The organism is Acinetobacter sp. 24-47-62 (assembly GCF_056779765.1).
In genome coordinates this window covers 173015-230685 of sequence record NZ_JBWYIN010000003.1, presented here as the reverse complement: position 1 = coordinate 230685, position 57671 = coordinate 173015, and the positions used below count along the sequence as shown (strand labels likewise).

The 57671-nt window shown below is 39.2% G+C and carries 53 protein-coding genes and 1 pseudogene (2 of these 54 running past the window's edge); 26 read left to right on the top strand and 28 right to left on the bottom strand.

The window, feature by feature from the left end; all coding sequences use genetic code 11:
- From AC1M87_RS03985 to AC1M87_RS03970, 4 genes are all read right to left on the bottom strand, one after another.
- Positions 1-583, bottom strand: partial view of a ParA family protein gene (locus AC1M87_RS03985; protein WP_035264598.1) — the 5' portion only. 200 nt of this gene lie to the left of the window's left edge; only the first 583 of its 783 coding nucleotides appear in the window; the start codon lies at positions 581-583; the stop codon falls past the left edge of the window.
- Between the two features lie 23 nt (positions 584-606).
- Positions 607-1239 carry a 16S rRNA (guanine(527)-N(7))-methyltransferase RsmG gene (gene rsmG, locus AC1M87_RS03980; RefSeq protein WP_481593002.1) on the bottom strand — a complete coding sequence of 211 codons (633 nt, stop codon included), beginning with the start codon at positions 1237-1239 and terminating at the stop codon, positions 607-609.
- Positions 1240-1324: 85 nt separating this feature from the next.
- Complete coding sequence (gene murU, locus AC1M87_RS03975; RefSeq protein WP_481593001.1) at positions 1325-2014, bottom strand: N-acetylmuramate alpha-1-phosphate uridylyltransferase MurU; 690 nt, start codon at positions 2012-2014, stop codon at positions 1325-1327.
- Complete coding sequence (locus tag AC1M87_RS03970) at positions 2011-3027, bottom strand: aminoglycoside phosphotransferase family protein (protein ID WP_481593000.1); 1017 nt, start codon at positions 3025-3027, stop codon at positions 2011-2013. The genes murU and AC1M87_RS03970 overlap by 4 nt, the downstream gene beginning before the upstream one ends.
- Before the next feature lie 119 nt (positions 3028-3146).
- On the opposite strand from AC1M87_RS03970, the gene AC1M87_RS03965 reads away from it, so the two are divergent.
- Together AC1M87_RS03965 and AC1M87_RS03960 are read left to right on the top strand one after the other, a co-directional pair.
- Positions 3147-5621, top strand: a complete 2475-nt coding sequence (locus AC1M87_RS03965; protein WP_092766270.1) for an LPS-assembly protein LptD — start codon at positions 3147-3149, stop codon at positions 5619-5621.
- Positions 5621-6919, top strand: coding sequence for a peptidylprolyl isomerase (locus AC1M87_RS03960; RefSeq protein WP_481592999.1), 1299 nt, complete (start codon positions 5621-5623; stop codon positions 6917-6919). Before AC1M87_RS03965 ends, AC1M87_RS03960 begins: the two co-directional genes overlap by 1 nt.
- 107 nt (positions 6920-7026) lie before the next feature.
- Here AC1M87_RS03960 and hfq read toward each other — a convergent pair whose 3' ends face one another.
- The 4 genes from hfq to tsaE form a co-directional block, all read right to left on the bottom strand.
- Entirely contained in the window at positions 7027-7533 is a 507-nt protein-coding gene (hfq, locus tag AC1M87_RS03955) for an RNA chaperone Hfq (RefSeq protein WP_481592998.1), read from the bottom strand.
- Between the two features lie 89 nt (positions 7534-7622).
- Positions 7623-8567, bottom strand: coding sequence for a tRNA (adenosine(37)-N6)-dimethylallyltransferase MiaA (miaA, locus tag AC1M87_RS03950; protein ID WP_481592997.1), 945 nt, complete (start codon positions 8565-8567; stop codon positions 7623-7625).
- Positions 8568-8573: 6 nt separating this feature from the next.
- Positions 8574-10526, bottom strand: a complete 1953-nt coding sequence (gene mutL / locus AC1M87_RS03945) for a DNA mismatch repair endonuclease MutL (RefSeq protein WP_481592996.1) — start codon at positions 10524-10526, stop codon at positions 8574-8576.
- Positions 10527-10534: 8 nt separating this feature from the next.
- Positions 10535-11002, bottom strand: a complete 468-nt coding sequence (gene tsaE, locus AC1M87_RS03940) for a tRNA (adenosine(37)-N6)-threonylcarbamoyltransferase complex ATPase subunit type 1 TsaE (protein WP_481592995.1) — start codon at positions 11000-11002, stop codon at positions 10535-10537.
- Positions 11003-11118: 116 nt separating this feature from the next.
- On the opposite strand from tsaE, the gene AC1M87_RS03935 reads away from it, so the two are divergent.
- From AC1M87_RS03935 to AC1M87_RS03925, 3 genes are all read left to right on the top strand, one after another.
- Positions 11119-12042 carry an RluA family pseudouridine synthase gene (locus tag AC1M87_RS03935; RefSeq protein ID WP_481592994.1) on the top strand — a complete coding sequence of 308 codons (924 nt, stop codon included), beginning with the start codon at positions 11119-11121 and terminating at the stop codon, positions 12040-12042.
- Positions 12043-12148: 106 nt separating this feature from the next.
- Entirely contained in the window at positions 12149-12451 is a 303-nt protein-coding gene (locus AC1M87_RS03930; RefSeq protein ID WP_092766206.1) for a type II toxin-antitoxin system RelB/DinJ family antitoxin, read from the top strand.
- Between the two features lie 121 nt (positions 12452-12572).
- Positions 12573-13016 (top strand): GNAT family N-acetyltransferase, encoded by a 444-nt coding sequence (locus AC1M87_RS03925; RefSeq protein WP_035264628.1) that lies wholly within the window; start codon positions 12573-12575, stop codon positions 13014-13016.
- A gap of 50 nt (positions 13017-13066) precedes the next feature.
- Here AC1M87_RS03925 and AC1M87_RS03920 read toward each other — a convergent pair whose 3' ends face one another.
- Entirely contained in the window at positions 13067-13795 is a 729-nt protein-coding gene (locus AC1M87_RS03920) for a pseudouridine synthase (RefSeq protein WP_481592993.1), read from the bottom strand.
- A 123-nt stretch (positions 13796-13918) separates the two neighbouring features.
- On the opposite strand from AC1M87_RS03920, the gene AC1M87_RS03915 reads away from it, so the two are divergent.
- Positions 13919-14371, top strand: a complete 453-nt coding sequence (locus tag AC1M87_RS03915) for a DUF441 domain-containing protein (protein WP_092766204.1) — start codon at positions 13919-13921, stop codon at positions 14369-14371.
- A gap of 120 nt (positions 14372-14491) precedes the next feature.
- A complete protein-coding gene (locus AC1M87_RS03910; RefSeq protein ID WP_481592992.1) occupies positions 14492-15343 on the top strand; it encodes an alpha/beta hydrolase family protein in 852 nt (283 codons plus the stop codon).
- Between the two features lie 48 nt (positions 15344-15391).
- Here the strand turns inward: AC1M87_RS03910 and gltS are convergent, their stop codons facing one another.
- The 10 genes from gltS to AC1M87_RS03860 all read right to left on the bottom strand — a co-directional run bounded on the left by gltS (position 15392) and on the right by AC1M87_RS03860 (position 30615).
- Entirely contained in the window at positions 15392-16615 is a 1224-nt protein-coding gene (gltS, locus tag AC1M87_RS03905; RefSeq protein WP_035264641.1) for a sodium/glutamate symporter, read from the bottom strand.
- A 122-nt stretch (positions 16616-16737) separates the two neighbouring features.
- A complete protein-coding gene (locus AC1M87_RS03900; RefSeq protein WP_481592991.1) occupies positions 16738-16983 on the bottom strand; it encodes a hypothetical protein in 246 nt (81 codons plus the stop codon).
- A gap of 218 nt (positions 16984-17201) precedes the next feature.
- Positions 17202-17468 (bottom strand): hypothetical protein, encoded by a 267-nt coding sequence (locus AC1M87_RS03895; protein ID WP_481592990.1) that lies wholly within the window; start codon positions 17466-17468, stop codon positions 17202-17204.
- Positions 17469-17501: 33 nt separating this feature from the next.
- Positions 17502-18872 (bottom strand): hypothetical protein, encoded by a 1371-nt coding sequence (locus AC1M87_RS03890; RefSeq protein ID WP_481592989.1) that lies wholly within the window; start codon positions 18870-18872, stop codon positions 17502-17504.
- Between the two features lie 70 nt (positions 18873-18942).
- Positions 18943-21582: a bifunctional aconitate hydratase 2/2-methylisocitrate dehydratase gene (locus tag AC1M87_RS03885; protein WP_481592988.1), complete on the bottom strand. Its 2640-nt coding sequence runs from the start codon at positions 21580-21582 to the stop codon at positions 18943-18945.
- 290 nt (positions 21583-21872) lie between these two features.
- Entirely contained in the window at positions 21873-22142 is a 270-nt protein-coding gene (locus AC1M87_RS03880; RefSeq protein ID WP_035267100.1) for a hypothetical protein, read from the bottom strand.
- Positions 22143-22284: 142 nt separating this feature from the next.
- A complete protein-coding gene (locus tag AC1M87_RS03875) occupies positions 22285-22662 on the bottom strand; it encodes a hypothetical protein (RefSeq protein WP_180027655.1) in 378 nt (125 codons plus the stop codon).
- A 73-nt stretch (positions 22663-22735) separates the two neighbouring features.
- Entirely contained in the window at positions 22736-23170 is a 435-nt protein-coding gene (locus AC1M87_RS03870) for an I78 family peptidase inhibitor (protein WP_481588372.1), read from the bottom strand.
- 118 nt (positions 23171-23288) lie between these two features.
- Positions 23289-27812 (bottom strand): translocation/assembly module TamB domain-containing protein, encoded by a 4524-nt coding sequence (locus AC1M87_RS03865; protein WP_481592987.1) that lies wholly within the window; start codon positions 27810-27812, stop codon positions 23289-23291.
- Between the two features lie 43 nt (positions 27813-27855).
- The gene (locus AC1M87_RS03860) at positions 27856-30615 is read right to left on the bottom strand and encodes an autotransporter assembly complex protein TamA (protein WP_481592986.1); all 2760 of its coding nucleotides are present in this window, start codon (positions 30613-30615) and stop codon (positions 27856-27858) included.
- Positions 30616-30791: 176 nt separating this feature from the next.
- On the opposite strand from AC1M87_RS03860, the gene AC1M87_RS03855 reads away from it, so the two are divergent.
- Together AC1M87_RS03855 and coq7 are read left to right on the top strand one after the other, a co-directional pair.
- On the top strand, positions 30792-32141 hold the full coding sequence (locus AC1M87_RS03855; RefSeq protein ID WP_481592985.1) for an MFS transporter: 1350 nt from the start codon (positions 30792-30794) through the stop codon (positions 32139-32141).
- Positions 32116-32751 (top strand): 2-polyprenyl-3-methyl-6-methoxy-1,4-benzoquinone monooxygenase, encoded by a 636-nt coding sequence (coq7, locus tag AC1M87_RS03850; protein WP_481592984.1) that lies wholly within the window; start codon positions 32116-32118, stop codon positions 32749-32751. Before AC1M87_RS03855 ends, coq7 begins: the two co-directional genes overlap by 26 nt.
- 28 nt (positions 32752-32779) lie before the next feature.
- Here coq7 and AC1M87_RS03845 read toward each other — a convergent pair whose 3' ends face one another.
- The 5 genes from AC1M87_RS03845 to AC1M87_RS03825 form a co-directional block, all read right to left on the bottom strand.
- On the bottom strand, positions 32780-33328 hold the full coding sequence (locus AC1M87_RS03845; RefSeq protein ID WP_481589836.1) for a DUF2799 domain-containing protein: 549 nt from the start codon (positions 33326-33328) through the stop codon (positions 32780-32782).
- Positions 33329-33474: 146 nt separating this feature from the next.
- The gene (locus tag AC1M87_RS03840) at positions 33475-33930 is read right to left on the bottom strand and encodes a 2-amino-4-hydroxy-6-hydroxymethyldihydropteridine diphosphokinase (protein WP_373683270.1); all 456 of its coding nucleotides are present in this window, start codon (positions 33928-33930) and stop codon (positions 33475-33477) included.
- Entirely contained in the window at positions 33887-34267 is a 381-nt protein-coding gene (gene folB / locus AC1M87_RS03835) for a dihydroneopterin aldolase (RefSeq protein WP_481592983.1), read from the bottom strand. The genes AC1M87_RS03840 and folB overlap by 44 nt, the downstream gene beginning before the upstream one ends.
- Before the next feature lie 119 nt (positions 34268-34386).
- The gene (locus tag AC1M87_RS03830; RefSeq protein WP_481586997.1) at positions 34387-35685 is read right to left on the bottom strand and encodes an ABC1 kinase family protein; all 1299 of its coding nucleotides are present in this window, start codon (positions 35683-35685) and stop codon (positions 34387-34389) included.
- A 39-nt stretch (positions 35686-35724) separates the two neighbouring features.
- A complete protein-coding gene (locus AC1M87_RS03825; RefSeq protein ID WP_481592982.1) occupies positions 35725-36504 on the bottom strand; it encodes a HesA/MoeB/ThiF family protein in 780 nt (259 codons plus the stop codon).
- 238 nt (positions 36505-36742) lie between these two features.
- Between AC1M87_RS03825 and AC1M87_RS03820 the strand changes: the two genes are divergently transcribed.
- Positions 36743-37669, top strand: a complete 927-nt coding sequence (locus AC1M87_RS03820) for an N-acetylmuramoyl-L-alanine amidase (RefSeq protein ID WP_481592981.1) — start codon at positions 36743-36745, stop codon at positions 37667-37669.
- 58 nt (positions 37670-37727) lie between these two features.
- Here the strand turns inward: AC1M87_RS03820 and AC1M87_RS03815 are convergent, their stop codons facing one another.
- Positions 37728-38492 (bottom strand): 3-hydroxyacyl-CoA dehydrogenase, encoded by a 765-nt coding sequence (locus AC1M87_RS03815; protein ID WP_481588383.1) that lies wholly within the window; start codon positions 38490-38492, stop codon positions 37728-37730.
- Between the two features lie 281 nt (positions 38493-38773).
- Between AC1M87_RS03815 and AC1M87_RS03810 the strand changes: the two genes are divergently transcribed.
- The 3 genes and pseudogenes from AC1M87_RS03810 to AC1M87_RS03800 form a co-directional block, all read left to right on the top strand.
- The gene (locus tag AC1M87_RS03810) at positions 38774-39127 is read left to right on the top strand and encodes a hypothetical protein (RefSeq protein ID WP_481588384.1); all 354 of its coding nucleotides are present in this window, start codon (positions 38774-38776) and stop codon (positions 39125-39127) included.
- Positions 39128-39420: 293 nt separating this feature from the next.
- Positions 39421-40392 (top strand): aliphatic sulfonate ABC transporter substrate-binding protein, encoded by a 972-nt coding sequence (locus AC1M87_RS03805; protein WP_481588385.1) that lies wholly within the window; start codon positions 39421-39423, stop codon positions 40390-40392.
- Between the two features lie 116 nt (positions 40393-40508).
- Positions 40509-41210, top strand: a pseudogene (locus tag AC1M87_RS03800) (ABC transporter permease); the annotation flags it as partial.
- 37 nt (positions 41211-41247) lie between these two features.
- On the opposite strand, the gene prmC reads toward AC1M87_RS03800, so the two are convergent.
- A complete protein-coding gene (gene prmC / locus AC1M87_RS03795; RefSeq protein WP_481588386.1) occupies positions 41248-42066 on the bottom strand; it encodes a peptide chain release factor N(5)-glutamine methyltransferase in 819 nt (272 codons plus the stop codon).
- Positions 42066-43154, bottom strand: a complete 1089-nt coding sequence (gene prfA, locus AC1M87_RS03790; RefSeq protein WP_035267080.1) for a peptide chain release factor 1 — start codon at positions 43152-43154, stop codon at positions 42066-42068. The genes prmC and prfA overlap by 1 nt, the downstream gene beginning before the upstream one ends.
- A 401-nt stretch (positions 43155-43555) precedes the next feature.
- Between prfA and AC1M87_RS03785 the strand changes: the two genes are divergently transcribed.
- The 5 genes from AC1M87_RS03785 to AC1M87_RS03765 all read left to right on the top strand — a co-directional run bounded on the left by AC1M87_RS03785 (position 43556) and on the right by AC1M87_RS03765 (position 47625).
- A complete protein-coding gene (locus AC1M87_RS03785) occupies positions 43556-43984 on the top strand; it encodes a glycine zipper domain-containing protein (RefSeq protein ID WP_092766183.1) in 429 nt (142 codons plus the stop codon).
- 201 nt (positions 43985-44185) lie between these two features.
- Positions 44186-44692 (top strand): hypothetical protein, encoded by a 507-nt coding sequence (locus AC1M87_RS03780; RefSeq protein WP_092766182.1) that lies wholly within the window; start codon positions 44186-44188, stop codon positions 44690-44692.
- 131 nt (positions 44693-44823) lie between these two features.
- Positions 44824-45828 (top strand): LLM class flavin-dependent oxidoreductase, encoded by a 1005-nt coding sequence (locus tag AC1M87_RS03775; protein ID WP_481586991.1) that lies wholly within the window; start codon positions 44824-44826, stop codon positions 45826-45828.
- 289 nt (positions 45829-46117) lie between these two features.
- Positions 46118-47047 (top strand): ferritin-like domain-containing protein, encoded by a 930-nt coding sequence (locus AC1M87_RS03770; protein WP_180027641.1) that lies wholly within the window; start codon positions 46118-46120, stop codon positions 47045-47047.
- A gap of 20 nt (positions 47048-47067) precedes the next feature.
- Positions 47068-47625 carry an NAD(P)/FAD-dependent oxidoreductase gene (locus tag AC1M87_RS03765; protein ID WP_092766179.1) on the top strand — a complete coding sequence of 186 codons (558 nt, stop codon included), beginning with the start codon at positions 47068-47070 and terminating at the stop codon, positions 47623-47625.
- 168 nt (positions 47626-47793) lie between these two features.
- Here AC1M87_RS03765 and ppsR read toward each other — a convergent pair whose 3' ends face one another.
- On the bottom strand, positions 47794-48630 hold the full coding sequence (ppsR, locus tag AC1M87_RS03760) for a posphoenolpyruvate synthetase regulatory kinase/phosphorylase PpsR (protein WP_035267069.1): 837 nt from the start codon (positions 48628-48630) through the stop codon (positions 47794-47796).
- A gap of 155 nt (positions 48631-48785) precedes the next feature.
- On the opposite strand from ppsR, the gene ppsA reads away from it, so the two are divergent.
- The 8 genes from ppsA to rpsF form a co-directional block, all read left to right on the top strand.
- Entirely contained in the window at positions 48786-51164 is a 2379-nt protein-coding gene (gene ppsA, locus AC1M87_RS03755) for a phosphoenolpyruvate synthase (protein WP_035267067.1), read from the top strand.
- A gap of 80 nt (positions 51165-51244) precedes the next feature.
- On the top strand, positions 51245-52006 hold the full coding sequence (locus AC1M87_RS03750; RefSeq protein ID WP_092766178.1) for an RDD family protein: 762 nt from the start codon (positions 51245-51247) through the stop codon (positions 52004-52006).
- A 289-nt stretch (positions 52007-52295) separates the two neighbouring features.
- Positions 52296-53360: a ubiquinol oxidase subunit II gene (cyoA, locus tag AC1M87_RS03745; protein ID WP_481592980.1), complete on the top strand. Its 1065-nt coding sequence runs from the start codon at positions 52296-52298 to the stop codon at positions 53358-53360.
- Between the two features lie 3 nt (positions 53361-53363).
- Positions 53364-55352, top strand: coding sequence for a cytochrome o ubiquinol oxidase subunit I (gene cyoB / locus AC1M87_RS03740; protein ID WP_481592979.1), 1989 nt, complete (start codon positions 53364-53366; stop codon positions 55350-55352).
- Positions 55353-55356: 4 nt separating this feature from the next.
- Entirely contained in the window at positions 55357-55974 is a 618-nt protein-coding gene (gene cyoC, locus AC1M87_RS03735) for a cytochrome o ubiquinol oxidase subunit III (RefSeq protein WP_035267060.1), read from the top strand.
- Positions 55971-56303, top strand: coding sequence for a cytochrome o ubiquinol oxidase subunit IV (gene cyoD / locus AC1M87_RS03730; RefSeq protein ID WP_171076771.1), 333 nt, complete (start codon positions 55971-55973; stop codon positions 56301-56303). The genes cyoC and cyoD overlap by 4 nt, the downstream gene beginning before the upstream one ends.
- 10 nt (positions 56304-56313) lie before the next feature.
- On the top strand, positions 56314-57192 hold the full coding sequence (cyoE, locus tag AC1M87_RS03725) for a heme o synthase (RefSeq protein WP_035267056.1): 879 nt from the start codon (positions 56314-56316) through the stop codon (positions 57190-57192).
- A gap of 304 nt (positions 57193-57496) precedes the next feature.
- A protein-coding gene (gene rpsF, locus AC1M87_RS03720) for a 30S ribosomal protein S6 (protein ID WP_035267614.1) crosses the window boundary here: on the top strand, positions 57497-57671 show its 5' portion. Its footprint extends 212 nt past the window's final position; only the first 175 of its 387 coding nucleotides appear in the window; it begins with the start codon at positions 57497-57499; the stop codon falls past the right edge of the window.

The window sequence follows — 57671 nt, the reverse complement described above, 5'->3', positions numbered from 1 at the left end:
CATCACGTGTCAGCGCATTTCGAGCATCGTACATGGTACGCAATACACCAATGATTTCTAAATCAGGATTTAACGCTTGTTGAATACGATCAATCGTTTGTGTTAAATCCGCCAAACCTTCCAAGGCATAATATTCACACTGCATTGGAATGATCACGCTTTTAACAGCAGCCAATGCATTTACCGTGATCAAACTTAAGCTTGGTGCACAATCCACAATGATGTAATCAAACTTATCTTCAATTTGTTGGATCGCATCACGCAGAATAAATTCACGACCGTCTTGCTCAGCAATGGCTAATTCAACACCTGCTAAATCACGATTGGAGCCAAGTACGCGATATCCAACTTCAGCTTTAGTGATGGCTGTTTCAATTGGCACTTCACCCAGTAAAACATCAGTTACTGAGTATAAGAGATCATTCTTTTGAATACCCGAACCCATTGTGGCATTGCCTTGAGAGTCCATATCAATCAACAATACTCGCTTTTTAAGCACTGCTAATGATGCAGCCAAATTTACAGCAGTCGTGGTTTTACCTACGCCACCTTTTTGGTTCGCAATAGCAATAATTTGAGCCATGGTAACCCCAATCCCTAGAATTTTTAAATTTGTTTAAGTAGCAATAAATGACGTTGTTCATCTAAACGAGGAACGTGAAGCTCAATAATTTCGCAACTCAACTCATCTTTATGGTTTTCAATTTCCTCAGCAGGAATTAAACCTTTCATAGAAGCAATAACACTGTTTTCATGCATAAAAGGACGAGAAGCAGTAATAAAATCTGTCAGTGAGGCGAAAGCACGACTGGTAATTACATCGAATTTACCCAGTTCATTAATACTCTCTTCATTCTCTACTCGAGTTTGAACTGCCACAACATTTTTTAGTTTTAGATCAGCAATAAACTGTTTGAGAAAACGAATTTTTTTTCCATTCGAATCCAGAAGCACACAGCTTCGCTCAGGTTGACATAGCGCGATGATCATCCCCGGCATACCACCACCGGTACCGATATCAAGCAATCGCCCTTGAGGCAAGTCTTTCAAGATGCTGAGGCTATCCAATAAATGCTTAACTAACATTTCTTTAGGATCACGAATCGCGGTCAAGTTGTACGCCTTATTCCACAATACAAGCGCATCTTGATATTTTAATAATAAACTCAACGCCTCACCAGTGAGTGATAAACCTAGTTTTTGACTACCTTGTTGTAACTCATGAAAAAAAGGATGCATAAACAGTAAACATCTCAATAAAATTAATCAAAGTATACCGTTTTATGCATCGTGGAACACTATTTAACGCTTAGTGAATACTCAGTTAGTTAAATTGTCCTTCTCGAATTTGCTGATCCAACTGCATCAACCTTTCTGGAGTACCCACATCCACCCACGTTTCTGCCATTTTTGCAGCAGAAATTCTGTGGTTGTGCATAGCATCTTTAAGCAAAGGTGCTAAAGGACGCTTGCCCCATTCTAGACCTTGAAATAAACGAGGATGAATCACCGCAATACCACTATAAGTCAGATTTTCGCCCTCTTTTTCTTGCTCAAAAGTATAAGCACGACCATCTAATAGTGTGAAATCACCTTGAGGATGTTGTAGCGGATTTGGTACAAGTACCAAGTGTGCTAGATCTTCTTGTAAATCAAGCTCAAGCAACTGAGCAAAATCAAACTGAGTCCACACATCCCCATTGACGAGAATAAATGGTTCTTCACCCAACAACGGCAAAGCATTGATGATTCCACCAGCTGTTTCCAAACCCTCATCTTCACGCGTCCAGCGAATGTTCACACCAAACTGAGAACCATCGCCTAAAGCACCGATCAATTTGTCGGCCAGCCATGCCGAATTAATAATAATTTCACTAACACCAATCGACTTTAGTTTTTCAATATGCCATACAATTAAAGGCTTTCCACCCACTTCCAACAGTGGCTTTGGTTTATAAAGCGTCAAGGGACGCATACGGTTACCCAGACCGGCTGCTAAAATCATGGCTTTCATGCAGCTACTACCTCATAGTGACCATACTTGGCTTCAAATGCATGAAGCACTTTATCTTCAACCCATTGAATAAATGGAGTGAGTTCAGCGTAAGGCTTCGACTCTTCGAGTAAATACCACATGACACGAGGCAGGTCTTTTAAATAGCCCGACTTTCCATCACGTTCAAACAATCGCACAAAAATACCTAAAATCTTTAAATGGCGTTGAATCGCCATGAAGTCAGCATCTTTAATGAAGCGCTCTAAATCACGATCAATTTTTGAATCATCTGGTAATAATTCATAGAAGGTTTTAAACCATTGTTTTACACGTGCTGGAGGCCATTGCACGTATGCATCACGTGTAATTGAAATCAAGTCGTAGGTATCCGCACCGATTACCGCATCTTGAAAATCAATTACGCCTTGTTCTTGTTCATCATTCAACAACATGAGATTACGACTGTGAAAGTCTCGATGAACAATCACTTGTGGTTGAGCTAAAGCCACATTTGCCAATATCGCAAAAGTACGCTTAATCAAACCTTGTTCATCAGCATTTAATCGAATATTTAGTGATGGAAGCAACCAATCTGTGAATAACTCCATTTCACTGATTAATTTTTCGTAACTATATTCTGGAAACTGATCCACACCATGAATAGACTGTAATTGAATGAGTTGTTTAAAACTCTGTAAATAATGCTGATCTACCGTGTCATTGTTTAAATGGTTCGCTAAAAGCTCATCCCCAAAATCTTCAAGAAGCAACAACCCTTGCTCTAAATCCTTTGCAACAATATGTGGAACACGAACACCATGACGATCAAAGAATTCATCAATCGTCACAAAAGGTACACAATCTTCTTTTTCTGGAGGTGCATCCATTAACATAAATGATTTATTATTCAAGGTGATTCGCGCATAGCGACGGAAACTGGCATCGCCTGCTAAATATTTTATTTCGAACTGCTCTGATTGAAGTACAGATTGCACCCACGTATGTATCAATTGTTCACGTTGTGTATTCATTTGCTATAAATTCTAGTACAGGCTGAATATTTAAAGTGCTAAGTGTAGCCACTAATCCGTTTTTTCTCTATGATGCGACAATAATTAATTGCAATTTGCATACTTGGTTAATGATATAAATGAAGCATCAGTTTACTTTCAGCCCTTTGGCGACTGCTATTTTAACCTTATTGTGTGGTAGCACAGTCTCAAGTTATGCCGACTCTAAAGACAGTACAACTGAGGTGGACAATCAAGCACTTCAAACTGCAATTAAAGAAAGCTACCCTGGTCAGCGCTTCTTTGATCAATATTATGTCAATAAAAATTCAGCCGAAGCGCAACAACGTAGCACGTTCTCCCCAAGCTCGAAATTTTGTGCTCAAACTTGGTTGACACCTATCAGCCCTGATACTAAAGCAGTTGATCCTGAGCAAGCAACATCGATCATCACCGCTGATCGTGCATATTACAATCCAAATGGTGATTCAGAATTAGAAGGCAATGTCATCATCGATCAGCAAGGTCGTATGGTTCGTGCAGATAAGATTAAAATTGACAACACTCAAACCCATGCCAAAGCTTCTGGCAATGTACAGTTGGCACAAGCGGGTTTATTGGCTCAAAGTGATCAAATTGACTACAATTTAAAAACCCAAACGGGACGCCTCAATAACAGCTTTTATATTTCAGAAGCGACACATGGGCATGGTCGTGCAGAAAATATTGAGCGCACCTCACCCAATATTTTACTCCTTCAGAATGCAACTTATAGCACGTGTCCACCTGAGCAAAGCCCAACATGGAAGATTCAAGCCAATTCGATTGAGTTAAATCAAGACACTGGGCGTGGCGTGACCAAAGGCACTAAACTATATATTAAAAACACACCAGTGCTGGCTGTGCCATATTTCAATTTCCCTATTGATGATCGTCGTACCACTGGCTTATTAAACCCAGGTTTTGGTTATACCAACGATGGTGGTTTAGAACTTGAGGCGCCAATTTATCTCAATTTAGCACCCAATTATGATGCGACTATAACTCCACGTTTCATTGGCGGCCGTGGATTGATGGCTGAGGGTGAGTTCAGATATCTGACTGAACAATATGGTGGAGGTCGTATTTGGGGTGGTTATTTAGCACAAGATCGTAAATATGATGATGAAGATCGTAAAGATTTACACCTCTTGCATAATTGGAAAATCAATGACCAATGGATGACCAATTTAGAATACAACTATGTTTCTGATAAAGACTTCTTTGCCGATCTAGACAGCAATCCGAATACAAGAACGGAGTTAAACCAACGCCGCGCTTGGGATCTTAATTACGCGAATGGAATTCCAGGGTTACGCGCGCAACTCAAAGTTGAAGACTTCCAGACGCTAGACCCTGATGTTGATGATGTTGATCGCCCCTATGCACGACTACCGCAATTGCTCGTCAATTATATCACTGGTAATCCGCAAGGACTGGAATATGAATTTAATAACGATACAGCATATTTCCAAAAAGATATTAATGACTTAAATGCTTCAGACAACTCAAATATGGACACCATTTATCAACCAAGTGGTACACGTCTTTATAATGAGTTTTCTGCTCGATATAATTTCCGCAATCAATGGTCATTCTTTATACCTCAAGCATCAGTTCGCTCTATAAATACCTTCTTTGATCAAAATACGATTGATCGTATCACCGAAGAACAAAGAAAAAATACCAAAGACAATGCAGTTATAGTTCCAGAGTTTACTTTAGATGCTGGTCTTATCTTTGAAAAAGATGGAAAATTCTTACAAACCATCACACCACGTGCATTCTATGCTTATGCACCACATAGAAATCAAAACAGTTCACCAAACTTTGACTCAACCGCAGCGTCCCTGAATTACGATCAACTCTTTAATCCACGTCGCTTTTACGGTCATGACCGCCTAGAAGATAATAACTTCTTATCACTCGGGGTAAGTTACAGCCTCTTTGATACTATCGGATTAGAACGTTTACGTGCCAGCATCGGACAAAGTTACTATTTTGAAGACCGTAAGGTGACTTTGAATAATAGTCAAAATGACCCATTTAATACTGAGCGTCAAACTGGTCCTGTGATCAGCATTGCCAGCCAGCTTTCTCAGAACTTTACTGTGAATGCAAACTCAATGTGGATGTCTAACGGAGATAATGCTCAACGTGATCTACAAGTGTATTACACAGGTGATCAAGGTAACCTATACAACTTTGGTTATTTTAATCGTAAGCGACTTGAAGATCGTCAAGACCACTATGACCAAGTTACAGCATCCTTTATACAACCTGTGAAAGGTAATTGGAATTTGATGGGTCATATGCAATATGATCTAGACAACAGTGTTGCACGCGAGTACCTTTTAGGTATTAATTATGAGTCGTGCTGCTGGGGTGTTTCGGTCTATGGTCGCTCTTATTACAATGACTTAGATGATGTTAATGCACCAGATACCAAACAAAAACGTGCTGTAATGGCAGAGTTTACACTTAAAGGACTTGGTGGCTTAAACAGTAAGTTAAGCTCTTTACTGGAAAATCGAATCTTGGGTTTCGATAAAGTTAAACAAAATTGGACGAATTAATGAAGATGCAAAATTTAAAACAACTCTTTAAAGCTTCAGCATTAGCACTTGTTATTTCTGCATCAGTGTCAAGTTATGCAAACCCATCAGATCAAATCGTTGCTATTGTTGGCAAAAGTGCCATTTTAAAAAGTGACATTGCACAAGGTGTCGCTGAGCTACAACATCAGCTTAAAGCTCAAAAACAGGATGTACCACCACTTCAGGTACTTGAAAATCAAGCTCTGAATAAACTTATCATCCAAAATGCGCAACTTGAACAAGTAAAACGCTATGGCATTCAAGTTGATGAAAAAACTTTAAATGATGCTGTACTTAATGTTGCTCGCCAGTCGAACAGTAATAGCCTTGAAGACTTCCAGCAAAAGCTTGACCGTATGGCTCTGGGCACTTATGAAAACCTACGTGCTAAAGTCGCTGATGATCTTGCTATTCAGCGCTTACGTCAACAACAAGTGATGTCACGCATCAAAATCAGCGACCAAGATGTTGAAAACTTCCTCAAATCACCGGAAGGTCAAGCTGCTGTGGGTACTCAAGCTCACGTCATTCACTTCAGAATTTCAGGTGAAGCCCCTCAACAAGAACTTACCCAAGTCGCGCAACAGGTTCAAGATGCACTTCAGACTTCCAATAATGTAGACGCAATACAGAAACAATTTTCTACATCTACAATTAAAGTTGAAGGCGCAGATATGGGCTCGCGCTCAATCGCAGATATTCCAGAAGAACTTGCATCGAGTATCGCTTTAATTTCACCGGGCAACACCACTGATTTAATTCAGGCTCGCGATGGCATCCACTTGTTGAAACTCTTAGAACGCAAGTCAAATGAGAAAAAGACAATTGTGCCACAATACCAAACTCGCCACATTCTGATTAAGACTTCTGAAGTGGTGAGCCCTGAAAATGCCAAACACACAATTGACAGTATTTATAGCCGTGTAAAGGCAGGTGATGATTTTGCAGTCCTTGCTGCAACTTATTCAAATGATCCAGGCTCTGCACGTGATGGTGGTAGCTTAGGTTGGGTTTCACCAGGAATGATGGTGCCAGAGTTTGATCAAAAAATGCAGACTGTGAAAATTGGCGAAGTCAGTGAACCTTTTCAAACACAGTTTGGTTGGCACATTTTGCAAGTTACTGATGCACGTCAGCAAGACATGACTCAGGAACAGCAAAAACGCATAGCGCGCCAAATTCTTGGTGACCGTCAATTTGATGCAGAGTTAGATGGCTGGTTAAGAGAGCTTCGCGCAAGTACATACGTTGAAATTAAACAACCCAACCAAAACTAATTTTTTCTTAATTGAGAGCCTCCACTATGGGGGCTTTAATTTTAATTTTTAGGCTGTTCATATAAAAAAAGGCACCTTCATCAGGTGCCTTTTTGATTACTCAAAAATTAACGATTGTTATCGTCTTCTTGAGCATCATCAAATTTTGTTTCGCCATCAAAGTTTGGTGTAGAAGTCGCACCAAAGCCACCTTGACCACCGAAGCCACCTTGACCACCGAAGCCACCTTGACCGCCAAAACCTTGACCGCCAAAACCTTGACCGCCAAAGCCACCTTGACCGCCAAAGCCACCTTGACCACCGAAGCCGCCTTGACCACCGAAGCCACCTTGACCACCGAAGCCACCTTGTTGACCACCGAAGCCGCCTTGAGCACCAGCAGGAGCGCCTGCAGGAGCACCAGCAGGACGTGGATTACGTGCAGGTACAACTGTTGAAATAGCGTGTTTGTAAACCATTTGGCTTACCGTGTTTTTTAATAATACAACGTATTGGTCAAATGATTCGATATGACCTTGTAATTTAATACCGTTGACTAAAAAGATTGAAACTGGAATACGTTCCTTACGGAGAGAGTTTAAGAACGGATCTTGTAAAGTTTGACCTTTAGACATGTTATACTCCAAAAAATAAAATCAGCGCAAAAAAACTATCTTTATTTTTCAATTAAAATTTATAAAAAAGATAGTGAGTAAATTTTGCTTTATCCATATAAGTTTCGCAAGTCTTCTTGAGCTTGCTTTATCGTCAAAAAAGTTTGAAAACTGTGCGCTTCTTGCAAAGAACGTAACCAAGTGTATTGACGTTTAGCCAGTTGTCGTGTTGCAAACAAACACTTGTCTTCCATATTTTGCTTAGATTTGAGACTTCTATCACTATTTTTAAGAAAATCTAAAGCTTGGCGATATCCAACAGATCTCGCCGATGGCAAATTATCGTTTAAATCGTATTTTTCAATCAGGTACTCTACCTCATTTAAAAAACCGATATCCCACATTATTTTTAGGCGCAGTTCAATTCTTTTGTGTAATTCTACACGATCAGGTAACAGCGCATAATTATGAAAATTGTAACGATATGGCTGTTTTTTGGGCTGTTCTGCTTGAAGCTCAGTGATAGGTCGACCTGTCAGACGATAGACTTCTAGCGCGCGTATAATGCGCTGACGATCACTCACTTTAAACTTCTCACCTGCCATAGGATCGACACGTTTTAACTCTTCGTAGACGCTCTCCCAACCCAATGCCATGGCTTCATTTTCAATTTGTTGACGTACCTTTTCATCAGCATTAGGGAGATTCGTTGCCAAGCCTTCCAACAGTGCTTTGTAGTACAACATCGTGCCACCCACCAAGATTGGGGTCTTACCGCGTGAATGTATTTCATCAATCAGCAGCGATGCATCTTCAACGAATTGAGCTGCCGAATAAACCTCAAGCGGTGTAATAATATCAATCAAGTGATGTGGATATCGCTCCTGCTCTTCTTTAGATGGCTTAGCCGAACCGATATCCATGTCCTTATAGATTAACGCAGAATCCACTGAAACAATTTCAAAATTACCGCGCTCATATAGCTCACATGCCAAAGCAGTTTTCCCACTCGCAGTCGGCCCCATTAAGTTGATGACTGGCATTTGATTTGACATGTATAATTACTCTCCTCGAGCAAATAATTTATCTAATTGACTAAGTGGAAAAGCTCTCCAAGTCGGTCGTCCATGATTACATTGACTTGCAAACTCAGTTTGTTCCATCTGCCTCAACAGTGCATTCATTTCAGAAATACTTAACATTCGATGCGCACGCACTGCGCCATGACATGCCATCCCTGCCAAGATATGGTCTCTTTTTTGTTGTAAAGCACTGGCCTCATCATTGGGATCAAGATCATTCAAAAGTTCTGGGATTAATGCATTAAAATCAGCTTTGTGCAAAATAGCAGGCACACCTCGCACTATCACTTGCTCATCGCCATATTGATCAATTTCTAAACCAAGCCGCGCCAACTGAGACTTAAGGTCTTCGATACGCGTGGCTTGCATGCGTGTAATTGAAATCACTTTTGGAATAAGCAACTGCTGTGATGTCCAAAATTCAGGTTTATCCCAAGCAGATTTCATTTGCTGTAATAAGATCCGCTCGTGCGCGGCATGCATATCTACAATGATCAAACCTTCAGAATTTTGCGCCAGAATATAAATTCCATGAAGTTGTGCAATTGCAATCCCCAAGGGGAACTCATCAACTCTAGACGATGTTGATTCCATCTCAGCATCATGAGGAACTTCAAAATTAGATGACGTTTCTTTCAAAGGTGCCAAATAAGACTTGAGTGCATTACTGATATTAGAATTTGAATAAGGCTGGCTCGGCGCACTATATTGAACTGACTGAGGCTGTTTAACACTAAAATCTGTTAAATACCCCTCATGACTCGATTCCTGCAACGTCTGGGACATAGGGGGCGCTGCTGGAGCATTTTGATGCAGATTAAATTGCTCTTGATAACGTGGTAACTGTACTGATGGTGCGATGACATCTTGATCAAGCTTTAAAGCCTGGGCTAAATCCGCAGTCGCAGTTTGAAATTGCGACAAAGTTTCTTTGGCAAAATGACGTACAAATTCGTGTACTTCACGTTGATTCAAAAATCGAATTTCATGTTTAGTCGGATGCACATTCACATCAATAAATTCAGGATCAACTTCTAAGAACAACAAATAAGCTGCATGTTGATGCCCATGCAAGATGCCATCATAGGCCATTCGCAAAGCATGAGAGATTGTTTTATCTTTTACGATACGACCATTCACGTACACATACTGCAAATCACTTTGTGCTCGAGCATCAGAAGGATGACCTAACCATCCTGATAAGCGCATATTGACACTATCAGCATCGATCCAATACGCATTTTCCGTAAATTGTCGACCTAAAAGCTGCTGTACACGTTGAAATCTGAGTTGACCACTGTCTGCGACAGGCAAATTTAAACGGATAGTACCATTATGTTCCAGCACAATCCGAATATCGAAATGCGTTAAGGCTAAGCGCCGTACGATTTCTTCAATGTGACCAAATTCCGTATTTGGCTTTTTTAAAAACTTTCGTCTTGCTGGTACATTAAAAAATAAATCTTGTACACGTATGTGTGTGCCTTGCTGAGTAGCAACAGCTTGAATCTCTTGATGATCAAAGGCCGTGCCGTTTACTTCGACCTGATAACCAATTCCTGAATCATCACGACTACTGGTCAAGGTCAAGCGCGAAACAGCAGCAATGGAAGCCAAGGCTTCTCCCCGAAAACCTAAGCTCACAATTGCATGTAAATCTTCAGCAGTTTGAATTTTACTGGTCGCATGACGCATGACCGCAAGCGGAAGATCCTCAGGATGAATCCCTTTGCCATTATCGATAATCTCAATCAGCGTACTACCACCTTGTTCGACTCGAATGATTAATTCAGTCGCACCTGCATCAATGGAGTTTTCTAGAAGTTCCTTTACCACTGATGCAGGACGTTCAATTACCTCTCCCGCAGCAATTTGGTTTGCTAATGCAGGAGATAAGGTTTGAATTCGATTCAAGCTAAGATCATGCGCCATAGATTTATTTAAAACTGTGTCTTTAATTTTGCGAGTAAAGCTTCATCATTTGAAGAAATCGTGACATGACGCACTGATTCATCATCAGATTTCTCAATATTCAAGATAACATCTGCTTCTGGAATTTCGTCACCACCTTTAGAGGGCCATTCAAACAAGAATAGCGCATCAGCAATATCCAGATAATCACGAAGACCCATCAACTCAAGTTCATAAGGATCATTCAAACGATACAAATCAAAATGAAAGACATCCTGCTGATTGATTTTATACGGTTCAACCAATGTATAAGTCGGGCTTTTAACCGCACCACGATGACCTAAATTTTGTAGCCAATAACGCGTCAGGGTAGTTTTACCCGCACCCAAATCACCAATGAGGTATATGACACCCTTTTCAATACACTGCCCTAAACATGCAGCTAATTTTTGAGTATCTGCTTCATCATTTAAGTTGAGTTGAAAAGAATATTGCATCTGGATCACATTAGACATCTGTTGAAGAGGTATAATAGCATGCTCCTGAACAGTGCCTATCTAGACTTGTTCAAAAACTCATTCATCTGATCATTTTTTTATTCTGTTGTCTTGTTATGTCAAAATCAAATTCAGAAAGTGCCCCAAGTTTTACGCCACCGATGATCAATGGTGTAACAGCCAGCAAAGTATTTCTTCCAAATCTACAAATCTCCCCGATCACGATTTATGATTTTCTCATTCAAGCCTTTTCTCATATAGACGCACTGGAATGGCAACAACGCTTTCAAGATGGTCTTATTTATAATACAGATGGCAACAAACTTTCCATCAACTCGGCGTATCAACCCAATTCTCATATATTTTATTATCGTTTTTTAGCAGACGAAATTCATGTTCCATTTAAGGAAAAGATTTTATACGAAAACGATGATCTGCTCGTGGTGGATAAACCTCATTTTTTAACCATGAGTCCGACAGGTCAATATGTTCAAGAAACCTTATTGGTGAGATTAAAGCAGTTCACTGATAATCCTCATCTCACTCCGATTCATCGTTTAGACCGCGAAACAGCAGGTGTTGTTTTATTTTCAAAAAAAGTTGAAAGTCGCGGAGTATATCAACAACTTTTTGCAGATCGTAAAGTATCCAAAACATATCAAGCCATCGCACCTTACTCAAAAGACTTAGTCTTTCCACGAACAGTTGAATTGCGCATAGAAAAGGGAAATCCATTTTATATAATGAAAGTATGTGAAGGTGTTACCAATTCTGTCACTCAAATTGACCTGATAGAACACAACTCACAGTGGGGACGATATATTTTGAAACCGCTGACTGGTAAGCAACATCAACTTCGCGTTCACCTCAATGCGCTCAATATTCCAATCAAAAATGATCCTTTTTATCCGGTAATCGCGCATAAAGCTGAGGATGATTTCAGTGCTCCGTTGCAATTACTTGCTGATGAGCTTCAATTTATTGATCCGATATTAAATATTGAAATGCACTTTAAAAGCACGCAAACACTGACATTGTAGATTCATTGTAATGACAAATTTATATAATTTTCACGTTCAGACATTGAAATTACATTTACTTAGATTAAAATAAGCACTTAAATTTAGAGTCGTTTGGTTTTAATTCATGAGAAAAACAGAAGTTTATCAAGTTCGACTTGACTCACAAGAAAAAAAACAAGCCTTTGCAGTTTTTAAGCAATTGGGGATTACACCAGCGCAAGCAGTGCGTTTATTTTTCAAACAAGTTGTACTGACAAAGTCCATTCCTTTTGCAATCGAAAATCAAACGATCAACATGGATCAATTGTTGAAACTCAAAAAGCTTAAGCAAGAACAACAAGATTCCAACACTACAACTTCGAGTTTAGATGACGACGATTTTTTTGCAGAATTGAATGCACTTTTGGGTGAAAGCGATAAAGATTAATTTTTGACATAAGTTAACTTTGTCGTATTTTTAAACAATTTAATTTACAGCGCCCTGCACAAATATGTTTAGCTCTTCATCATAACAACATTAAAAATAATGATCTGAGGAGAGCTCAACAGTGATAGTACGGAAAGCCACAACAGAAGATCTCAATCAACTCGCTGTACTTTTTGATGAATACCGACAGTTTTATGGTGCATCATCCAATATTCAACAATCCTATGATTTTCTAAAACAGCGATTCGAAAACCAACAAAGTGTTATTTTTATTCACATCAAAAATGATGTAATCACTGGGTTCGTGATTCTTTATTTAGGTTTTTCGTCCCATGCTTGTTCAAGCTACTACATTTTAGATGATGTATATGTCACTCCAATTTATAGAAGACAAGGTTCAGCTAAACAACTCATTGACACTGCAATTTTGTTTGCACAATCCGAAAAAGCCAGTCGAATTTCATTAGAGACGCAACGAAGTAACTTTCAATCTCACCAACTTTACGAAAAGATGGGCTTCGTCAAAGACAATGAATTCCAAACCTATCATTGCTTTCTATCTTAAGGCATTACATAACATATCGTCTTGAGAATAGAGTCTTTAGCATTGATGATTTAAATCTCAAGGAGTTGAGCATCAGGACTTTGATTTTTTGCGGCGAGTATTTGCTGTTCAGTGAGATAGCAATATTCACCTTCAGCAAGGTGATCTAATTTTAATTGTCCAATTTGCAGTCGATGCAATGATTCAACACGATTTCCCACAGCAGCAACCATACGCTTTACTTGATGATAAACGCCTTGATGCACTGTAAATTGTAGGTGTTGATTGCTTATGAGTTGAATATCTGTTGCTTGAAACAATCCTGTTTCATTGCGAAGCTCTACACCTTGACCCAATTGAATGATTTGCTGCTCAGTGACTGGATCTGCTGTATGCATTTGATAAACTTTAGGAACATGTTTTTTAGGATGAGTCAGCGCTTGCAGAAATTGTCCATCATCTGTAAGTAACAATATACCAGTCGTGTCTTGATCTAAACGTCCGACTGTTTGCACTCCCCTTTGCAACAATATTTCATCGATTAATTCAAACACGCTGAAGTGATGCGTCGCTTGATGCGAGCATTCATAGCCTACAGGTTTATTGAGTGCTATATAAACTTTTTCACGATAAGTATATTCATCGTTATACACGTGGAAGCTAAGACCTTGAAGCTTCAGTTTATATTTCGGGTCCGTGATCACAGTACCATCAATGACCACTGCACCAGCTTTAATTAATTGTTGACAATATTTTCGTGATCCAAAGCCTTGAGACTGTAACATTTTTTCCAGAACCATGAATCACTTCCATTACTTACAATATTCGTTGAAATTTAAAGGATGCCATCTGAATGCAGACTTTAAATCAGTTAAACTATTATAACTTTCAAGTACTGTCCTGATAAGCACTGGATCTTCTTTATGTCTCAATTAGACCTCAATTTAATCGTTCTAATCATTTTATTGGCATGTGGAATATTCAGTCAAAATACAGCTGTCACAATTGCAGTCGCAGTACTTATTGTTTTTCGTATCACCCCTTTAAACGAGTATTTTCCATTGCTTCAACAGCATGGTTTAAATATCGGCATTATTATCCTCACCATTGGCGTACTCACGCCAATTGCCAGTGGCACCATTCCGGGTAAAGATATCCTCAAATCATTCTTGAGCTTAAACTCAATTTTAGCCATTGGAATCGGGTTATTGGTGGCATGGTTAGGTGGTCGTGGCGTAACGCTTATGGCGAATCAGCCAAATATTGTCGCTGGACTTCTGATTGGTACTGTAGCAGGTGTGGCTATTTTACGTGGCGTCCCTGTTGGACCTTTAATTGCAGCAGGAATACTTTCCATTATTATTGGCACTTCTTGAAACAGGTTGCTTTCACGACTGAACAGTCATTTCACAAACGCAACAGTCATTATTTGTTGGTTTGATCTTTTAGAACTGCGGTAAAGTATTTTGATTACGGATACTTGCACAGTTTAAATTATGCAAAAAATTAAAATTATTCGTCAGGATCAATACGAACTCGCTGCTACCTTTTTTCCTGCCGAGCATTCAAAGCGTCTTCCCGTCTTGGTGTGCCCTGCCACTGGAATTACTCAAAAGTTTTATCATCGATTTTGCGAATGGCTTAACCAACAAGGCTATGCCGTAATGGTGTTTGATTTTAGTGGTATTGGTGCTTCTCTTTATGGCCCATTGAAGCAATCCAAAGCAAGTATTGTGCAATGGGGGCAGTTAGATATTCCCGCTGCGATTGATCAACTCTTACAACTTACCCATGCCAAGCAAGTTATTCTTGTCGGTCACAGCGCCGGCGGACAACTCATTGGGATTACCCCCAACCATGATAAAGTTGCAAAAGTCGTTGCAATTGCAGGTTCGACTGGGCATGTAAAAGGGCTCAAAGGTCGTACGAAACTACTTGCCCCTGTGATGTTTAAAGGTATTTTTCCTCTCGCACGTATGATGCTCGGTTACGGCCCTACCCAAGCCATTGGTATGGGGGAAAATCTACCGAAAGATGTTGCACGTGACTGGGCTCAATTTTGTAGTCAACCAGGCTATGTTATTAATGCAATTGGCAAAACGGTTACCCTAGATCAAGATTATCACAAAGAGATACGAATTCCTGTCACGGCCATTTGGGCAAGTGATGATGAGATTGCAACCGAAGCAAATGTTCAGGATTTACTTCGTTTGTATCCTAATGCACCTACTGAAGCGATCGAACTCAAACCCAAAGAGCTTGGCCATAAAGCGATTGGACACATGATGATGTTCAAACAGTCGCATCAAAATATTTGGCCGATGATCGAATCTCAACTGCATATATAAATCTCCATAAGTAAAAAACCGCCTTAAAGGCGGTTTTTTAAACTTAGTCTATCCCAATATTCCAATGGAGAGCTGGATCACTATCGCATTTACAATATCAATGAAAAAAGCACCTGTCAGTGGAATGAGTAAGAATGCTTTGTGTGAAGGACCATAGGTATTGGTTACTGCTTGAATATTGGCAATAGCCGTTGGCGTCGCACCCATACCAAAACCACAATGACCTGCTGATAAAACCGCAGCATCGTAGTTGCTCCCCATCACCTTAAATGTCACAAAAGCAGTGTATAAAATCAATACCAGCATTTGCACAATCAGAATCGTGACTAACGGACCTGCCAAATCTGCTAATAACCACAGTTGTAGTGATAACAATGCCATAGATAAATAAAGCGATAAAGATGCATTTCCAAACACGTCAATCGCACGATCAAAGATATTTACTTTGAATACATGTTCAAGCAGATTTCTCAAAATCACACCTGAACCTAACGCCCAAACAAAGGTTGGAAGCTCAAACCATTTACCCTGACTAAAATCTGTCATTAAGTTTGCCGTGAATATACAAAGTGCAAACATACCAAGGGTCGAAACCGCATTACTTGCAGTAATTAATCGTGTCTTTTTTGGATATTCAAATGGTGCAGATTTTAACTGATCATCCAATTGTGATTCGTTTTGATCATTGTCAATTTTGTCAGCCAGTTGATGACGTTTAATTAAAAATTTAGCAACTGGACCACCAACGATACCACCAATGATCAGACCAAAGGTCGCACTTGCCATACCCAATACAATAGCACCTTGAATGCCATGCTGGGTTTCAAGCACTTGGCCCCATGCACCTGCCGTGCCATGACCACCCGTTAAGGTGATTGAACCTACAATTAAACCAATAAGAGGATCTAAGCCTAAAACCGTCGCTAAACTCACCCCAACAATATTTTGAACGATCACAAATCCGATCACACAGAACAAAAATATAAATAGGGCTTTCCCGCCATCTTTTAATTTAACAAAATCTGCACCTAAGCCCACAGAGGTAAAGAACATCAGCATTAAAATGCTTTGAATTTGCGCATCAAAGGTGGCACTAATATTAAAGAATTTAAATAAGATGAATGCTGTAATTGCTGCGACTAAACCGCCAATCACAGGTTCAGGTAAATTGTAGTTTTTAAAGAATTGGACTCGGTTGACAAGGTATCGCCCAATAAATAGAAAAAATACGGCAATCACGATGGTGCCAAAGGCATCAACTTCAAAATTCATTGTATTTCCCTAATGTTTTAATTTTAATCAATTTTCACAAAGAATTATGCTTTATTCAGCTATTGAAATGTAATTTTCCAGTGATTTATAGGCAGTACATTTATTTGTACTGCCCTGTTGGTTTATTGCGCCTGTTTTCTTCTTTGCTCTCGAATTGATTCGTGAACTTGATCTGGCTCAACTACACCTAGGTGATGCTGATTGTAATAGCGCTGTTTATCGTATTCAGACATGTTTACTGTTTCATCTTTATATTTCTGATAACGTGCGTCTTCTTCTGAATCAGAATTTTTAATCTCCACGCTTGAACATGCAATGAGCGTTAGACTGATTAAACTTAATGTGAGTATGCTTTTCATTATATTCATGCTGTGTTCATTTATGCTTATTCTATTAATTTCACCTTTCTAGATTGTTGCTGTCTGTTTTATTTATGGTTACGTGCTTGTAAGATTTTCGCAGTAGTCGATTTGAATTTATATTCGATTCAGCATGACGAGTCTGTGTGAATGTGTTTTAATGCAGGCAGTATGAGATGAGCCTTATATGAGTATCACGTGAGTGGTACGACTAGCCCCGTAATTTTTTAATTACGGGGCTTTTTCATGGGCTTTCTTTTTCGGTAGATGACGGTTTCTCCATATTTTTGAAACACCCACTCTTTTGCTTGTTGATCAGTGATGTCTTCAAACACGTAGTAGTCATGATCCCATGCTTCTTGATGGAAAATGACCATCTTTGTATAAGTTTCATTCTTTCCATTGGTCATACAAATAAAGCTGTCGCCTTGGTCTTTGACTTGAGTTCCGTTGAGGAAACCACCGATGCAGAGGAAGCGGGATTGTGAGGTCATTTTATCTATTAAAACTCTTGAATAATTTTCTATTTAAAGACTTTTGATTATTGGGCTTCCTTCTATATAAGATAAGTAATATGAGGAGGATGTTAGCATCTTCAAAAAAAACTTATTAAATAATTCTCTTAATATGAGAGTATTTTTCCAAGCTTGGTTAACATCGCTAACTTCATTACCATGTGCTGCATCATTTCGTTGTTGCCAAGCTAATTTTTCAAATTCTGATAGCGGTATTGAAATATCATTACAAAAAAAATTCATCTTATCTTTCTGCGAATAAGTATTCATATTTCCTATCTTATTTAAAAAAATTGTCTTCTGTTCGTCAGTCAGTTCAAAATCTTCTAACTGTACTTCTAATTGCTTTCGCATTTTTTTAAAGATAGATTTATCTATAATTTTACTATAACTAACATTATTAATTTTCATATATATAGCTTGTAACTTTTCAATTAAAGCCCCGTAGTGTACAGCTGCAGTTATTGAGTTAGAGTTTACAGCTACCCAATAAGTAAAAAATATACTATCAAGATCATATTCTTCATATTTAGAATAAAATTCTTTCAACAAATTTTGAAAAAAATTAGACTCTATAATATTTACGGCATTTAAACTAAGAGGTGCTGGTAGTTGAAAATTAATATTTAATAAATTACTCTCATTCGTATTAATATTTTTTAAATAACTAAAAGAAGGTGTAAAATATTTATTTACAAAAGTGTATCCAAAATAAATCAATGGACATCCTAAAATATAAGAAATAACTTTTCTAATTTTTTCCCTCTTTTCCAAACTTACATTATTTTTATAAAGTATTACCCCCTTATTACCATTATTATTTTTAATTATTGATACCTCATCTTCTTCTATTTTAAATTTAATACTATTGCGAGGATGATGTGACTGATCTATTAATTTTTTTACCAATTTACAATCTAGTGTATTTATTTCATAAGTTCTTGTATGTTCTTCTTTCCATTCTATTGAATGAGGGAATATATGATTAATTTTTAAATTATCAACAAATTCTATTAAATATTCAGCACCTATTAACTCATTACTATCCTCAAAACAAATTTCATCAACTATAAATATATCTGTATACTTTGAATTACAGGGTAGTAAAGAATGACTCCTTTGTATCGGTAAAGCATACATTAGTATTTTTTGTTTTAATAATTTATGTTCGAATACAATAAGGCTTTCATTTTTATCAATATATCCAGTTTTTTCTTTCAGATTTGAATCATCAACAACCGTCCCTTCTACTTTTAATTTTAATCTAGCTTCTTCATCTCTAAATAGCAAAAAATTCCCATTTTCTGCTCTTAAAAAGCCTTTATGAAGACATATAAACTCATTGAAATTAAAATTCAAATCTTCCCATATACCAATAGACATATTAATACTCAAAAAAATAAGGGCTGATAAATCAGCCCTTATTCTAAACTACTTTTTGATCAATCAGACATTAAGTCAACTGAGCTGCAGCAATTTTCTTCGTATCAACGTCTTTAGCAGCGTCTGTATAGTCGTTCATTTGATCGAAGTTCAAGTACTTGTAGATATCCGCAGACATGCTATCAATTTGAGCAGCATATTGTTGGTATTCTTCAGGAGTTGGCAACTTACCAAGCACCGCAGCAACAGATGCAAGCTCAGCAGAAGCCAAGTAAACGTTTGCACCTTGACCTAAACGGTTCGGGAAGTTACGCGTAGAAGTAGATACAACAGTTGTATTTGGAGCAACACGTGCTTGGTTACCCATACATAATGAACAACCTGGCATTTCTGTACGCGCGCCAGCTTTACCATAAGTATTGTAGAAACCTTCTTCCATCAATTGGCGTTCGTCCATACGAGTTGGAGGAGCTAACCAAAGACGAGTAGATAAAGAACCACCAGGTACTTTGTCTAAAAGTTTACCAGCTGCACGGAAGTGACCGATGTTCGTCATACAAGAACCGATGAATACTTCATCAATTTTGTCGCCTTGAACGTCAGAAAGAAGTTTTGCATCATCTGGATCGTTCGGGCAGCAAAGGATAGGTTCTTTGATGTCAGCAAGGTCGATTTCATACACTTTCGTGTATTCAGCGTCAGCATCAGCTTTAAGAAGTGATGGATTCGCTAACCATTTTTCCATGTTCTCAACACGGCGCGCCATAGTACGAGCATCGCCATAACCTTCAGAGATCATCCACTTCAACATCGTGATGTTTGAACGAAGGTATTCAGCAACTTTCTCTTCAGAAAGTGTGATCGCACAACCAGCAGCAGAACGTTCAGCAGAAGCATCAGAAAGTTCGAACGCTTGTTCAACAGTTAAGTCAGTTTCCATTTCTGATAAGTCGATCTCTAAGATACGACCAGAGAAGATGTTTTTCTTACCTTTCTTCTCTACAGTTAAGTCACCTTCTTTAATTGCGTAGTAAGGAATCGCATGTACTAGGTCACGTAAAGTGATACCAGGTTGCATTTTACCTTTGAACTTCACAAGTACAGATTCAGGCATATCAAGTGGCATAACACCAGTTGCTGCAGCGAACGCTACAAGACCAGAACCCGCTGGGAAAGAAATACCGATTGGGAAACGAGTATGCGAGTCACCACCAGTACCTACTGTATCTGGAAGAAGCATACGGTTTAACCAAGAGTGGATAATACCGTCACCTGGACGCAGTGATACACCACCACGGTTCATGATGAAATCAGGAAGCGTGTGTTGCATTTGAACGTCAACTGGTTTTGGATACGCAGCAGTATGACAGAAAGATTGCATTACGAGGTCAGCAGAGAAACCTAAGCAAGCTAAGTCTTTCAATTCGTCACGCGTCATTGGACCTGTTGTATCTTGAGAACCAACAGTTGTCATCTTAGGTTCGCAGTAAGTACCTGGAAGTACACCTTGACCTTCTGGAAGACCACAAGCACGACCAACCATCTTCTGAGCAAGCGTGAAGCCTTTGCCAGTTGCAGCTGGTTGAACTGGAGTACGGAACAAGTCAGAAGCAGGAAGACCCAATTCTTCACGTGCTTTAGTAGTCAAACCACGACCAATGATCAAGTTAATACGACCACCCGCACGTACTTCGTCTAGAAGTACTGGAGTTTTTAACTCAGCTTCAGCAATTTGAGCGCCATCTTTGAACGCTGTAACTTTTGCAGTCGCTTTGTCAATCTTCAACGTGATTTCGTCGCCCATGTTCATGTTTGCAACGTCGATCTCAACAGGTAACGCACCAGCGTCTTCCATAGTGTTGAAGAAAATCGGAGCAATCTTAGAACCTAAGCAGTAACCACCTTCTTTCTTGTTTGGAATGTGAGCGATTTCGTCACCAAAGAACCAAAGCACAGAGTTTGTTGCAGATTTACGAGAAGAACCTGTACCAACAACGTCACCCACGTAAGCAACAGTATTGCCTTTCGCGATTAAGTCTTTGATTTGGCTTAATGGACCAACTTCACCTGGAACTTCGGGCTTAATACCATCACGTTCATTTTTAAGCATCGCATTCGCGTGTAACGGAATGTCTGGACGGCTCCAAGCGTCTTGTGCAGGTGACAAGTCGTCAGTGTTAGTTTCGCCAGTAACTTTGAAAACTGTAAGTTTGATTTCTTCTGGAACATCTTTACGGCTAGTGAACCATTCAGCGTCAGCCCAAGATTGAAGAACAGCTTTCGCGTTTTCGTTACCTGCTTTTGCTTTATCAGCAACATCATGGAACGCATCGAAAACAAGAAGTGTTTTCTTAAGCGCTTCAGCAGCTAAAGCACCAAGCGCTGCGTCTTCTAATAATTCAACTAAAGGAGCAACGTTGTAACCACCAAGCATAGTACCTAGTAAGTAAACCGCACGCTCTTTAGAAACTAATGGAGAAGTCGCTTCACCTTTCGCCAAAGCAGCCAAGAAAGCAGCTTTTACGTAAGCAGCTTGGTCAACACCTGCTGGAACACGGTTTTCAAGCAAATCAACTAAGAATGCTTCTTCGCCAGCTGGTGGATTTTTTAATAATTCAACTAATGCAGCTGTTTGAGCGTCATCAAGTGGCTTCGGTGGGACTCCGAGTGCGGCACGTTCTTCAACGTGTTGGCGGTAAGCTTCTAGCACGGTGTTATTCCTCTTCTTTAAAAAATTACTTGCAATATCCTGCTTATAAAGCCTGCAAATAATATGGACTGCTAAATTTTACTAAAATTCCGGTTAAAAGTTAATGCAAGAAGAGTGTTTCTTTGTGATGACCATTATTTTCTTACTAAATGATCTCTCTTCTGATTACTCATTGCTCAATATGTTGTTTTATCGAACAATTCTGACATTAACATGAAGCTTTTACGGATCTGAAATAAATAAAAGGCAACAAGATGTTGCCTTTTAAATCCTTTTTTGACTATTCAACCTTAGTGGACAGTCGTGCGATCTAAATATTGTTGCAGACTTTCTCGTGTTCCTTCGAATCTGACCAGAATTTCATCATCATGTAGCATGCGGTGTTCGGCACAGGCAAAACTAATGTGTACCTGATAAATTTTGGCATGTTCATTGATCATATTTTTAAGATAGACTCGATCCCCTAGACTTAGGACGTAATGGCTGCCATTAATTACAGCAACACCATTGGCATCTTCAAGCAGAAGATCGGCATTATTCAGGTATGCGACCACTTCCATTGTTTCGCTCCTTTTGTTTTATTTATCTTATTTTTATATAAGCTTTTCTATTTTAATGCTAATTAAAATTTGTAATTAATTTCAACAAAAAAAGGGAAACTTACGCTTCCCTCTTTTTTATGATCAATCTTTTTGTAGCGCCTTAAAACTGTTTGTAGTCAGGCAGATTATCTTTATCGTAAGGAGTGGCTAAACACTCATCCGTTGCTTCTTTTTTGAATTTAGCCATTAATGCATCACGATCCAATTCTAATTGATTCGCAGGATAAGCATAGACCTTCTCAATTTGAGCATCTACGAATTTCTTCGTCGTCGGATCGGTCAGTTTAGAAGCATGTTCGACCGCCGCAGTTTTCTCGATACCATTTTGACGGTCTAGCAAAATAGAGCGTGCAGCATTACCAATACTGGTACAGTAACCATGCCAGACTTCTTCAGGGGTTAGTGGCTTTTTTTCTTCACAAGCACTGAGCAAAACGGCTGAACCAAGTACAGCACCCAGAATCACGAATTTGTTCATACATCTCTCCTGTTGCGGCTATGATAATCGAGTTAAACCGAATAGGAAATCGTGTAATGACATTTCTCGTTCATTAACCGCAGCTTGAACGAATAATTTTATTCTGATCATCCACGGTTACTGTAATACGATCATTTCGATAATCCATAGTAACCAGATCATTTGGTCCGACACGGCGAATAATTATGGCTTTGGTTTTATTCAAAATCTGTTGATCATCAAGATTATGCATGCCGACTAATTTTTTTGCTTCTTCAGGCTTGCAAATATTTTGATGATGTCTAAATAGTTCCCATTCTTCTACCACAACACCATCTGGCAACTGGCAATAACCCACTTGACCATTTACCTCATCACGTATTTCTAATTTTCCACCTTGTTGAACACAAAATTTGCTTGCAGGATTAGCCATTCCAATTTTTGGAGTAAGTTGCTCAGTTTGAGTGGTTTGACAGCCCGCCATGAGTGTTGCCGCTATCATCGCGATGAATATTGCAATTGTTTTCATTTTTTAATTCTTTCTTGTCCGATAAATTTTAAGTCTAGCATTTTAACAATAGGGCTTAAATTTAATTTCGGTTTATACATTGAATTAAAAAGGGCTTCGATTGAAGCCCTTTTACCTTTTAGAATCGCCAGTTGTAGAAAATATCAATGGCTTTTTCTAAAGACTGACTTGCTTCCAGATAGAGTCTTTGGTTCATCTGATATCGTAGCGTCAATTTATTGACTGGCGTAAAGACACCAACACCATAACGGATATATAAATCAGGGGTCAGATAACCTGTCACACTCACTTGAGTATCATCGCCTGTTCCTTGCGCATCAAGAGCAAGACCACTTAACCCAAATGTCTGTCCAATTTGATTGGTTAAAGCACGTGTACCACCAAGCCCTAAACTAATCCCCGCTGCAGCAATGGTATTGTTCACATCTGATTTAAAGCCTTCTGCTTGACTCAAGCTACTAGAACCTTCATTGATTCGACCTGTAATCAAGGCATTCATCGCCTCTTGTTCAGATAATCCCGCATCATTAAATACTTGGATATTTGGACTACTTGCGGTTCCAGTAACACGCACACCAACTGTACTGCCTGAAATGAGTTTACTTGCTTCAACCTCAAGGGTTGGGTTGGACAATGCACCATTGAAACGCGCAATTGCACGACTTAGTTCTAAAGACTGCCCATAAGCTTCAATAGTAACGCGCTTACTTACACCAATCGCACCATTGGCACGCATGGCAGTTTCTAAACCGCGTTGCGTTAAGTAAATTCGCCCAAGCAATGGAATACGACTATTAAAGCCTTGGAAAATCACTTGGTTTCCTAAATTTAATTCTAAGTCAGCGCGGATATCCCATGGCTTTGCAGCCTTAAGTACCGCGAGTTGATTATCACCTTCACGTACTACTCGAACATCGGCGGATAAAGGCACTACGGATGCGCTCGATTCTGGCATTGAAATCAGCGCACGCGGAACTTCAACTTTACCATTCAAAGTTAACTGCTTACTGACAGGACGTGCATCTAAATCCATTTCAGTGTTCACAACAGCTGTGATTAATGGTGCTTGGCGAATAAATAAATTATCACCTTTGAGTTTTAAACGAATTCTAGGATCATTTTTCCAATCGATATCACCCGTTAACTTACCCACACCTCGACCACTATTGAAAGCGCCATCGATCGTCGCTTGGTTTTGACGAATAGATGAATACAGCTGAATATTCGTGAGATTAACAGGTAACGAAATCATGCTGATTGAACCATTTTTAAGTCGCATTTCGCCGTTAAATAACGGTTGAGTCAATGTCCCACTGATTTTACCCGCAAGGGATAAATTACCATCGATTTTACGCACATCCGAAATGAATGGTTTTAAAATTTTCAGTTGTACTTGACTCAGAGCAACTTCACCACGCATTGGTTTCGAATCAACAAATGGATTCACCACAACATTTGCATATCCAGTCCCAATATTCGGAGCTTTCAAATCAGCACGAAGTAATAATCCTTCACGAATACTTCGTGCAATAAGACTTACTTCATCGTAGTTCATTGTAGTGCTGATATCATCAGGATCGGCAGCTGCTAGACCGACAACACCATTACGCGTAACAAGTTTGGCATCGATTTTTGGTTGAATGCCTTGCCCCCAAGACGCTTTAGCATAACCATCCAATTTACCCGTAATTGCGAAACCTTCAGGCATAAATGCGGCAAAGTCACCAAGATCTAAATTCCGACTCACAAATGAGGCGCTACCTTTGGTCTTACTCACACGTAAGGGCTGATCAAAGCAAAGTTGGCTCTGATTACTGGTCCAGCAATGAGCACCCACAAATAATTCTGTTTTCGCAGTATTATAAATCACAGGGGCAGATTGGGCCTGTTTCAAATGCACCCGTGCAGAGTCAAAGTCACCTTTTTGAATTTGACCTAACCAATCATTCGCAGGATTAAATCCACCTGCCAGTTGCACATAAAATTTAGACAGCTTGTTCGAGGCTTGCACTTTCAATAAATGTGCTTTTCGTGTACCAGCAATTGAGACTTCAGCGTTTTGAATCTCACGATTGCCACTTCTTAAACTGTCCATTCTTGCAGTTAATGCAGTAGGCACTGTGTCTGAAGTTGGTAATTCCCCTTGGATGTTGAGTGATTTGATACTGACAAGATCATTGAAACCAAAGTTATTCACCCTCACATTCGCAGTTGCAGACAATCTCGGTTGAGACTGCACGTTTACAAAACCTTGCGCACGACCACGTAAACCAGGATAAAGCTCAAATAATGCAGGCGCGTCAATCTTAACGCGAAGATTCTGAGCATTCCCTTCGGCTTGAATCTGATTCTGCGCATACACAAAATACAAATTATTGGCTTCAAACTGTTGTGGTAGGAAACCTGTCTGATTCGAATTAAGAATAACAGCAAGATTACCTTTTGCTCTCAGCGGTTTTTTATTGATCATGCCAGCGAGATTGAGTCGATCAATATTAATTTTTTTCAAACGATCTGACCAAACACCATCCGTTTTGACATTGCCTGAAATTTCACCTTTAACACTTGAAACAAAATAATGAGGCTTAAAGCGTATTAAAGAAGCATTAATGTCCCATCCGATTCCATTGGCTAAATTGACTAAGCCATTGGCATTGATCTGACCTGCAGCACCCTGATGTTTAAATTCAGAAATATTGATGCGCTGAGGTGTGCCTGCTACACGTATTTTAAGCTGACCATCCCCTTGTGGCAGTTGGCTTGCATGTAATGCACCATCATAATTGACTGCGAAGCCTTTAAAACCACCACCCGATTTTTCATCATGTAAAAGAATGGCTGCTGTACTTGAGCCAGTCAGCTTAATTGTTTCCGGTGGATTTTGATTGGCAAGTTGACCTGAAAGATTGATCTGATTTAACTGAATAATTTGCTGGTTAGGTCGAGCAAAGCCACTCGCTTGAATTTGTCCATTTAATAAATTTACAGGAGCAGCAGAACTGATGGTTTGCGGATTAAAGTCTTTTGCATTAAGCACCGCATTCCACTTCAACTGTCTTTGATCAGATGGTAATTCAACCTTGGCATTTGCTTGTAAAGATCCTTTTCCATCTGCTTGATAGATAAATGAAGGAACATGAAGATCATTACCTTTAAGGTCTAATTGGGCATTGTATTTGCCAGCAGGTAAAGTTCCTTTTTCATTTGCACCAACTACGGTTGCCACATGAATATTTTGTTGACCTTCAACTAAAGCAAGTTTTACATCCCCAGACTCACTACTTAACCAACCAATGTACGGAACAGCACGATCAATATTTTTCCAAGCGACATCTAGCAACATTGGATTCGGTTTATTGTTTTTTTGTTCAGCTTGATTAAGCTTTAAATTCCAAGTTTCATATTGGTCAAAATCAATAAGTGCTGTGAGATCTAATCCCTTCTCTAACGAACCTGCTGAAGCGATTTTGGCATCCAAACGTTCTGGCAGAAAATCTTGCACCACTTGTGGAATCACTTTATCTTTTGGATTGATTTTATCTAAGCGACCTTGCACATCCCAAGTGACTTTATCCTTCCATCCTACGACACCCGCAAGATTCAGCGCCCCGTTCATCAATTGACCATTCAGGTTTGAAATATTCAATTGATTGACGAGATCTGTATGCGCCAGCGCAGTATATTGTCCTTGAGGAATATTTTTACCAGAAATATCGGTGTTAATATCCAAATTCAAACGTTGGATATCTCCAGAAAACTTAGCAACACCTTGTTTAGATAAAAGCTCCTGCTCTAGCATTAAAGGCCAGTGATAATCTTTAAAGTTTAAAGCACCTTGCATCGGTACATTTTTTCGAACTGGATGCACCACAGCCCAACCAGTTAATAAATCAGGGGTACGCGTGGCAATGCCCGCTTGAATGGTATCTAAAGAGCCTTTTGCATGGAGATAAATATCCTCAACGTTGATCGACTTTAAAGATGGGAGTCTTACAACTGCTTGCGCATCTAACGGATATTTACCTTTAAAATCCATCTGACCTGTTGCTTTTTTTACAGACAAATAACCCATATCAAACTGCGAGTCTTCAAACTTAAGCTCAGTACCTGACCATAGTGCTTCGTTTAGGATAATGTCATTAAATTGCACTTTAGAACTTGAAGTCTGAATGACCAATTGATCGATATCGGCATGATCAACACGTAAAACAAAAGGGAGTTTGATTTCACTAAACTTAAATGGCTCATCACTTGGCGGTGACTTGTTAATGACACGCAAATTTCGGACATCAGCACGATTCAAATGAATTTCTTTATCTAATATGGCACGCCACCCCAAAGTGACATCAGCTCTATCAATTTTCACATCAACTGATTTCAGCGTTACCAATACATTTTTTAGAATGATGCCTTGAAGTAAATTTCCACCTTCATATTCATACTGAATAATCTGTTGAGTGGACAAAGCACGGTCAAGTAAGAATTTACTGCCTTTGTCTGTTGAAAACATTACGGCAAGCGAAGCCACGAAAAAGATCAGAATAAATAAAATGATCAGCAATACACGGCGTAATAAACTTCGCTGTGGCGTCACGTTTTGATCAGGTTGTTGCTCAGGTTGCTGCTCGATGTCTTCAGCCATACTTATTCCAAAAAATGTTTGAGTACTTTTATTATCTTAAATATTAAAGTTGCGGCCCGATAAAGAAATGTAGACGAATCGGTTTACCAGGATCAGATATCCCCGATGCCACATCTAGACGAATTGGACCAATTGGAGAGTTCCAGCGGATTCCTGCTCCTATGCTATATTCAGTATCATTGGTAAATTTTTCATCATAAGCATTACCAAAATCACTAAATAACGCTGCGCGCCAACCTTCTTTAAATTGGTAATTGTACTCTAAAGTCCCAATCGCACGCGCTTGACCTCCGACTTTATATCCAAATTCCACAGGGGACAAACTCTTATAGTCAAATCCTCGTAGACTTTGGTCACCCCCTTCAAAGAATCTCAAGTTATAGGGCACTTTTTGAAAATCTTCAGTGATGATATAACCGAGGTTTGCCCCACCAATGAATTGATGATCATTGTTACTGCCTAATGAATATAAAAATTTCCAGTTCGCATTTACAATCGCCATATCAGCATCGGATAGCAGGCTCTCACTCCCCAATTGGATTTTGTAGTTTTGTTTAAATCCTTTAGTCGGATTCAATCGATTATCACTGGTGACTTTAGTGGCTTCATAACCAAGTAATAAAGATTGCTGCTCATCATTACCCGTTGCAACGACAAACTCTGGGATTTCATCCCAATTGGTATCTGGGTCAAGTGTCTCAGGAATATCACCTTCAATCGTCATACGATCTAGACGATAACGCACACCAAAAATATGCTGCCAATCACGACGCGCACCTTTAATAATTCTGTCAGCTCCGGCAACAGCGGATTCCACGATGAGATTTAATCCATTACCAATTTCATCACGATCTTCACGCTCGTAACCACCAACTAGACTGACATAATCATTTAATGGGTGTTTATATGGAATATTATAACGACCATCAATTGATTGTCTGACTTGTGACAACTCTAAGTTTGCATCAAACGAATGACCACGATCATTCACAATAGAACGGCGGTACTGACTTCGTAAGCGCACACCTGTATCAGTACCATAACCAATACCCGCTTCAACACTATTTAATTTATCCGCATTCAATGTCACGATGACAGGGATTTTTTTCTCTTCACGTGCTAAGGCTTGTAAACGCTCAGTTTCTTCCTGCTTGGCTTGCGCTTGATTATCAGCATCATTACGCTCTTGCAAAGTACGACGTTCATTTCCACCCGCAAATTGAGTTTCATCTGCTACATTCTGCGTGACTTCTTCTGATGAACTTGCTTGTTGTTCAGCCTTTTCTTGACCTGTTAATAAACTTCGATCAATTTTTTGCTCATCCACTAAAGCCTGCAAATCAGGTGCGAGTTCAAGCGGCTTAATAATTGGATCAGGTTTAACAGCGTCAACGAGGCTATAGTTAAAATAACGTGAATTGGTTAAGTTGTTGGCTAATACATTTACACGCCATGCGGTAAAGTCTGCACCTTCTTGCCAAGGAGCTAATGTTCTTAAAATATCTTCACGAATCGGTAATTTTTTTGATGGATCACTCATTCTAAACTGCACATCATCCAGCTTATAACGTTCACCTGTTTCCATCTTCAAATTTATATCTGCTTGATTTTGAGGGCGGGCCAACATGACATCGTGCATTCGCCAATAATAATCAAAGAAACCATTGTTATTCGCCGCTTCAATGATTCGAGCTTTTGTCGCTTCATATTTACCATGATCGAAAATATCACCCACCTCCAAATCAGGAAGCACTCGAATCACTTGCAATTGAGCAAGATTCTGCCCAGGCCCAGTAAATTCAATATTTTGTTCTCGCACCACTACTGGATTATGAGGTGTGACATTGACACTTACTCGGTTATCACTGACTTTTTCAAACTTAAATTCAGCATCGTAATAACCTACGGCTTGTGCAGCTTGGACAGTCATATTACGGAGTTGCGGGACGGCAGCATTGAAATCTGAAAATGACTCAACAGTGAATGAAGATAACTTTGCTTTGATATTGTCAGCTAGTGGTTTAGGTGCACCCGTAACATCTGCGGTAATACGTGGCACAGCAGCGGGCTGATTAAGACGTGGAGGACGTATTTTGTAGAAAATGCGTTTAAACACATTTACTCTTTCTGGTTCTTTATTTTCAGGTTCTTGGGTTTGAACGGATAATGAACGTCCTTCCACATTTTCAGACACCTCAATCTGACGATCTGACTGAATATTTTGCATCAACTGATCAATGTTGACTGGCGCTTTTGTTAACTCAGCCTCTGAAATGTCATTCGCAGGTAAATCTTGTACTTGAATTGCTGGAGTCGTCGTCAAACCCGATCTGAAATTTTGCGCTTGCTGCTTGGCTTCTTCAGCGACTGATAAAATTTCATTGGCAAGTCGAGGGTCCACACTTTCTTCAGGCAGCAATTCCAAATCATCAAATTCTATCGGCTTGAATTGCTCTTGTGGACTCAATTGCTCTTGCTGCTGAAGCATTTCATAACTATTAAAATCATCTTGCCCACTCAACTGATCTATTTTTTGATCAATACTTTCAATTTTCTCTTTTGACAATCCCTGTTGCTGCGCAACGTTTTCAATTTTTTGTTTATTATTTTCGATGGCTTGTACGGATGTCGCAGGCTCAAGCTCCTGACTTGAAACCACTGTGTCGGCTGCAAATAACACAGGTGAAGAAAGAGCACCTAAAAAAACACTTGCATAGAACCATTTATTGATATCATTTGATATCCATGTGTGCTGCACACATTGGGAAAGTAATGATTTTTTAAATTGTGTTTTCGATGGCATACTGCGCTCTGAATACTTTATATTTTAAATAGAAAATACGGATTTTTCACTCAAGCTAACTGAATCAAATTTCTAGTATTTTCAAAATTTTTAGGATGAAAATATGATACATGATTTTCCGATATTGTTACTAAATCATCACATTTCTTAATAATTTTTAAAAAAGCTGAATTGTCATGCAAAAACAAGAGCATCTACTGAGTTCGCGCCGTTTTTTACCTATGTTTTTGACTCAATTTTTTGGAGCCTTAAACGATAATGTCTTTAAACAATCCTTATTGCTTGTCATTACCTATGGTTGGATTCAACAACAGACCGCAAGCGTAAGCACACTGAATAATCTAGCTGCACTTCTCTTTATTCTACCTTACTTCATTTTTTCAGCGACTGCAGGACAAATTGCAGACAAATACGAACGCTCTTTCTTGATTCGTAATATCAAATTGCTTGAAATCTTGATTATGCTGATTGGTACTGCTGGATTTTTACTCGGCAATTTATGGCTATTGTTATTTGCATTGTTCCTCATGGGTACACACAGTACCTTCTTCGGACCGATTAAATACGCCATTCTCCCTGAAATATTAAAACCAAATGAATTGATGTCGGGTAATGCTTTATTTCAATCAGGTACTTCCATTGCAATATTGATGGGGATGATCTTGGGTGGTGTAGTGATTTCAAACTCTGAAGGCAACTTAGTTTGGATCAGCCTGACGGTCGTGACCATCGCGATACTTGGTTATATTTGTAGTCGCTTCATTCTCAAACAAAAAGTCCGTGAAAATCATATCAATGTCGATTGGAATTTCTTTCGAACCAGTTTTCAAACCATACGTTATGCAAAAAGTTTACCCCTCATCTTTACCATTTTATTGGGTAATTCTTGGTATTGGTTTTACGGCGCGACTTATTTAACTCAAATTCCTCAAATGACTCAGCAAAATCTGCACGCCAATGAAAATGTGGTCAGCCTCCTCCTTACCTTTTTTTCTGTGGGTATTGGTGTAGGTTCATTGCTATGCCGAAAAATTGGTGGCTCAGAGGTCAATATTAAAATGGTGCCTCTTGGTGCAGTAGGCTTAACCGTTTTCGCCTTCTATTTAGCAGGAAGTTTAGCCTTTGTTCCTGAAAGGACTGGCGATTTTATTGGCATATCAGACATGTTTAATTCTGGTATGATTTATTATCATGTGATGATTGCAGTTACTTTATTGGGGATCAGTGGTGGTTTTTATATTGTTCCGCTGTATGCCATGATGCAAGCCTATTCTCCGTGTTCACATCGTGCTCGCGTAGTGGCTGCTAATAACATTATGAATGCAGTATTCATGGTGTCTTCTGCTATATTCTCCATTATTATTTTAAGTATCTTAAGTATTGATATTAAGATTCTATTCAGTATTACAGCGATATTGAGTGCTCTGTACACGATTTGGTTATTAACACGCTTAAAACCAATGTTAAAAAATGCTCAAATTGATTTAGAGGATTTAGGTTATGCGTCACTACACAGGTCTAGATAAATTTATCCATTCATTTGATCAAGCACTGCGTAGTTTGGTACCAGGCACCACCATCTCACAACGTGAAAATCCAGCAAGTCAAGCAGAGACTCATCTCGCAGTGAGCGAAGCAAGGCATGTTGCTGGACTCATGCGTGTTAATCACAGTGGTGAAGTCTGTGCTCAAGCGCTTTATCACGGTCAAGCATTGACAGCTAAGTTGCCTAATGTTCGTCGTGAAATGGAGCATGCCGCGATTGAAGAACAAGATCATTTAGCATGGTGTGAAGATCGTTTAAAAGAGTTAGATAGTCATACAAGTCTACTTAATCCTGTATGGTATGGTCTTTCTTTTGGTATGGGTGCGATTGCAGGTATTGCTGGTGACAAATACAGTTTAGGCTTCGTTGCAGAAACTGAACGTCAAGTGAGTCTGCATCTGCAACACCATCTCGATCAACTCCCACCACATGATGCCCGCTCTCGTCAAATTTTGACACAGATGAATCAGGATGAACTTCAGCATCGAGATACTGCACTAAATGCAGGTGGTGTGGAATTACCAGCTGCTGTCAAAATCGCAATGACGGGTATATCCAAACTCATGACCAAAACAAGTTATTATATTTAAAAAAAACGCGGCTCATGGGCCGCATTTTTTATAGATGATGGAATCGTCTAAACTTATTTAATTCACGTTCAGCATGATTAAAATTCAAATCTAACCGCAATTTATCCTGCTTTAAGGACTTTATTTTCTTAAGATACTCTTCCCGCTTTTCTTTGGTGATTTTGTCATCCAGTAAGTAGTCTCGATAAGTTTCAATTTCTTTATCTTTAGCATCTTTGTCTTTCTTAGAACGATAGTACTGATCGGCCACATTATAAAAGGGTGCTAATTGGGCATGTAACTCTGATGGACAAACCCTATACCCACCTCTTCCATCCAAAGCTCCATCGAAAATAACTTCGGGTTGACAATATGAACGAAGCCCAAGTTGGTAACCTTTTTCATATAACTTGTGATCAGGTTCAATATTCACTTTTGAACAGGCTTTTTGATGTTTAACAATGCGATTCGAATAACCACTGCTTCCATCTTTTTCACCTATTTCCGACCATTGAGCAGTTCGACACTCTTGAGGGGAAAGCGTTGCACAACCTGAGAGGAACGCCAAAATTGCGCTTAACACAATAATTTTATACATCTTCTTGATATGGAGCTTATTTATTTTGAAGTGGCGTATTATAAAAATTAGTCCATTTAAAAGAAGCTGATTATTGTTACATGACAGCCTATTTCCGTATCAAAGACATATTTGATCAATGCTACCGATGGACTATTCGGCGAAACTCATCCTATTTTAGAAAATGAACCATCTAGTGACACTTGAGGAAAATGATGCGCTTCATGCTCAAATAATGGATTTTCCCAAATATCAAACATTGGAATTTTAACATCTAAGGCTAATGGCATTTTTTTTGGATTAAATTGCATATTTTGGAGCGTATTTCCCCATGCAATGAGATCTACATCCAAAGAAATATCATGTGACGGACGGACTCGACCAGAAGCTTTTTCCAGCGCTTTTAAAAGATTGGTAATTTCATTGACTTGCTGCTTTGATTCTAATAAACATGCAGCATTCCAATAATCTTGTCCAACACCATCTCGACAAGGTATGACATAGATGGGAGAACGCGTAATACAACCTAATGACGCAATTTGTTTTAATGCATTCACCAGATGATTATGCGGTTGGCTATTACTCGCCAATGCTAGCGCGTAAATCATTACGGTGTCTTTCAAGACGAATTCCTACTGAATTGGCTTGTGGAATAATGGCAGGCTTACGCACAGTAATTTGAACAGACTCAATTGCTGGATATTGGTCAAACAAAGCTTTGAGGACAATTTTTGCAGCAAATTCAATTAATTCAGGTTGAGCTTTTTGAATCGTCTGAGTCGCGATTTCACAAATTTCAGCATAATTTAAAGTATCAGCGAGAAGATCTGAATTTGATGCCTGCTCTAAATCAGTCGCAATATGAAGATCAAGCAATAATGGTTGAATGATTTGCCGTTCCCAGTCAAAACATCCGATGACTGTTTCAACTTTCAATCCTTCAATTAATATGGAATCCATCTTCAATCATGACCTTTTCGTAAACTATCAAACAGTGATAGCAGACTTGACGGGAGGCGATAAAAGCAAATCCTCTTCTATTGAGGATTTACTTTAATATTTTAACACTTGTTTAAGATTTAATGTTTCAACAAAAGATTAGGATCGATTGTTTGTACCATTTGTAGGCGCTGATCTGCATAAATATCAGTGTACGGCGCAAGAATTCTCATAAAACGATCAAAATAAAGCATTTGTTTAAACAGCAATGCGAAATCCCGTGGGAAACGGATGCCATGACGCTCACCTACAGCCACCATATCCATCATGATGTCATTTAAGTCGGCTGGATTAGATGACAGAATTTGCTGAGGATCAGCGGTGAGCACGCCACTGAATAATCGTTCTAAATCGTTTGCCAAAACTGTTGTATCAATTTGCGTATTGGTCATGCCCATTTTCAGCATATTTTCAGCCATCAATGGATAATTGGTATTTTGCAATGCATCCATAAAAGCAATACATGCAGTCCATACTTCAGGCTTTAATTGTCCCACAATACCAAAATCAATGAATCCAATGCGACCATCATCCAAAAGCATGAGGTTGCCAGCATGTAAATCTGCGTGGAAACTTTCACACATCATCAAACTACCAAACCATGTGTTCATGGCAGTAATCAAAACCTGTGATGGGTCTTTAGAAACTTGACGAACCACATCGAAATCCGTCAACGGCACGCCATAAAGACGCTGCATTGTCAGGACACGACGTGTTGAATATTGATGATATACCTTTGGTGCAGTCGCTTTAGTATTTTGAGTAATGTGCAGATAATTAACAAAATCATCAATATTTTTTGCTTCTTCAATAAAATCAACTTCACGAACCATACGTGTTTTGATTTCTTCAACAATATCCGCAAGTGAAGCAAATTTTACTTTAGGAACTGCCTTCTCTAGAATCTTGGTCGCCCAATGTAGGACATTTAAATCCGTATAAAGGATGGTTTCAACACCAGGTTTTTGGACTTTGATCACGACATCTTCGCCGCTCACCAATTTAGCAGCATGCACTTGTGCGATCGAAGCAGAAGCTAATGGCGTTTCATCAATAGATGCGAAAATTTCACCTAAATCGCGACCGTCAAACTCAGCATTCAAAACACTTTCAATATAGCTAAATGGGAGTTTAGGTGTCTGATCTAAACACCCTTGAAATTCCTCAACATATTCACGTGGAAATAATGAAGGCGTGCTGGCAATAAACTGTCCCAACTTAATATACGTTGAACCAAGTGACTCGAAAGTTTCGCGCATTAATTTCGCATTACTCGGTTTTTCTGTCGCGTATTTAATCCCTGCTCGCGCAGCAATGACCGCAGTTTCACCTACACGGGCCACTGAGCGTAAACCATCTAACCAAATATTATTTTTCATAATGTCGATATTAAATTTCGATATGTTGAGTGTAGCAAATTAAATTGTCTTTGCGGATTGACTGCTGTGACAGATTTGACATTCTTTATCCTTGTCAAAATTCAAAATTCGCTGTTGCATGTTCATTCCATTCCATAGAAGAATCTTCTGTTTTAATGGTGTTAAATTTAGCCCCAGATATAATAGCGCATGATGTGCTTGCATACTTGCCATCACGTTAGGAGTTGTTGCTAAAACTCCTGAATCTGCACACCTTAAACTCTCATCTGCATGATCTTCTTTGGGAAAAAGACATTCATAACACGCTGATTCACCATCCACCATAAATAACTGACCCTGCAAACCAATCGCAGAAGCACTGATGAGTGGAACATTCGCATCCTTACAGATTTGATTGACCAAATAACGGGTTTCAAAATTGTCACAACCATCTAACACAAGATCTTGCTGTGTAATCAGTGCGGCAGCATTATTAAAATCAATTTTTGAAGTGATGTATTCAATCTTAATATAAGGATTAATTTGAGAAATTTTCTTGGCTAAAACTTCAGCTTTGTAAAAACCCACATCATGATGATCAAAGGCAATTTGTCGCTGTAAATTACTGATTTCTACAGTATCAGCATCGATGAGTGTCAATTTACCTACGCCTGCTCTCGCCAATAACTCTGCAGTCAAACACCCTATTCCACCACAACCAATAATAAGCACATTGGACAGCTTTAATCTTTCTTGTGCATCAATATCCCAATCCTCTAGTAATATTTGTCTTGCGTACAACTGTAGTTCAACATCACTCAGTTCAATGCTATCACTCACCTAAACACCCTGATTTCATGCTTGTATAAGCCTATGATACCGAATAAATAACCAGTCTATTCATATAATTCTGAAGATAATTTTTACCTTAGAAGATCCATACCTTATTGTTACAATTCGATTAGATATTTAATTTTTCTTATTTTATTTTTAATTATTTATAAACATAATCTCAATAATTGCTTCACTAGCAATTGATTTTAAAAACATCTAACTCCAATAAATGACAGTCCTACTTATGAATAAAAAAATTTTAGCACTCGCTGCATTATTAGTTTCGAGTTTATTTCTGGCAGCGTGTAAAGATGAAAAGATCACCAACATTACATACGTCAATCAAGGTTCGGATACCCAACCAGAATATATAGAAAGCACGCTTTATAATCTGGACGAAGAGAACACTTCACCCAATCAAGACAATCGGCAAATGTTCTTGATTCTGCACTACACAGCAGTATCTAAAGACAAAACATTGGCTTTGTTTAAAGATCCTAATTTCCCTGCCAGTAGTCACTATTTTGTACCCGAATTATCAACCAATGGTAAATTTACTGTGTACCGTCTTGTGCCTGATGATAAAAGAGCTTGGCATGCTGGCGCGAGTTCTTGGCAGACCAACAGTAGTTTGAATGCCTCGAGTATCGGAATTGAAATTGAAAATCTCGGTTTCCCTGCAGATGATGAACAACTCCCTTTGATGCAACGTCGATGGTATCCATTTTCATCAAAACAACAAATCGAAGTCCTTGCAGATATTATTTTAAAAATTACTAAAAAATACGAGATCAGACCCGACCGAATTTTGGGGCACAGTGATATTTCTCCAGGTCGTAAATTTGATCCAGGTCCGCTATTTCCTTGGAAACGTTTATATGAAGATTATAACATCGGTGCTTGGTACGATAACGACACTGTAAATTATTATCGTACTTATCATCCTTGGAAGAATGATATTGCTTCGTTACAAAGCAAATTGGCATTATACGGATATAACATTCCTGTCACTGGTCAATACGATCAAGTCACTCAAAATGTTGTATCCGCATTCCAAATGCATTTTTATCCTGAGAAATATGATGGTTTCGCGGATATTGAAACTGTAGCCCGCCTTGATGCATTACTTGAGAAGTATCGAAATGTAGCTCGTCCGGCGATTTCACCATAAAACATCTGAGATCAGTTTAGTCGTCTATTTAAGTGAAGACTAAACTGATTTTCATATATTATTTTGGCGCCATACGAATTGCGCCATCCAATCGAATCACTTCACCATTTAAATACGAATTTTCAAAGATATGTCCAACCAGTTTCGCAAATTCTTCAGGTTTGGCTAAACGTGGTGGGAATGGAACCATCTGTCCCAATGCATCCTGCACATTTTGCGGAAGACCTTTGAGCATCGGGGTTTCCATGATTCCTGGCGCAATAGTCATAACACGGATCTTTTCACGTGCTAACTCACGCGCCAATGGTAAAGTCATACCAACAACAGCGCCCTTGGATGCAGAATATGCAGCTTGACCAATTTGACCATCAAAAGCAGCAACTGAAGCCGTGTTCACAATGACACCACGTTCTTCCTCTTCCCCCGAAAGCGTATACTGTGACATTAATTGCGCAGCATATCGCAACATATTAAAGGTTCCACTGACGTTGATATTCAGCACTGTTTGGAACATATCTAAGGCATGCAGGCCATCACGACCAAGCACTTTAGCTGATGGTGCAATACCAGCACAGTTGATTAAACCATTTAATTGTCCATATTTTTCTTGTATGTATGCAAAGAATGATTCAACTGATTTTTCATCAGTTACATCTAGTTGAATAAATTCTGCACCAATTTCTTGACCCGTCTGCTCGCCCAAAGATGCATTCATATCAACAATTATGACTCGAGCACCCTGCTGTTGAAGATAAGCTGCTGTCGCCGCACCTAACCCAGAAGCGCCGCCTGTAATAACAATCACTTTTCCTTGAATATTCATAAATCTCATTATCCTTTTTTAGTTTTAAGTTGGCTTTAGGGTAATCCTCCTCTAATACGGATTCAATTTATTCAGTGACCAATTGGTATAAAAAATTCGAAAAAGTTATAATTTAATATTTATTTTATATAAAAATTAATCACACATTACGGTTAAGTTTGCTTTAGTGACATGATTTAAAAACCATACAGTCATCGTTATTCTTTTGAATTCGGCTAATAATTAGACTATTTTAATCTTATTCATTTCGGCATTTTGCCATATCTCCTAAAGGTTCAATCATGTTTAAAATGATCGATGTCTTAGAGCAAAATTTTGCTCAAACTTTCCCCCATTCACTTAACCAAGATGCAGATCGAATTTCAGAGCAGCTTCAAATGAGCATTCTGAATGCATCTGAAATAGATTTAAAAAATGCAATCAATCATTTCCTAGACACTCAAGATGCAAGTGAAACTGCACTTGCGTTAGATATTTCAACTGAACGTCTTAATGAACTGAAATCTGGCATTGCGTTAAAAGATGCTTCGAAAATTTCGGACACTCTAAAAGTAGTGGCGCTATGCTTGGCTTTGGAGTCAGACTCATTAGACCTTCTTGAAGTGAGCGATATTTCAACTGAGTATTTTGTATAATTTGAGTGTTGAGATCAAACTCATAGGGTTTGGTCTCATTTTCTCTCTTAGTCTTATTATATTAAATTATGTGACCTTCATCTCATTGCACTAATTCATATAAAGTTCTGATAAATCACTATATTTTCACAAAACCACAATATTTATAAAATATTGATTTGATTTCAATGTGTTAACTCATAATTTTAACTTTATCAAAATTTATTCTTTTAATATCTCATTTTCTTTTTTGTCACAAATCATCTGAAAGGCTATTTATATCGAAAATTTAGCGAATTAAATCAGGTACTTTAGTGAAAAAATCAATATCTCTATTGAAATTAGGACTGTTGGGTTTAGTAATTAGTGTTGTTCATAGTGGAGCTATTGCTGCCCTCCCTAAGGAAATCAAACTGGATTATGCCTATTATGCTCCTACGAGCTTAGTGGTTAAAAATCAAAAGTTATTAGAAAAGGCTTTACCCAATACCAAAATCAAATGGGTATTTAGTCAAGGCAGTAATCGCTCCTTAGAATATCTCAATAGCGGCAGTGTTGATTTTGCTTCAACAGCTGGTCTTGCCGCTGTATTAAGTCGTGCCAATGGTAGCCCTGTTAAAACGATTTATATCCAAAGCCAACCTGAGTGGACAGCTTTGGTCGTGCCAAAAGATTCCCCGATTAAATCCCTAAAAGATCTAAAAGGTAAAAAAATTGCCGCGACAAAAGGAACTGACCCATTTTTATTTACGCTACAGGCTTTAGATACCGTTGGATTGAATAAAAAAGATGTACAGCTTGTTCATTTACAGCATCCAGATGGCAAAACGGCGTTAGAGCGTAAACAAGTGGATGCTTGGGCTGGCTTAGACCCTTTGATGGCATCAACTCAAGTCCAGTCGGGTGCAAAACTGCTTTATCGTAATGTAGGCTTTAATAGTTATAGCGTGCTAAGCGTCAAAGAGCCATTTACTCGATCTAGCCCAGAAGCAATTGAAGCCGTAATTAAAGCGTATGAGCAAGCACGTAAATGGGCAAAAGCCAATCCAGATAAACTGGCGCAGTTACTCGCCACTGAAGCTAAACTACCTTTAGAGGTTGCAAAACTTCAGCTTCAGCGTACTGACTTTAATCAAAATATTCCTAAAGCCCAACACATTAATGCACTACAAAAATCCGGCAAAATCTTGACTGAAGAAGACTTAGTTCGTAAAGGAACAAATGTAAATCAAGTTGTTCAACAGTTATTTAATGCCTCATTCGCTCAAAAAGTGGTGACAAAATAATGGCGATCAGTGAAAAAGCGATTGAACATCGGAATATCGATGTCCATTCACAACTGTCGACAAAAGGGAATAAATGGTTGAAAGGTATTTTCCTCCCTGTATTACTGGTACTGCTGTGTGAAATTTTGGTTCGAGGTGGTGTAGTTGAACCTTATCTGCTACCTGCTCCAAGTAGCTTATTTGTTTCCCTGCAAGAACTTGCTCAGAATGATTTAGGTCAACATATTTGGGCAAGTACATGGCGAGTGTTTTTAGGGTTTGCTATTGGTAGTGGTTTAGCACTATTTTTTGCAGTTTTGGTTGGGCTCAATCGCCATGCAGAAGAGTTTATTGAACCGACCTTTTCTGCAATTAAGTCAATTCCTAGTCTTGCGTGGATTCCTCTCCTTTTGTTATGGCTTGGTATTGACGAATCCTCAAAAATCACCCTCATTGCGATTGGTGCTTTTTTTCCAACCTATACCAATACTGTGACTGGTATTCATGGTGTCGACCGAAAATTGATTGAGTTGGCTCAAGTGTATAGACTGAATCGCTGGCAACAAATCTACCAAATCGTTTTACCCGCAGCTTCACCATCTATCCTTACAGGCTTGCGCAATAGTCTGAGTTTAGCTTGGATGTTTATGATTGCCGCCGAACTCATTGCAGCAACGCAAGGTATCGGATATTTGTTAAGTGATGGACGTGAAACATCGCGTCCAGATATTGTGATCATTGCCATTATTTTATTGGCAATATTGGGGAAAATCACTGATACCATAATGAAAGTATTTGAATCAAAATTATTGTTATGGCGTGATGTCATCAAAAGATGAATCAATAAAAAAGCGACCTAAAGTCGCTTTTTTATTTCTAATGAGGCCATTGTGCTAAAGTCACGCGATCGTTACCACCATAATCTTTAACGGTTCTCACTTTCTTATAACCTGCTTGACGAAATAGATGCTGAACAGCGTCTGCTTGATCATATCCATGCTCAAGTACCACCCAACCTTCAACAGTCAGATGCTTCTTGGCTTGTAAAATAATTTGCTCAAGATCCGCTAAACCTTTTTTATCAGAGATTAATGCACGTTGAGGTTCGGTCGCCAAATTGTGCATATGTTCATCTGCTGGATCAATATAAGGCGGATTAGACACAATGACATCAAAAAATTGACGGCCAAACGGTTTTAACCAACTGCCTAATACAAATTCAACCTGATCTAAGTCATGTTGCTCAGCATTAAATTTAGCGACCTCCAATGTAGGCTCATAAATATCGGTTGCTGTTACAGACCAATTAGGACGTTCGGAAGCGAGTGACAATGCAATGGCGCCTGTCCCAGTTCCTAAATCTACAACGCGCGCATCCTCAGGCAACTCTAACTTTAAAACTGTCTCCACCAAAACTTCGGTGTCTGGTCTAGGCACCAAAGTATCGGACGTCACTTTTAAGTCCAATGTCCAAAAAGGTTGCGAACCTGTGACATAAGCTAAAGGCTCACCTGCTTCAATCCGAGCAATCGCCTCTCGATACGCCTGCTCTTGTTCTGCAGTGAGCTCTTTATCCTTCTTCATCACCAAATCGAATGAATCGATTTTAGTGATATGTTCGAGCAACCAAGCATTTTCTTGACGCTCATAACTTTCAGGCTCACCACGCAGTGCAAGCGCTTGTTGAATGTTCATTAACCACCATTCTGCTGTGCAAGCATTGCCAATTGATCCGCTTGATATTCACGATGTAAGCTATCTAAAAGCTCAGTCAAATCTCCCTCCATCACTGCATCCAACTTATATAAAGTTAAGTTAATACGATGATCAGTCATACGACCCTGAGGATAATTATAGGTACGAATACGTTCTGAACGATCACCTGAACCCACCAAATCACGGCGCATTTCAGATGTCGCAGCATCAGCTGCTGCACGTTTAGCATTCTCAAGACGAGATGCCAATAATGCCATTGCCTTTGCTTTGTTCTTATGTTGTGAACGCTCTTCCTGACATTCAACAACAGTACCTGTCGGAATATGCGTGATTCGTACAGCAGAATCCGTTTTATTAACGTGCTGACCACCCGCCCCAGATGCACGATAAGTATCAATACGCAAGTCTGAAGGGTTAATATCTACAGTCGTATCAACATCAATTTCAGGAAGAATTGCAACGGTACAAGCTGAAGTATGAACTCGCCCCTGTGATTCAGTTGCAGGAACGCGCTGAACTCGATGAGCACCGCTTTCAAATTTTAAGCGTCCGTAAACACCTTCACCATTAATTAAACAAATAATTTCTTTGTAACCGCCATGTTCACCTTCATTTTCAGAAAGGATTTCGACACGCCAACCCTGTGATTCAGCATATTTACTGTACATACGGAATAAATCACCAGAGAAAATCGCAGCTTCATCGCCACCTGTCCCTGCACGTACTTCCAGATATGCAGAGTTCGCATCATTTGGATCTTTCGGAATCATCAGAATATTCAATTCTGCCTCTAAAGATTCAATTAATGCTTTATTCTCTTTAATTTCTTCTTGTGCCATTTCCTTAAAGTCAGGATCTGACAACATTGCTTCAGCCGTTACAATATCTTCTTCCGCTTGGGTATATTTTTTCCAAACAGTGGTGATTTCAGTCAAATCATTGTGTTCACGTGACAAATTACGGAAACGCTTATTGTCGGAAATGACTTCAACATCAGCCAATAGCGCTTCTAATTCTTCATGACGATCACAAAGTTGGTCTAATCGTAAACGTAACGATTCTTTCATGTTAAATAAAATCTCTAATACTGGATTAACTTAAGGACTGCCTTAAATTAATATTTCTAAAATTGCGAGTAGTTTAACGACTCTGACATTCAATTAACATATTTATATAGAATGACTTTGCAAAACCATTTTTCGATCCTTGTCACACCCAATTAATGGATAATCAAAAATTAGCTCCATAACTGCCAAGTTTAAAAAATGTTTACTGAATCAACTCTCCATAGTTTCTTCTTAATCAGCCCAATAATGCATATTGAATGATCAGCTGTAATATAAAAACAACATTGTGCAACCAAAACGTAAAACTCTAGGTTAACTTCTACATATTTAGCGCTTCAATTCTTGTTACATTGTGCTCAACGAATTATTACTCGTCCACGAACAAGGACATGGAGTCACACATGAAATTGAATACCCTATTAATGTCAGCCACCTTAGCCACTGCATCAATGTTCACGGTATCTGCACATGCAGACAGTACAGCGCGTGTCGCTGCTGCGAGTGCTTTAGGTAGTGTAGCAGGTACAGCAATTGGTAAAAACATGGGTGGTACAACAGGTGCAACTTTAGGTGCAGCACTTGGTGGTGCTGGTGGTGCTGCTGTTGCTAGTAATAAACGTAACCGCACTGAATCTGCTATTGGTGGTGCATTAGGTGGCGGTGCGGGTTATACCGTAGGTAATAGTATGGGTGGAACCAATGGCGGTTATATCGGCTCTGCTTTAGGTGCTGCTGGTGGTGCTGCTCTTGGTAACAAAATTGCGAAAGACAAAGCATATGATTCACGTCAAGATCGTAAATGGAAAAAGAAAAAACATAGTCGTCGTTAATATAATCTGATTGATAGTTTCCCCTTTGAATACTCTGTATTCACCTCGATGCGCCTTAGGGCGCATTTTTTTATTAACAAATTAATTATGGATAAATTAGGGAGAGAAAAATACAAACCAGCAACTTGCTCTCCCAAATGATTACAGAAATTTGGATTAAATTAAAACCATCAAATATAAGACTTCGACAAGGAGTTCACCATGAAATTTAATTCAAAATTATTTGCTGCTGCGATCGCAACTGCGGCCTTGAGTACAACAACTGCTTATGCTGATAGTTCGTCTAGAGTTGCCCTCACATCTGCTTTAGGTGGAGTCGTTGGTGCTGCGATTGGTCAACAAATGGGTGGCTCGACTGGAGCAATGATCGGATCAGCGATTGGTGGTGCTGGTGGCGCAGCTGCATCAGCGAACAAAAAAGATCGTAATGCTGCTGCAATTGGTGCTGCATTAGGTGGTGCTGGTGGTTACACCGTTGGTAATAATATGGGCGGAACAAATGCTGGTTATGCTGGGGCTGCATTAGGTTCAGCTGGTGGTTCAGTTTTGGGAAAAAAAGTGGCTGAAGACCGTCGCGAAGATGACTATAGAGATCGTTATGATCGCCGTGAAAGCGGTTATCGCAATTCAAACTATCGTTATAATGACCGTAATTACAGAAGTGACAATGGTCGTCATTTAGGCTGGTATAAAAACGGTAAACGCTAATCCCAAACTCTTAGAATTCAAGCGCTCAACTTAGAGCGCTTTTTTATTTACACTTATATCGTTTTTTTTCAATATACAAATACTCAAGTTCGTATTAACATCTTTATGAGTGTTCAAAAGAGTAGAAAGTTATGCGAAGCTTAAAAGATATCGAGTTTTCAGTATTGGAACTCGCTCCTGTACGTGATGATAAAACGATTGCTTTTTCACTACAGCATGCTTTGGAGTTAGCACAAAAAATCGAACAATTGGGTTTTAAACGACTGTGGCTTGCAGAGCACCATAATATGGATGGTATCGCTAGCTCAGCTACAGCTGTGTTATTAGGCTATATCCTTGCTAACACCTCCTCTTTAAAAGTAGGTTCTGGCGGAATCATGTTGCCTAATCATGCACCACTTGTTGTAGCAGAACAATTTGGAACACTAGCAACGCTTTATCCGGATCGAGTTGAGCTCGGACTAGGACGCGCACCAGGTACAGATCAATTGACCATGCGTGCCTTACGCCGAGGTCGTCAAGAGACTGAAGATCAATTTCCACAAGACGTGCTCGAAATTTTGAGCTATTTGGGGGAACCATCGCCACATCAGAGAATCAAAGCGACACCAGGTCAAGGAACACATGTTCCCGTATGGCTGTTAGGTTCTAGCTTATTTAGCGCACAATTGGCAGCTAAACTTGGCTTACCTTATTCTTTTGCTTCTCACTTTGCCCCTCGTATGCTGGGTCAAGCGATTCAACTTTACAGAGAAAACTTCGAACCTTCTGAATATTTGGATCGTCCTTATGTATCTATGGGCGTTCCAACTGTTGTAGCTGATACTGATGAAGAAGCTGAATACTTGGCTACTAGCGCTTATCAACGTGTATTAGGCTTAATGCGTGGGCAAAGCTTAAAACTCAAACCTCCAGTTAAATCAATGGATGGAATTTGGTCTGCTCCAGAAAAGATGTCAGTTGACAATTTTTACGCAATGGCTCAAATCGGATCACCAGAAACAGTGAAACAAGGTCTTGAACAACTACTGGTGCCTTATGATGTAGATGAGTTTATTTTTACCTGTGATATCTACGATACAGACAAACGCATTCAAAACTTTGAGTATTTAATGCAAATTAAGCAAAATGCTTAGATCAAAAAAATCCTGAAATGATTGAGTAATGGTTTTGATTTCAAATCTATAATTAATTACTCTTTCATTTCTTGAGTTTGTCAAACAACTATTGGCAATAAATGACATCAAATGTCCCTAAAAGACTATTCCAATGAAACAATTCTTTTAACCAATAATATTAATTATTCACAATCAAATACTTAAAATTTGGCATTTTATATCAAACTAAAATAAGCACTTCTGCAAAACACATCACATTTTTAAGCGATAAAATTTCATGATTAAAAAATAAATACGGATGTATAACATGGCCTCTATCGACTTAGAAAAAATGTTGGATAAAGTAAAACATACTCAATGGACACTCTCGGATATTGACTGGGATGCTCCTGGCAAAGAATTAGTCACCGCAGAACAGTGGCCCAAGCTTAAAGATTTTATGGCTGATCTAATGTGGATCGAACATGTAGGTGCTCGTGCATTTTCTGCGATGTCAAAAAAAGCACCGACAGATACGCTTCGCGAAATGTATGCCATTTTCCACGCTGAGGAACAGCGTCACGCCAATGCCGAAATGGCACTGATGAAAAGATGGGGTATGCTTGAAGGCGATATTCCTAAACCCAATAAAAATTTAAGACTGATTATCGAATGGCTCGACACTTATGCTGATGAAATGCCCTTCTATATTCTAGGTGCTGTCATTCCGATGCTGGAAGTCGCTCTTGATGGTGCACTTTGTACATTCCTATTGGATACTGTAGAAGACCCAGTTTGCCATCAAGCTTTTAAACTGATTAATGGCGATGAAGCTCGTCATTTAGGTGTTGGATTTAGTGTCATGGAGGATCAAGGCTACAATAAAACCTTTATTGAGCTTTCTAAAATGGCTGCGCGAGTTGTAGATCCACGTTTATTACTTGGTATTCTTGCCTACTTACCACTCATTAATAAAATGCGTGATAATGTGATTAAACTAGGTCTGCCAGAAGAAAAGCTCTATGCAGCGATGCACAAATTTGCTCGAATAGGTGGACGTACTGCAGAAGGTCGTCGTAATCCTTGGTATCAAATTATTAACTTCCATGCACGAAGTGCCATGAACCGACGTAATAAATGGTTTCATATCCCTGTCGACACCATGGTAAAAATGACTGATAAGATTCCAGAAAAATCTTTACCTAAAATCCCTTCTTGGATATATGAATTAACTGCAGAACCAAAAGCAACCCACTAAAACAATAATTAGGTACAGAAATGAAAAAAAGGAATAAAGCCCACACGGATTCGTTCTTTCATAATGAAGCTGAGTATTTTTCCAACTTTAAAGGAAAAATTATCTCAGCTGAGGACATCAAACAAACCGATTTTTCAGGATTAAAGGTCGCGATTATTGGTGCCAATCAAATGTCAGTTTCACATTTAGATGTGGTTTGTCAAAATGCGCTATTCGTCAAAGTATTTCAAATGACACCTCATTTCGTTTTGCCACACACTGAAAAAGGGATTCAAAAAATTATTGCTCATCCCCTCATCGCTAAAAATAAACGATTATTTAATCAGCGAATTAAGACGACTTTGGCAATACGATATTTAGATTCTCAGATTTCAGATACTTGGTTAAAAAGACAATTGATGCCAAATCCAGCTTCGTCGCAAAAAATATTTTTTAAATCCGATCATTATTACAACGCCTTACAGCGAGAAAACTGTAAATTGATCACATGGCCAGTCGTGAAAATTACTGAAAATGCCGTTCAAAGTATGGAAGGAATCGAACACTTAGTAGATATTATTATTACAACGTACGAATAGTGATCATCATTTTGTAGATAAATGCGAATCTAAATGACATTTTATGATGAAATTATAGACACTTGAATTATATAATTTTTGAATTTTATGAGTATTTATGACGATTAATCTCTTAATAAAAAAGAAGCACAGCTAGTGCTTCTTTTTTATTAAATTAGATTTACAGATTTAACCAATCCGGCGTTTCAAGCCTGTCATTTGCAATACTCGTGTTGAGATTTCTTCAATCGACATTTCTGAAACATTTAGATATTTAATCCCTTCAGAAATATAAATACCTTCGATTGCACGCAATTCCATCTGACATTGGCTAAAACTTGCATAACGACTGTTGGCTTTGCGTTCAGATCGAATTGCCACCAAACGATCAGCATCAATCATTAATCCAAACAATTTATGCTTATGTGGACGTAAAACTGCTGGCAAACGGTTGTCATCCAAATCTTCTTCAGTTAACGGATAGTTCGCAACTCGAATACCAAATTGTAATGACAAATAAATTGAGGTCGGTGTTTTACCAGAACGCGAAACTCCAATCAAAATTAAGTCTGCTTTATCATAGTGTCTTGTACGTGCACCATCATCATTATCCAGCGCGAAATGTACAGCATCAATACGTGCCTTATAAGACTCAGAATCAGTCACAGCATGCGTTTGTCCGACTAAAGTTGTAGGGGCTGTTCCAAGCACCTCAGATAGCTTACTAATTAACCCTTCAAACACATCTAAATTAACCGCATTTGCCGTATTGATGATATCCCGAACATAGGGATCCACAAGAGTATCAAAGACAAGAGGTTGTTGGCCATCAGACTCTGCGCGCGCGTTAATCTCTGCAACGACGTTCATTGCGGCTTCTTCTGTAGTGATATACGGAATGATATGAATATCAAAATCGACATGAGGAAATTGAGCCAATAAAGAATGCCCGAGTGTTTCAGCCGTAATGGCAGTACCATCGGAAATAAAAAAAACACTTCGTTTAATATCTTTACTTTCTGCCATTAAATTAATCCTCAAATATTTGTCTAAGTACTATATAATCTTTATAGTAAACCGATCTTACATGACTGTCGCTTAGTAATGAAAGTTTGCTAAGTTTTCACAGAAAAATATCATGCCAAGATAGTGATTAATACTGCAAAAGTGGAGTAACAACTTTGGAAGCACGCGTAATCGGTCTGGAAAAATTAGGTAAACACGACGTAGAAATCGTGGGCGGTAAAAACTCATCTCTAGGCGAAATGATCAGCCATTTAGCAAATGCTGGTGTATCAGTTCCAGGTGGTTTTGCAACAACTGCTGCAGCTTACCGTGAATTCCTTGAGCAAAGTGGTCTAAATGCCAAAATTTCAGCCGAGCTCAAACAACTCAATGTTGACGACGTAAATGCACTTGCTGAAACTGGTGCTAAAATCCGTCAATGGATCGTTGATACTCCGCTTACTCCAGCACTTGAAAAAGAAGTTCGTGATGCATTCGCAACTCTTTCTAACGGCAACCCTGAGATCGCGGTTGCCGTTCGTTCATCTGCGACTGCAGAAGATTTACCAGACGCATCTTTTGCAGGACAACAAGAGACTTTCCTAAACATCCGCGGTATTGATAACGTCTTAATCGCGATTAAAGAAGTTTTTGCTTCACTTTATAACGACCGCGCAATTGCTTACCGTGTACACCAAAACTTCGATCATGACATCGTTGCTCTTTCTGCTGGTGTGCAACGTATGGTTCGTTCAGAGACTGGTGCTGCTGGTGTAATGTTTACACTGGACACTGAATCTGGTTTCCGTGACGTTGTATTCATTACTGCATCTTACGGTTTAGGCGAAATGGTCGTTCAAGGCGCTGTAAACCCTGATGAATTCTATTTATCTAAGCCACTTTTAAATGCCGGTAAACACGCAGTATTGCGTCGTAACCTCGGCTCTAAGCACCAAAAAATGATCTACGGTGAAGAAGGCTCTGCAGGTAAATCAGTTGTTGTTGTGGATGTTGAAAAAACTGAACGCCAACAATTTGCTTTAAATGATCAAGAATTACAAGAACTTGCTAAGCAAGCGTTAATCATTGAGCAACACTATGGTGCGCCAATGGATATCGAATGGGCGAAAGACGGTGATGACGGTCAAATTTACATCGTTCAAGCACGTCCTGAAACTGTGAAAAGCCGTGAGAATGTCGGCACAATGGAACGCTACCTATTAAAACAAAAAGGTACAGTTCTTTGTGAAGGTCGCTCAATCGGTCAACGTATCGGTTCTGGTAAAGTCCGTATTGTTAATTCAATCAAAGAGATGGACAAAGTCCAAGATGGCGACGTTCTTGTTTCTGACATGACCGATCCTGATTGGGAACCAGTTATGAAACGTGCTGCTGCGATCGTTACAAACCGTGGTGGTCGTACTTGTCATGCCGCGATTATTGCACGTGAACTCGGTGTTCCAGCGATTGTTGGATGTGGTAACGCAACAGAAGTACTTGTTGATGGTCAAGAAGTAACTGTTTCATGTGCTGAAGGCGATACAGGTTTCATTTACGAAGGCGCTTTAGATTTCGAAGTTCAACGTAACTCGATTGAATCTATGCCAACACTTCCGTTCAAAATCATGATGAACGTTGGTAACCCTGATCGTGCATTTGACTTCGCTCAAATTCCAAACGAAGGTATTGGTCTCGCACGTCTAGAGTTCATCATCAACCGTATGATTGGTGTTCACCCTAAAGCATTACTCAATATTGACAGCTTACCTCGCGAAACACGTGCAGCTGTGATGACCCGTACTGCAGGTTACTCTTCACCGATTGAATTCTACGTTGAAAAACTCGTTGAAGGTATTTCTACACTTGCTGCTGCATTTGCTGATAAACCTGTCATCGTACGTATGTCAGACTTCAAATCAAATGAATATGCGAACTTAATCGGTGGTAAGTTATACGAACCTGAAGAAGAAAACCCGATGTTGGGCTTCCGTGGTGCAAGCCGTTATGTTTCTGACAACTTCCGTGACTGCTTCGAATTAGAATGCCGTGCATTGAAGAAAGTTCGTGATGAAATGGGTCTAACTAACATTCAAATCATGATCCCATTCGTCCGCACAGTCGCTGAAGCAAAACGTGTTATTGAACTTCTTGCTGCAAATGGCTTAAAACGTGGCGAAAATGGTCTTAAAGTGATCATGATGTGTGAATTACCAACTAATGCTCTACTTGCTGAACAATTCTTAGAGCATTTTGATGGCTTCTCAATCGGTTCAAATGACTTAACTCAGTTAACGCTTGGTCTTGACCGTGACTCAGGCATCGTTTCTCATTTATTTGATGAACGCGATCCAGCAGTAAAAGCACTTCTTTCAATGGCGATTCATGCATGTCGTAAGGCAGGTAAATATGTGGGTATTTGTGGTCAAGGACCATCAGACCACCCAGATCTTGCTCGTTGGTTAATGGAACAAGGTATCGAATCTGTTTCACTCAACCCAGACTCAGTTTTAGATACATGGTTCTTCTTATCTGAAGAAAAGACTAAACAAGCTTAATAAACTATGTTAAAAAAAGACCCATTCATGGGTCTTTTTTTTACCCCATTATTTTTAGTAATTTTTGAGAAATTAGGTTTATGCAAATTTACTTGGCGAGAAATAATCAACAAGCTGGACCGTATACGGTAGAGCAGTTAAATCAAATGCTCTCGAGCCAACAAGTTTTACTCACAGACTTGGTCTGGCATCAAGGTATGACTGAATGGAAAGCTTTAGGTGAACTCACTCAAGGAAAATTATATTACCAACCTGAAGGCTATCAACCCACTCCACCAGCACAACAAAGCTATTCAAATCCTTCAATTTCGAGTGTCAATGTTCAAAAGAATACTGCACAGCAAGAACTTGCCTCAATTGGATCACGATTTTTAGCTAAACTCGTTGATCTGGCGCTGTGGTTGCCTGCCATGGTGATTCCTTCATTCTTTATGCAGGAAGAACAAGTTGCTCAATTGACTGAACTTCAGCAAAAAATGCAGAATGCTAGCTCATCAGATCAAGCAATCAAATTACAGGAACAGTTATTTACACTGATTCCAATGGAAGCTTGGCAAGCAATGTTGGTTTACATTGTATTAATGCTAGCTGCTCAAGCATTTTTAATTGCGAAAAGTGGTCAAAGTTTAGGTAAAAAAGTAGCAAAAATTCAAATTGTTGATGCTGAAAATGGACAGCAAGTAAACTTAATGCGCGCATTCACATTGCGTAGTGTGATTTTTATTGTATTGAATTTACTCTTTATGCCATTCATTACCATCATTGATCATGCCTTCGGTCTAAGTCAAAAAAGACAAACTTTGCACGATAAATTAGCAAAGACTAAAGTCATAAAACGATAATTTTTATCTTAGGGGAGCAAATGCTCCCCGTTGTTTTGCCTCTGTTTTCACATCAAAAGTAATCAATTCTTCAACCAATTCCGACCAAACAAATTGGGTTTAATCCTTATATTTAAAGGCACTTTACATATAGCTTAGTTGGTCGTTATAGGGCATAATGCCCTACAACGTAGCGGTGTCATATGACTGAAATTCAGTAAATGTAATTTTCTGTTTTTCAATCATGTAACACTATAATCGCTATCCCATAATTTTATTAGGGAATGGGACTCTTCACCGAGGTTGTAAAATGAGACAAACAATTTTAGCTGTATTGTCTTTATCAACGCTTGCCGTGCTCTTAACAGGGTGTGGCGGTGATATGGTACTTCTAAACTCAAAAGGTCCAGTAGCACAAGGTCAGTCTGATCTTATGATGACTGCGATCTACCTCATGCTATTGGTAGTAATTCCATCAGCATTGATGGCTTTATGGTTTAGTTGGAAATATCGTGCGTCAAATAAAGATGCAGACTATAAACCTACATGGGCACACTCTACTATTATTGAAATCGTAGTGTGGGGTATCCCGTGTATTATTATTGGTATTTTAGCGTATTTAACATGGTGGGGCTCACACAAGTATGACCCTTATCGTCCGCTAGAATCAGAGAAATCACATTTAACTATTCAAGTTATTGCTGAACAGTTTAAATGGGTTTTTGTTTACCCTGAACAAGAAATTGCAACAGTTAACGAAGTTCGTTTCCCAGAAAAAACTCCGATTAATTTCAATATCACCTCTAACTTCACAATGAACTCTTTCTTCATTCCTCAGTTAGCTGGTCAGATTTATGCAATGGCGGGTATGCAAACTCAACTTCACGTCCTTGCGGATAATGAAGGTATATACCGTGGTTTCTCTTCGAACTATTCAGGCTATGGTTTCACACAAATGCGCTTCCAAGCTCATTCTGTTTCAGAAGCTAAGTTCGCTGAATGGGTGTCTGCAGTAAAAGCTGGTAACGGTACTTCAATTAACCCTGAAGCTGTTCAAAAAACAGTTTTAGACCAAGCTGAATTTGCAACCTTGCGTGATGGTAACCGTTCAGAGAAACAAATCGCTGCGATGGTTCGTAACGCTAAAACCGATCTAGAGAAGCAACAAGCTGAAATTGCTCAAAAAGAAGGTCCATATAAGGCACATCCTCATCCTGTGACTTACTACTCTTCTGTTGAAAAAGGCTTGTTTGAATCAATTATCAACAAATACATGGCAAACTACCACGGTGCGGATCACTCAGCTAAAGCTGAAGGTCATGCTGTAGCTGCTGATGTAAATGCTGAACCTGCTTCTTCAGTTGTAGGGGAATAAGACATGAGCTTCTTAGGTAAGTTAAGTGTAGATGCTATCCCGTACGATCCAATCGTACAGGTAACAGTGTTAATGATGATTTTAGGTGGTATTGCAGTATTTGCCGGTATCACTTATTTCAAAAAATGGGGCTACTTGTGGAACGAATGGTTCACATCTGTAGACCATAAAAAAATTGGTATTATGTACCTTATCGTTTCTGTGATCATGTTATTACGTGGTTTCGCGGATGCGATTATGATGCGTCTTCAATTGTTCCTTGCAAAAGGCGGCGGCGAAGGCTATCTGCACCCTGAACACTACGACCAGATTTTCACCGCACACGGTGTAATCATGATTTTCTTCGTAGCGATGGGTCTTGTAGTGGGTATGATGAACATTTCTGTTCCACTACAAATTGGTGCGCGTGACGTAGCATTCCCATTATTAAACTCTTTAAGCTTCTGGTTATTCGCTGGTGCTGCTGGTTTGATGATGGTTTCTCTTGCGCTTGGTGAGTTTGCTGCAACTGGTTGGATGGCTTACCCTCCTCTTTCAGGTATCGAATACTCTCCTGGTGTTGGTGTTGACTACTATATCTGGGCACTTCAGATCTCTGGTCTTGGAACACTTCTTACTGGTGTTAACTTCTTCGTTACCATCATTAAAATGCGTGCTCCTGGCATGGGTCTTATGGATATGCCGATCTTTACGTGGACATCTTTATGTACTTCAGTATTGATCATCGCATCATTCCCAGTGTTGACTGCAACAATTGCAATGTTAACGCTTGACCGTTATTTCGGTTTCCACTTCTTTACAAATGACATGGGTGGTAGCCCAATGTTGTATGTAAACTTGATTTGGACATGGGGTCACCCAGAAGTTTATATCTTGATCCTACCTGCATTCGGTCTATTCTCTGAGATTACTTCTGTATTCTCTCGTAAGACATTGTTTGGTTACAAATCAATGGTATATGCAACGATCGCGATTACAGTTCTTGCATTCGTAGTATGGTTACACCACTTCTTTACAATGGGTTCAGGTGCCAACGTTAACGCGTTCTTCGGTATCATGACCATGATTATCGCGATTCCTACAGGTGTGAAAATCTTCTCTTGGTTATTCACAATGTATAAGGGTCGTATTACCTTCACATCACCTATGTACTGGACAGTTGGCTTCTTAGTGACTTTCGGTATCGGTGGTATGACTGGTGTACTTATGGCGGTTCCACCTGCGGACTTCCTTGTACACAACTCACTATTCTTAATCGCTCACTTCCATAACGTAATTATTGGTGGTGTTGTATTTGGTATGTTTGCTGGTATTACTTTCTACTGGCCGAAAATGTTCGGTTGGCAGTTAAGTGAATTCTGGGGCAAAGCATGCTTCTGGTTCTGGTTCTTCGGTTTCTACTTCGCGTTCATGCCATTGTATATCCTAGGTTTCATGGGTATGACTCGTCGTTTAAACTCGTATGACAACCCAGACTGGGATCCATATGTTGGTATCGCATTATTCGGTGCTGTATTAATCGCAATTGGTATTGCTTGTTTCATCATACAAATCATTGTTGGATTCTTACAACGCGAACAAACTCGTGACGTTACAGGCGATCCATGGGATGCACGTACGCTTGAATGGGCGACTTCATCTCCAGCTCCATTCTATAACTTTGCAGTATTGCCTCAAGCGAACGGTATCGACCGCTTCTGGACTGACAAAGAAAATGGTGTAGCTTACGCACGTCCTGCTAAATATGAAGATGTTCATATGCCAACTAATCGTGCTGCGGGTGTACTTATTGCACTGATCATCACTGTTATGGGCTTTGCACTTATCTGGCACATTTGGTGGTTAGCGATTGTTTCTTTCGTTTCTGCAATCATCGGCTTTATCTGGAGCTCATTCACGAAAAAAGTGGATTACTATGTTCCAGCTGCTGAAGTAGAACGTATTGAAAACGAACGTTATGCGTTACTCGAAAAACACTTGAAGAAGGACTAAGGATATGGCTGAAGTACTTCATCACGAAAACCACGAGCATGATGAACATCATCACGATGATACAGACATCACGGTCTTTGGTTTTTGGACTTACTTGATGAGTGACTTGATTTTATTCGGTACACTCTTCATCGCGTTCGCTGTATTAAGCAGTCATATTCCACCTGGCACTCCAAGTGCAAAGGATCTTTTTGCAGATTCTTTAGGTTTCGTTTTAACTGAAACTTTCGCACTTTTGATTTCATCAGTGACATTTGGTTTTGCGGTACTTGCTTCTTACAAGAAAAATGTTGGTCAAGTTCTAGCTTGGTTAGCAGTTACATTTGTATTCGGTGCAATCTTTATCGGCATGGAACTTTATGAATTTAATCATTTAGTTCATGCTGGTCATGGACCAAGCGTGAGTGCGTTCTTATCTGCGTTCTTTACTTTAGTTGGTACGCACGGTATTCACGTAACTTCTGGTTTGGTATGGATGATCGTGTTGATGATTCAAATCAAAAAATATGGTTTGACTACAATCAATACTCGTCGTCTTGCTTGCCTAAGCTTGTTCTGGCACTTCCTTGACATCGTATGGATCTGCGTATTCAGCGTAGTGTACTTAATGGGAGTATTATAATGAGTCATGATCATAATGCTGCTGGTGCATCACACGGTAACGTAAAGCAATACACAATCGGTTTTGTACTTTCTGTTTTATTGACTGTAGTTCCATTCTACATGGCAATGAATACTGATAGCTTCAGCCGTGGTGCAATTATTGCTGTTATCGGTATTACAGCTGTTGCTCAGGTACTTGTACAATTAGTTTACTTCTTGCACATGAACTCATCTTCAGAGCAACGTTGGAACGTGATTGCATTTATCTATACAATTCTAACTATTGCTGTTCTTTTAGTTGGTTCTGTATGGATCATGAACTACTTACATTCAAACATGATGATCTAAACTGATTGTCATGTTTAAAAAGTACTTATTCCTGACTAAGCCAGGAATTCTCTTTGGTAACTTTGTTACCACTTTGGGTGGCTACTTTGTAGCCACCCAAGGTTCAGTAGATTTCCTTCTCCTGCTTCTTACCCTCATTGGCACTACCCTCGTAGTTGCATCTGGATGTGTGGTCAATAACGTTATTGATCAAGACATCGACCAAAAAATGCAGCGCACACAAAATCGTGCGTTAGTTAAGAAAACCATTTCTGTTCAAATTGCATTAGCTTTTGCTTTGCTGTTAGGCATACTCGGTTTTGGCATTTTATGGTTTTGGGTAAATGCGTACGCTTTTTTATTCGCAGTTATTGGTTTTGTCGTATATGTTGGTTTTTACAGCTTATGGACAAAACGAACAACGATCCACCAAACTGTGGTCGGTAGTATTTCTGGTGCAGCCCCCCCTGTCATTGGATATACAGCGGTCGCGAATCAATTCGATTTAGGTGCGCTACTCATTTTCTTGGGTTATGCATTTTGGCAAATGCCTCACTCATGGGGAATTGCAATTTATCGTTTTGATGATTACAAAAATGCGGGTATTCCGATTCTTCCTGTTGCGCGCTCGATTGTTCGCACCAAGATCGAATCGCTGATTTACATTGTGCTATTTGCAATCTCAATGAACGCTTTATTTGTATTTGGCTATGCAAATTGGCTTTATTGTATAATTCTCAATGTATTGACTGTTTATTGGCTATATTTAAATATCATTGGATTTAAAGCTGAAAATGATCAATTATGGGCAAAGAAATATTTTTTATTCTCTGTTCTCCTAATTACGATTATTAGTATTTGCTTTAGTTTTACTGCTACTGCACCAATAAACAATCTTGTCATTTTTTAAAAGATAGAGAAGCCTCTATCTTTTTTTTATCTTCGCTTTAAGCAGTCTATAAATATCTATACTCAACACTACCTTCAAATACTTTCTAAAAGTAAGTTAATTTTCAAAATTAAATATTCCAATTTATTTTCTTCGTCGTTATATTTTGCTTTATTTTTCTTGTAATCCCCTGCCGACATCCTTACAATACAGCTTCGCATTTTTTGCGACACATTAAGTTTTTTTGAAACCAATAAAATTTATTTGTGACTCCTTGCTTCTAACAAATGCGTTAGGGGCTGCATAAAACCGTAAGGAGCTGACAATGCGTCACTACGAAATCGTAATTCTGGTACATCCAGACCAAAGCGATCAAGTGGTAGGTATGGTAGAACGCTATATCTCTCACATTAAAGATGCTGAAGGTCAAATTCACCGTCTTGAAGATTGGGGCCGTCGCCAATTGGCTTACCCAATTAACAAAATTCACAAAGCGCACT

Excerpts from the sequence above, each read along its gene's own strand:
- rsmG (WP_481593002.1), bottom strand. The coding sequence starts at position 1,239 with ATGCATCCTTTTTTTCATGAGTTACAACAAGGTAGTCAAAAACTAGGT.
- murU (WP_481593001.1), bottom strand. The coding sequence starts at position 2,014 with ATGAAAGCCATGATTTTAGCAGCCGGTCTGGGTAACCGTATGCGTCCC.
- AC1M87_RS03970 (WP_481593000.1), bottom strand. The coding sequence starts at position 3,027 with ATGAATACACAACGTGAACAATTGATACATACGTGGGTGCAATCTGTA.
- AC1M87_RS03965 (WP_092766270.1), top strand. The coding sequence starts at position 3,147 with ATGAAGCATCAGTTTACTTTCAGCCCTTTGGCGACTGCTATTTTAACC.
- AC1M87_RS03960 (WP_481592999.1), top strand. The coding sequence starts at position 5,621 with ATGAAGATGCAAAATTTAAAACAACTCTTTAAAGCTTCAGCATTAGCA.
- hfq (WP_481592998.1), bottom strand. The coding sequence starts at position 7,533 with ATGTCTAAAGGTCAAACTTTACAAGATCCGTTCTTAAACTCTCTCCGT.
- miaA (WP_481592997.1), bottom strand. The coding sequence starts at position 8,567 with ATGTCAAATCAAATGCCAGTCATCAACTTAATGGGGCCGACTGCGAGT.
- mutL (WP_481592996.1), bottom strand. The coding sequence starts at position 10,526 with ATGGCGCATGATCTTAGCTTGAATCGAATTCAAACCTTATCTCCTGCA.
- tsaE (WP_481592995.1), bottom strand. The coding sequence starts at position 11,002 with ATGCAATATTCTTTTCAACTCAACTTAAATGATGAAGCAGATACTCAA.
- AC1M87_RS03935 (WP_481592994.1), top strand. The coding sequence starts at position 11,119 with ATGTCAAAATCAAATTCAGAAAGTGCCCCAAGTTTTACGCCACCGATG.
- AC1M87_RS03930 (WP_092766206.1), top strand. The coding sequence starts at position 12,149 with ATGAGAAAAACAGAAGTTTATCAAGTTCGACTTGACTCACAAGAAAAA.
- AC1M87_RS03920 (WP_481592993.1), bottom strand. The coding sequence starts at position 13,795 with ATGGTTCTGGAAAAAATGTTACAGTCTCAAGGCTTTGGATCACGAAAA.
- AC1M87_RS03915 (WP_092766204.1), top strand. The coding sequence starts at position 13,919 with ATGTCTCAATTAGACCTCAATTTAATCGTTCTAATCATTTTATTGGCA.
- AC1M87_RS03910 (WP_481592992.1), top strand. The coding sequence starts at position 14,492 with ATGCAAAAAATTAAAATTATTCGTCAGGATCAATACGAACTCGCTGCT.
- gltS (WP_035264641.1), bottom strand. The coding sequence starts at position 16,615 with ATGAATTTTGAAGTTGATGCCTTTGGCACCATCGTGATTGCCGTATTT.
- AC1M87_RS03900 (WP_481592991.1), bottom strand. The coding sequence starts at position 16,983 with ATGAATATAATGAAAAGCATACTCACATTAAGTTTAATCAGTCTAACG.
- AC1M87_RS03895 (WP_481592990.1), bottom strand. The coding sequence starts at position 17,468 with ATGACCTCACAATCCCGCTTCCTCTGCATCGGTGGTTTCCTCAACGGA.
- AC1M87_RS03890 (WP_481592989.1), bottom strand. The coding sequence starts at position 18,872 with ATGTCTATTGGTATATGGGAAGATTTGAATTTTAATTTCAATGAGTTT.
- AC1M87_RS03880 (WP_035267100.1), bottom strand. The coding sequence starts at position 22,142 with ATGGAAGTGGTCGCATACCTGAATAATGCCGATCTTCTGCTTGAAGAT.
- AC1M87_RS03875 (WP_180027655.1), bottom strand. The coding sequence starts at position 22,662 with ATGAACAAATTCGTGATTCTGGGTGCTGTACTTGGTTCAGCCGTTTTG.
- AC1M87_RS03870 (WP_481588372.1), bottom strand. The coding sequence starts at position 23,170 with ATGAAAACAATTGCAATATTCATCGCGATGATAGCGGCAACACTCATG.
- AC1M87_RS03865 (WP_481592987.1), bottom strand. The coding sequence starts at position 27,812 with ATGGCTGAAGACATCGAGCAGCAACCTGAGCAACAACCTGATCAAAAC.
- AC1M87_RS03860 (WP_481592986.1), bottom strand. The coding sequence starts at position 30,615 with ATGCCATCGAAAACACAATTTAAAAAATCATTACTTTCCCAATGTGTG.
- AC1M87_RS03855 (WP_481592985.1), top strand. The coding sequence starts at position 30,792 with ATGCAAAAACAAGAGCATCTACTGAGTTCGCGCCGTTTTTTACCTATG.
- coq7 (WP_481592984.1), top strand. The coding sequence starts at position 32,116 with ATGCGTCACTACACAGGTCTAGATAAATTTATCCATTCATTTGATCAA.
- AC1M87_RS03845 (WP_481589836.1), bottom strand. The coding sequence starts at position 33,328 with ATGTATAAAATTATTGTGTTAAGCGCAATTTTGGCGTTCCTCTCAGGT.
- folB (WP_481592983.1), bottom strand. The coding sequence starts at position 34,267 with ATGGATTCCATATTAATTGAAGGATTGAAAGTTGAAACAGTCATCGGA.
- AC1M87_RS03830 (WP_481586997.1), bottom strand. The coding sequence starts at position 35,685 with ATGAAAAATAATATTTGGTTAGATGGTTTACGCTCAGTGGCCCGTGTA.
- AC1M87_RS03820 (WP_481592981.1), top strand. The coding sequence starts at position 36,743 with ATGAATAAAAAAATTTTAGCACTCGCTGCATTATTAGTTTCGAGTTTA.
- AC1M87_RS03815 (WP_481588383.1), bottom strand. The coding sequence starts at position 38,492 with ATGAATATTCAAGGAAAAGTGATTGTTATTACAGGCGGCGCTTCTGGG.
- AC1M87_RS03810 (WP_481588384.1), top strand. The coding sequence starts at position 38,774 with ATGTTTAAAATGATCGATGTCTTAGAGCAAAATTTTGCTCAAACTTTC.
- prmC (WP_481588386.1), bottom strand. The coding sequence starts at position 42,066 with ATGAACATTCAACAAGCGCTTGCACTGCGTGGTGAGCCTGAAAGTTAT.
- prfA (WP_035267080.1), bottom strand. The coding sequence starts at position 43,154 with ATGAAAGAATCGTTACGTTTACGATTAGACCAACTTTGTGATCGTCAT.
- AC1M87_RS03785 (WP_092766183.1), top strand. The coding sequence starts at position 43,556 with ATGAAATTGAATACCCTATTAATGTCAGCCACCTTAGCCACTGCATCA.
- AC1M87_RS03780 (WP_092766182.1), top strand. The coding sequence starts at position 44,186 with ATGAAATTTAATTCAAAATTATTTGCTGCTGCGATCGCAACTGCGGCC.
- AC1M87_RS03775 (WP_481586991.1), top strand. The coding sequence starts at position 44,824 with ATGCGAAGCTTAAAAGATATCGAGTTTTCAGTATTGGAACTCGCTCCT.
- AC1M87_RS03770 (WP_180027641.1), top strand. The coding sequence starts at position 46,118 with ATGGCCTCTATCGACTTAGAAAAAATGTTGGATAAAGTAAAACATACT.
- AC1M87_RS03765 (WP_092766179.1), top strand. The coding sequence starts at position 47,068 with ATGAAAAAAAGGAATAAAGCCCACACGGATTCGTTCTTTCATAATGAA.
- ppsR (WP_035267069.1), bottom strand. The coding sequence starts at position 48,630 with ATGGCAGAAAGTAAAGATATTAAACGAAGTGTTTTTTTTATTTCCGAT.
- AC1M87_RS03750 (WP_092766178.1), top strand. The coding sequence starts at position 51,245 with ATGCAAATTTACTTGGCGAGAAATAATCAACAAGCTGGACCGTATACG.
- cyoA (WP_481592980.1), top strand. The coding sequence starts at position 52,296 with ATGAGACAAACAATTTTAGCTGTATTGTCTTTATCAACGCTTGCCGTG.
- cyoB (WP_481592979.1), top strand. The coding sequence starts at position 53,364 with ATGAGCTTCTTAGGTAAGTTAAGTGTAGATGCTATCCCGTACGATCCA.
- cyoC (WP_035267060.1), top strand. The coding sequence starts at position 55,357 with ATGGCTGAAGTACTTCATCACGAAAACCACGAGCATGATGAACATCAT.
- cyoE (WP_035267056.1), top strand. The coding sequence starts at position 56,314 with ATGTTTAAAAAGTACTTATTCCTGACTAAGCCAGGAATTCTCTTTGGT.